This is a genomic window from Trinickia symbiotica (genome assembly GCF_003028655.1).
In the GTDB taxonomy this organism is placed as follows: domain Bacteria; phylum Pseudomonadota; class Gammaproteobacteria; order Burkholderiales; family Burkholderiaceae; genus Trinickia; species Trinickia symbiotica_A.
In genome coordinates this window covers 284,018-341,688 of the sequence record NZ_PYUC01000002.1, presented here as the reverse complement: position 1 = coordinate 341,688, position 57,671 = coordinate 284,018, and the positions used below count along the sequence as shown (strand labels likewise).

Sequence of the window (57,671 nt, the reverse complement as noted above, 5' to 3'; positions counted from 1 at the left end):
TGGAGGAGCTCATCGTCGCGGGCCGCGTATCCGTGAACGGCGAGCCCGCTCACATCGGGCAGCGGATCATGCCGACCGATCAGGTCCGCATCAACGGCAAACCCGTCAAGCGCCGGGTGCAGACGAAGCCGCCGCGCGTGCTTGTCTACCACAAGCCGGCCGGCGAGATCGTGAGCCATGCCGACCCGGAGGGGCGTCCGTCGGTGTTCGACAAGCTGCCGCCGATGAAAAGCGCCAAGTGGCTCGCCGTCGGCCGTCTGGACTTCAACACCGAAGGTCTGCTGATGCTGACGACCTCGGGCGATCTCGCGAATCGCTTCATGCATCCGCGCTACAGCGTCGAGCGCGAGTACGCGGTGCGCGTGGTCGGCGAGCTCTCGGAAAGCTCGCGCCAGAAGCTGCTGCAGGGCGTCGAGCTCGAGGACGGGCCCGCCAATTTCCTGCGCATTCGCGACGGCGGTGGCGAAGGCACGAATCACTGGTACCACGTCGCGCTGGCCGAAGGTCGCAACCGCGAGGTGCGCCGGATGTTCGAGGCGGTCGGTCTCATGGTGAGCCGGCTCATCCGCACGCGGCACGGCCCGATGGCGCTGCCGCGCGGCTTGCGGCGCGGCCGCTGGGAAGAGCTCGACGACAACGAAGTTCGCGGCCTCATGGCGTCGGTCGGCCTCAAGGCGCCGTCCGAGGATAAGGGCGCCCGGCGCGCGACGCAGGAGCGGCGCCAGCCCGATCCGATGCAGACGTCGATGGGCTTCATCAGCCGCGAGCCGGTATTGACGGCGCACGGCCGCTTCGAGCAGCAGGGGCGCGGGCCTGGACGGCGCGGCCCCGGCGGCGGCGGGTTCGCGGGCGGTGGCGCGGGCGGCTTCGGCGACGCTCCGCGCGGCTACGGCAACCGTGCCGCCGCAGGCGGGCCCGGCAAGAAGGGCGCGCGCCCGCCGCGCGACGTCGACGGCAATCGAGCGGCGCCCGCGGGCGGCAAGCGCGGTTTCGGCGGCAACGCGAACGGCAACCGCGCGGGCAATCCGGGCGGACAGCGACCGGCGCCGCGCAACCGCACGCGCGGCCGGTAGCAGCCGCCGTGGCGCCGGCAGCGGCCGGTTCCGCCGCTTTGGGCGCCTCGCCGTGCGAGAGGCGGCGCCGGGGCGGAAAGGCGCGCTGAGCGCCGCCGGCCGCACAATCGAGCGCGCTTCGTCGAGCGCGGCTTGCGGGGCCACTTCGCTTTGCAAGCCATCTCGGAAAATGCTAGAATCGCAAAGTCGCTGGGCGTACGGCTTCACTTGTGCGGCTCAGGTGGCGACCACCGGTAAGAAGATGGGCGTTCAGCCCATTTTTTTTTGGCGTTAAGCGTTAACAATCCGGGTTCGGCATCTCGGGTAGCACTTCTTTCACCGTGCGCCGGCAAGGCGTGCGGCCTCGTGAGGTTTCGTGTGGCGCGCGCGAACACCTTAGAGGGCACAGTGCAACTGACGGAACTGATAGAAACCACGGTCTCGGGCATGGGCTACGAGCTGGTCGACCTCGAACGGACCGGACGGGGATCCCTCTGCGTCTACATCGATCAGCCGTCGGGTATCGCCATCGAGGACTGCGAAAAGGTCACGCGTCAGCTCCAGCACGTTCTGACGGTTGAAAACATCGACTACGAACGGCTCGAAGTATCGTCGCCGGGGCTCGATCGGCCGCTCAAGAAGCTGGCGGATTTCGCACGCTTTGCAGGCAGCGAGGCTGTCGTTACGCTGAAAAAACCGTTGGACGGACGCAAGACGTACCGGGGCATTCTTCATGCGCCGAACGGCGAAACGATCGGTTTGGAATTTGAAGGGAAGGAGGGCGCCGCGATGCTGGATTTCACGCTCGCGGACATGGATCGTGCACGCCTCGTCCCGCACGTTGACTTTAGGAGCCGCAAATAATGAGTCGCGAAGTGTTGATGCTGGTGGATGCGCTGGCGCGCGAGAAGAACGTCAACAAGGATGTCGTGTTCGCTGCGCTTGAAGCCGCCCTTGCTTCGGCCACCAAAAAGCTCTTCGAGGAAGACGTCGACATTCGCGTGCACATCGATCGCGAGAGCGGCGAGCACGAAACGTATCGCCGCTGGCGCGTCGTCCCCGACGAGGCCGGCCTGCAAGAGCCGGACCAGGAAATCCTCCTGTTCGAAGCACGCGAGCAGCAGCCCGAGATTCAGATCGACGAATACATCGAAGAGCCGATTCCCTCGATCGAGTTCGGCCGGATCGGTGCACAGGCCGCCAAGCAGGTGATTCTGCAGAAGGTGCGCGACGCCGAGCGCGAGCAGATCCTGAACGATTTCCTCGAGCGCGGCGAAAAGATCATGACGGGAACGGTGAAGCGCCTGGACAAGGGCAACTTCATCGTCGAGTCGGGCCGCGTCGAAGCGCTGCTGCGTCGCGACCAGCTGATTCCGAAGGAGAATTTGCGCGTCGGCGACCGCGTGCGCGCCTATATCGCCAAGGTCGACCGCACCGCGCGCGGCCCGCAGATCGAGCTTTCGCGCACCGCGCCCGAGTTCCTGATGAAGCTGTTCGAGATGGAAGTGCCGGAGATCGAGCAGGGGCTGCTCGAGATCAAGGCCGCGGCCCGCGATCCGGGCGTGCGGGCGAAGATCGGCGTCGTCGCCTACGACAAGCGGATCGACCCCATCGGCACCTGCGTCGGCATCCGCGGCTCGCGCGTGCAGGCCGTGCGAAACGAGCTCGGTGGCGAGAACGTCGACATCGTGCTATGGTCCGAGGATCCCGCCCAGTTCGTGATCGGCGCGCTCGCGCCGGCAGCGGTCCAGTCGATCGTCGTCGATGAGGAAAAGCACTCGATGGACGTCGTCGTGGACGAAAGCGAGCTCGCGGTCGCGATTGGCCGCAGCGGCCAGAACGTCCGACTCGCCAGCGAGCTGACCGGCTGGCAGATCAACATCATGACGCCGGACGAATCTGCGCAAAAGCAGAACCAGGAGCGCGGTCTCCTGCGCGATCTGTTCATGGCGCGGCTCGACGTGGACGAGGAAGTGGCCGACATTCTCATCGACGAAGGCTTCACGAGCCTCGAAGAGATTGCCTACGTGCCGCTCAACGAAATGCTCGAGATCGAGGCGTTCGACGAAGACACCGTCCATGAGCTGCGCAACCGCTCGCGCGATGCACTGCTGACGATGGCGATCGCGAACGAGGAGAAGGTCGAAAACGCGTCGCTCGACCTGAAGAGCCTCGAGGGCGTCGATTCGGACCTGCTGGCGAAGCTCGCGGCGCACCGGATTCAAACGCGCGACGAGCTGGCGGAGCTTGCTGTCGACGAATTGGTCGAATTGACTGGAATGGAAGAGGAAGCCGCGAAGGCGTTGATCATGAAAGCACGTGAACATTGGTTTCAGTGAGTGAACGACTATGACGCACTGAAACGTAAAGCGGCCGCGGACAGGACGATCTCAGGTATCACGCACGATCGTTCGCTGTCCCCGAGAGGCTGGCCGCACACCCCGATGCTAACCGCAAGGAATCGGTCCTTGCACTAAGAGGAATGAATGGCGAGTAACAACGTAGCCCAATTTGCCGCGGAACTGAAGATGCCTGCTGGAGTGCTCCTCGAGCAGCTTCAGGCAGCGGGTGTACAGAAAGCGAGTGAAGACGATGCCCTGTCCGAATCGGACAAGGCGCGCCTGCTCGACCACTTGCGCAAGGCACACGGTTCGACCGATGCGGACAAGCGCAAGATCACGCTGACCCGCCGGCACACGTCGGAGATCAAGCAATCCGACGCGACGGGCAAGGCTCGCACCATTCAGGTTGAAGTGCGCAAGAAGCGCGTCTTCGTCAAGCGCGAGGAGCCGGGCGAAGCGGCTGCGGCGGATGTCGCCGGCCAGGCGGATGAAAGCGCCGAACTGCAGCGGCGCGAGGAAGAAGCGCGCCGCGAAGCGGAGCTGCTCGAGAAGCAGGCGCAGGAATTGAAGGAGCGCCAGGAGCGCCTCGAGCGCGAGGAAGCCGAGCGTCAGGCCCGCGAGCAGGCCGCCGAGGCCGAGCGCCGCCGCGCCGAGGAAGAAGCGGCGCAAAAACGCGCCGAAGTGGCTGCGCGCGAGCAAGCCGAGCGCAGCGCGGCCGAGGACGAACGTGCCGCCGCCGACGAGCGCGCAGCGGCCGAGCGTGCGGCCGCGGAAGAGCGTGCCGCCGCCGAGCGGGCCGCGCAGCGCGAGGCTGCGAAGAAGGCCGAGGATGCGGCACGCGAAGCCGCCGAGAAGGCGCGCGCCGAGCAGGCGGAAATCGCCAAGCGCCGCGCGGCGGCCGAGGCCGAAGCGCGCGCGATTCGCGAAATGATGAATACCCCGCGCCGGGCCCAGGTGAAGGCGCCCGAGCCGGCACCGGCGGCGAAGCCTGCTGAAGCGGCGGCGAAGACGGCCGAAGGCAAGGGCACGCTGCACAAGCCCGCGCGCCCGGAAGGCGCCGCGGCGTCCCGTCCGGCCGCGCGCAAGGCGGCACCGGGTGCGGCTCAGACGCCCGCTCCGGCGGCTCAGCCGTCCGCGGACAAGAAGAAGCCCGGCGGCAAGGGCGGCTGGCAGGACGACGCGGCCAAGCGGCGCGGCATCAAGACGCGCGGCGATTCGAGCGGCGGTGTCGACCGCGGCTGGCGCGGCGGCCCGAAGGGGCGCGGCAAGCATCAGGAAGCGGCGACGTCGTTCCAGGCGCCGACCGAGCCGATCGTCCGCGAGGTGCACGTGCCGGAAACGATCACGGTCGCCGATCTCGCGCACAAGATGTCCGTGAAGGCATCCGAGGTCATCAAGATCATGATGAAGCTCGGTCAGATGGTTACGATCAACCAGATGCTCGACCAGGAGACGGCGATGATCGTCGTCGAGGAACTCGGGCATCATGCGGTCGCGGCCAAGCTCGACGATCCGGAAGCGCTGCTCGTCGAAGGCGAGGCGAGCGATGCGGAGCAACTGCCGCGTCCGCCCGTCGTCACGGTTATGGGCCACGTCGACCACGGCAAGACGTCGCTGCTCGACTACATCCGCCGCGCGAAGGTCGCGGCCGGCGAGGCGGGCGGCATCACGCAGCACATCGGCGCCTACCACGTCGAGACGCCGCGCGGCGTGATCACGTTCCTCGATACGCCGGGTCACGAAGCGTTCACGGCAATGCGTGCGCGCGGCGCGAAGGCGACGGACATCGTCATTCTCGTCGTGGCGGCCGATGACGGCGTCATGCCGCAGACGAAGGAAGCCATCGCTCACGCGAAGGCGGGCGGCGTGCCGATCGTCGTCGCGATCAACAAGATCGACAAGCCGGAGGCGAACCCCGAGCGCGTCAAGCAGGAGCTCGTTACCGAAGGCGTCGTGCCGGAAGAGTACGGCGGCGATTCTCCGTTCGTGCCGGTTTCGGCCAAGACGGGCGATGGCATCGACGATCTGCTCGAGAACGTTCTGTTGCAGGCCGAAGTGCTCGAGTTGAAGGCGCCGGTCGAGGCGCCGGCGAAGGGTCTCGTCATCGAGGCGAAGCTCGATAAGGGTAAGGGCCCTGTCGCGACGATTCTCGTGCAGTCGGGCACGCTCACGCGTGGCGACGTCGTGCTCGCAGGCAGCGCCTACGGCCGTGTCCGCGCGATGCTCGACGAAACGAGCAAGGCGACGAAGACGGCGGGACCGTCGATCCCGGTCGAGATTCAAGGGCTTTCGGAAGTGCCGGCGGCGGGCGAAGAGGTCATGGTGCTGCAGGACGAGCGCAAGGCGCGTGAGATCGCGCTGTTCCGCCAGGGCAAGTTCCGCGACGTGAAGCTTGCGAAGCAGCAGGCCGCGAAGCTCGAGAGCATGCTCGAGCAGATGGGCGAAGGCGAGGTCAAGAACCTGCCGCTCATCGTCAAGGCGGACGTGCAAGGCTCGCAGGAAGCGCTCGTGCAGGCGCTGCAGAAGCTCTCGACCGACGAAGTGCGGGTGCAGATCGTGCACAGCGCCGTTGGCGGCATCAGCGAATCGGACGTCAACCTCGCGACGGCATCGAAGGCGGTCATCATCGGCTTCAACACGCGCGCCGATGCTCAGGCGCGCAAGGTTGCCGAGTCGAACGGCATCGATATCCGTTACTACAACATCATCTACGACGCCGTGGATGAAGTGAAGGCGGCGATGTCGGGCATGCTCGCGCCGGAGAAGCGCGAGGTCGTCACGGGCATGGTCGAGGTGCGTCAGGTGTTCCGCGTGCCGAAGGTCGGCAGCGTCGCCGGCTGTATGGTGACGGACGGTGTCGTGAAGCGTACGTCGTCGGTGCGCGTGCTGCGTAACAACGTGGTCATCCACACGGGCGAGCTCGATTCGCTGAAGCGCTTCAAGGACGACGTGAAGGAAGTGAAGCAAGGCTTCGAATGCGGCATGTCGATCAAGAACTTCAACGACATCGTCGAAGGCGATCAATTCGAGGTGTTCGAAGTGACCGAAGTCGCACGGACGCTGTAAGCCCGGCGCGCTGAAAGAAGGTTGGGGCGGGATGGGCTTCGTGGCCCGTCCCGCCCGTTGCTTTTGTGGCGGCTGCCAGTCGGCGCGGGCTGCATGAAAGCGGGAACGCGGCAGCGCCGAACGGCCGAACGGCCGAGCGCGCATCGATCGAATCAGGAATTGGCATCAGGAATTCGCCATGTCGAAGAAACGTAATACCCCGAACCGCAACGTGCAGATCGCCGATCAGATCCAGCGCGATCTGTCGGAACTCATCATGCGCGAGGTCAAGGACCCGCGCATCGGGCTCGTCACGGTCCAAAGCGTTGAGCTGACGCCCGACTATGCGCACGCGAAGGTCTACTTCACGACGCTCTCCGGCGACCCCGACGCGACGCAGGCGGCGCTCAACCATGCGGCGGGACACCTGCACAATCTGCTTTTCAAGCGATTGCACATTCACACCGTTCCGACGCTGCATTTCCACTACGACAAGACGATCGAAAAGGCCGTCGAAATGTCGCGGCTCATCGATCAGGCGAACGCGACGCGTGCGAAGGACGACTGATCTCGCACGCCGCGCCGTCGCCAGCCACTGCCCAGAACCGGCCTTGAGGCCGCGGTCCCCGGCTCGCCGCCCTGAAGGGCAGGGTTTCAAACCGAGGCTAGTTTTACGATGAACCAACCCCAACGCCCGCGCGTGCCGCGCCGCGCGCTCGACGGCGTACTGCTGCTCGACAAGCCCGTCGGGCTCTCGAGCAACGACGCGCTGATGGCCGCCAAGCGCCTTTTTCTCGCGCTGAAAGCCGGTCACACGGGAACGCTCGATCCGCTTGCGTCGGGTCTGCTGCCGCTTTGCTTCGGCGAGGCGACGAAATTTTCGCAAGACCTGCTCGACGCCGACAAGACTTACGAGGCGACGATGCGCCTCGGCATTCGCACCTCGACCGGGGATGCGGAGGGCGAAGTGCTCGAAACGCGCGCGGTCGTGAATATCGACGAAGCTTCGCTTGCGGCCGCGTTTGCGCGCTTTCGCGGCGAGATCGTTCAGGTGCCGCCGATGCACTCGGCGCTCAAGCGTGACGGTAAGCCGCTCTATGAGTATGCGCGGGCGGGACAGGTCGTCGAGCGCGAGGGCCGCACTGTGACGATCCGCTCGCTCGAGGTGCTCGGTTGCGCGCTGCCCGATATCGCGTTTCGCGTCACCTGCAGCAAGGGCACCTACATCCGCACGCTCGCCGAGGATATCGGCGAAGGCCTGGGCTGCGGTGCGCATCTCGTCGCCTTGCGGCGCACGGGCGTCGGCGCACTGACGCTCGAGCATGCGGTGACGCTCGACGCGTTGTCGATGATGGAAGCCTCCGCGCGCGATTCAGTGCTGCGGCCGGTCGACGCCTTGCTGTCGACGTTCGTGGCGGTTCGGCTGGGAGAGGAAGAAGCGCGGCGCTTTCAGCACGGTCAGCGGCTGCGCCTCGCCGAAATGCCTGAGCTCGCCGGCTCGACAACGGAAGGCGATCCGGCCGAGGGCGCGCGGGTTCGCGTGTATCGTGCCGAAGACGGCGCGCTGCTCGGCGTGGCGCGCGCCGTGGCCGGCGTGCTGGCGCCGGAGCGCCTCGTCACGGTGAAATAAATCTGAACCGCAGCCCCCAACGCTCAGTACGCTCGTTGAAGGGGCTGTCTCCGTACCGTCGGTGCGCCGGTTCAGTGCACCGTCATCAATGCACCGTCATCAGTGCGCCGTCATCAGTGCGCCGCCGATGCCGCCGCGCTGGCCGAGCCGCCGCCGGCTCGCTCCGGCCGCGTGATCCAGATGAGGCCGATCAGCACGATAAAGATGACCGCCGACAGATAGAAGAGGTCATTGACGGCGAGCTGCGCGGCTTGCTGCGTCACGAGCCGATCGAACAGCCCGTACTGCTGCGAAGGATCCGTGCCCGTCGCCGCACCCATTTGCGCCATCGATTGCGTGAACGTCGGATCGAACGTGCTCGCGCGCTCGGTCAGCTGCGCGTGATGGAAGCTCGTGCGATGGTCCCAGGCCGTCGTGAAGATGGACGTGCCGATGCCGCCGCACATGATGCGGACGAAATTCGACAGCCCCGAAGCGGCCGCGATTCGATGACCGGGCAACCCGGACAGCGTGATGGACACGAGCGGAATGAAGAACCCGGCCATGGCGATGCCTTGCACGAGTGTCGGCAGTGTGAGCGACCACGTATCGACACCCGTCGTGTAGCGTGAGCGCATCCAGAAGCAAAGCGCGAACACACAGAAAGCGGCCGTCGCGATCCGGCGTGGATCCATGCGCGGCATGAACTTGCCCGTCAACGGAGAAAGCATGATCGCGAAGACGCCCACCGGTGCCATGACGAGGCCGGCGTCGGTCGCGGTATAGCCGATGTCGGTCTGCAGCCAGAGCGGAAGCAGCACGAGATTGCCGAAGTAGAGCCCATAGCCGATCGAGAGCGCGACCGTGCCGCCCGTGAAATTGCGCTTCTTGAAGAGCGACAAATCGACGACGGGATGCTCGGCTGTCAGCTCCCAGACGACGAAGAACGCAAAGCCGATCAGCGCCGTCAGCGCGAGGGCGACGACCGTCGCCGACGAGAACCAGTCGAGGTCCTTGCCCTTGTCGAGCATGACCTGCAGCGAGCCGACCCATATCACGAGCAGCGCGAGCCCCACCGTATCGATCGGTGCCTTCTTCACGAGCGACTCACGCTTGCGGAAGATCGCCCACGTCGCAATGGCCGCGACCACGCCGACGGGAATGTTGACGTAGAAGATCCAGGGCCACGAGATGTTGTCGGAAATCCAGCCGCCGAGAATCGGGCCGGCGACGGGCGCGATCAGCGTCGTCATGGACCACATCGAGAGCGCGAGCGGCGCCTTCGCGCGGGGATAGCTCGCGAGCAGCAGCGTTTGCGAGAGCGGGATCATCGGCCCGGCCACGGCGCCCTGAATCACGCGCGAAACGAGCAGGAAAGGCAGCGTCGGCGAAAGGCCGCACATCCACGAGGAGACGACGAACAGCACGATCGACGCGAGAAAGAGCCGCACCTGTCCGATGCGATCGGTCAGCCAGCCCGTGAGCGGCACCGAGATCGCGTTGGCGACGGCGAACGAGGTGATGACCCACGTGCCCTGGTCCGACGAGACGCCGAGGTCGCCCGAGATGGTCGGGATCGACACGTTCGCGATCGACGTATCGAGCACGTTCATGAACACGGCGAGCGAGACGGCCACGGTGCCGATCGCGAGCTGCGCACCGCTTAACGGCGGATGCGTGACTTGCTGCTGAGCCATTGCGCTTTCTCTTTCGATAGGAGTTCGTTCGCGCGCTTACATCAACGACGCGCCGCTTGCGACCTTGGCGGCCGTGCCGCGCGCCGCGGGCACCTTCGCTTGCGCGGCCGGCACGTTCGCATTCGGGCCGGCATTCTCGGCGATGATGCGCGCGATTTCGGCATCGGCCTCGTCGCCGTACTTCTTGAATACGTCCGTCTGATAGACCGTGTTCAGCGCATTGCCGAGCTGGCTGCCGTTGTCGTTCTTGATGTCGACGTCGACCTGCATCGAAAGGCCGATGCGCAGCGGATGCGCCTGCAATTCCTTGGGGTCGAGCGCGACGCGCACGGGCAGGCGCTGCACGACCTTGATCCAGTTGCCGGTCGCGTTTTGCGCGGGCAGCAGCGAGAATGCCGAGCCCGTGCCGGCCGAGAACCCGACCACGGTGCCGTGATAGACGACGGACGAGCCATAGACATCGGCGGTCAGCGTCACGGGCTGGCCGATGCGCATATGCTTGAGCTGCACTTCCTTGAAGTTCGCGTCGACCCAGAGCGAGCTGAGCGGCACGATGGCCATCAGCGCCGTGCCCGGCGACACGCGCTGGCCGACTTGCACCGAACGCTTCGCCACATAGCCGGTCACGGGCGCGGGCAGCACGTTGCGCGCGTTGTTCAAATAGGCGTCGCGGACCCTCGCCGCGGCGGCGAGCACGTTCGGGTGCGTCGCGATCGTCGTGTTGGCGGTCAGCGCGCGGTTCGAGGCGAGCTGTTGCTGGGCCCCGTCGAGCGCGGCCTGCGCGGCTTTTACGGCGTCGCGCGCGTGCGAGATTTCCTCTTGCGAGACCGCACCGGTCTGCGCAACGGTCAGGCGACGGCGCAAGTCGTCCTGCGCGCGCGAAAGATCGGCCTGGCGCTCGGCGACCTGCGCCCGGTATTGATCGTTGTTGACGAAAATGCCGCGAACCTGGCGCACGGTCTGCGCGAGGTTGGCCTCGGCCTGCTGCAGCGCGACGCGCGCATCGGCGCCGTCGAGCACGACGAGCGGATCGCCCACCTTGACGTTTTGCGTATCGTCGGCATTGACGGCGATGACGGTCCCCGTCACCTGCGGCGTAATCTGGACGACGTTGCCGTTCACATAGGCGTCATCGGTCGCCTCGTGGTAGCGGGCGACGAGGAAGTAGTAGAGGCCGTACGCGATCGCGGCGACGATGATCACGCCGACGAGCAGCAACATCAAAAATTTGCGCTTGCCGTTGCCCGACGGCGGCGTTTGCGCTTGAGTGGGCGCGGCGGATTGTTGGGTCTCGCTCATGGAAATGCTCTCCGGTTCTCGGGTCTCGCCTCGGGCCTGTCAGGCCCTTTTGCTCTGAGGTTCGAGTGGTCGAATTTCAGTTATCGATCTTGGGTTCGTATTGTTCGCTCGTCGGCGACGGGGACGGCCACGCCGGCCGCCTGTGCGTCGAAGCCGCCGCCGAGCGCCTTGATCAGGGCGAGCTGCAGGTCACGACGCCGCATCTTCAGGTTCGTCACTGTCTGCTCCGCGGCGAGCCGATTGTCGTCGGCGGTCAGCACCTGCAACTGCGGCGACAGGCCGGCCTTGTAGCGAATCACGGCGAGCCGGTACGCCTCGGTCGACGCGTCGAGCGCCCGCTGCGCATCGCCCATCTCACGATCGATCGCACGGATCGACGCCACCTGCGTCGCCACGTCCGAAAGCGCGTTGACGAGCGTCTGGTTGTAGTTGGCCACGTCGAGGTCGAAATCGGCGTAGCGACCCTTGAGTTGCGCGCGCAACTCGCCCGCGTCGAAGATCGGCAGGTGAATCGCGGGACCCGCCTGGATCTGGCGGCTTCCGGCCGTCAAAAAGCGGCTCCACCAGAACGTGTCGAAGCCGAGCGTCGCGGCCAGATTGATGTCGGGGAAGAACTCCGCTTTCGCCTCCTTGACGTCGTGCAACGCTGCTTCGATTTGCCAGCGGGCCCCGACGATGTCGGGCCGGCGCGAGACGAGATCGGCAGGCAGATTGTCGGGCAGCGTCACGGCGCCGCCCGGCGACAGCACAGGCTCGGCGATCTGCAGCCCGCGGTCGGGCCCCTTGCCGAGCAGCGCCGCCAACTGATAACGCACCGATGTAATCTGGCCGTCGAGATCGGAGAGGTTGGTCTGGCTCGTCGCGATGTTGCCGAGCGCGGTCTGCTTTTCGACGTTCGTGTCGAGGCCGGCCGTGACGCGCCCGTTCGTGATCGCGCTGACGTCCTTGCGATTGGCGATTTCGCGCACCGCGATGTCGCGCAATGCATAGAGCTGTGCCAACTGGTTATAGGCCCTCCCCACCGACGAAGCAAGCGTGATGCGCGCTTCCTGCAAATCGGCCTCGGCGGCTTTTTCCTGCGAGACGGCTGATTGAAGCCGCGCACGATTCTTGCCCCAGAGATCGAGGTCCCAGGACGCGCTTGCCAGCAGATTGTTATCCGAGAACCAATTTCCGCCGTAGGGCGGGGGATAAAGGCCGTTCGCGGACAAGCGCTCGCGCGTGTATGAATAGCTGCCGTTGACCTTCGGGGAGAGATTCGAGCGCGAACTCTCGATGAACGACTGCGCCTTGGCGATACGAGCCTGCGCCTGAGCGATCGTGGGATTGCCGTCGAGCGCCTCGGCGATCAGCTTCGGCAACTGCGGATCGCCGAACTGGCTGGCCCAGTCGAGCGAGGGCCATTGCCCGCCTTCGGACGGCAGGCTTTGCCGCGTCTCGAAGCTCGTGGCCGGCTGAGGGGTCTTGTCGCTCTTGATGCCGGCGTAGTTGGCACAGCCGGCGAGCACGAGCGCCGCTACCGCCGCGGCTAGCCCGCCGCGACGGCCGAATCGACTTGACGAATGCGGAAGAGATGTCATTGCACCGCCCTTTGTTGGAATTGGAGTCATGGACATTGCTCGCCCGTGTTCGCGAGGATGCGTCTCAGCATGGTCTTCAGAAATCCGACTTCCTCGGGCGTGAAGCCGGCCAGCGCTTTCTCGGTCACCTCGCCGAAGAGCTCGGGCATGCGCGCCGCGATCGCATAGCCTTCGTGCGTGAGCTCGAGACGCACGGCCCGGCGGTCCTCGCTGCTGCGCACGCGCGAAATGAGCTTGCGCTTCTCGAGGCGATCGATGAGCCGTGTGACCGCGCTCGCGTCGATGCCGTAGTGACGGGCGAGATCGGCGGCGAGCTGGCAGCGGCCCGTGCCGATCATGAAGAGCATGCTGCCCTGCGTGCTCGTGATGCCGAGCTCGCTCATCGTACGCTGCGTCACGAGGTTCGAGAGATTCGACTTCGTGCGTGCGAGGAGGTAGCCGACGGCCTCCTCGAGCTGGAAGTCGCAGACCACGCGCGGCACGGGATTCGACGAATTCGTCATGTCAGTTTTCATGAGATTGCAATAGTTGCCTAGGCATGATTTTAGCCAAAAAAACCTGCCTCGGCAACTATTTCATTGCACGAGCACAGCGATGGACGACGTCCGCCGGCCAGCCGGCGCATTAAACGAACGCGGAGAAGGCGTATTCTCGCAGCTGGCGAAAAAGTCTGCTCGCAACTGCGCATCAATGCCGTTGCGCCGGCGGATCGCGCAGCAACAATCCCCGTCATCCGGGCGTGCTATACTTTCTAGTTCTCCAAAGTGCGTGCTCAGTCGTGCGCGCAACCTTCAGATCCGCCTCCTATGACTCGCGCCCTCCGCAACATCGCAATCATTGCCCACGTCGACCATGGCAAGACCACGCTCGTCGACCAGCTGCTCCGCCAATCGGGCACGTTCCGCGACAATCAGCAGATCGCCGAGCGCGTGATGGACTCGAACGACATCGAGCGTGAGCGCGGCATCACGATCCTCGCCAAGAACTGCGCGGTCGAATATGAGGGCACGCACATCAACATCGTCGACACGCCGGGCCACGCCGATTTCGGCGGCGAGGTCGAGCGCGTCCTCTCGATGGTCGATTCGGTGCTGCTGCTCGTCGATGCCGTCGAAGGCCCGATGCCGCAGACGCGCTTCGTGACGAAAAAGGCGCTCGCGCTCGGCCTGAAGCCGATCGTCGTCGTCAACAAGATCGATCGGCCCGGTGCGCGCATCGACTGGGTCATCAATCAGACTTTCGACCTCTTCGACAAGCTCGGCGCGACGGAAGATCAACTCGACTTTCCCATCGTCTACGCATCGGGGCTCAATGGCTATGCGTCGCTCGACGCGAGCGCGCGCGAAGGCGACATGCGTCCGCTCTTCGAGGCGATTCTCGAGCACGTGCCGGTGCGCCCGGCCGATCCCGAGGCGCCGTTGCAGCTCCAGATCACGTCGCTCGATTACTCGACCTACGTGGGCCGCATCGGTGTCGGCCGCATCACGCGCGGGCGGATCAAGCCGGGCCAGCCGGTCGTCGTGCGCTTCGGCCCCGAAGGCGAAGTGCTGAACCGCAAGATCAATCAGGTGCTGTCGTTCAGCGGGCTCGAGCGCGTGCAGGTCGAAGAGGCCGAGGCGGGCGATATCGTGCTCGTGAACGGCATCGAGGATATCGGCATTGGCGCGACGATCTGCGCGCCCGATACGCCGGAAGCACTGCCGATGATCACGGTGGACGAGCCGACGCTGACGATGAACTTTCTCGTCAACTCGTCGCCGCTCGCGGGCAAAGAGGGCAAGTTCGTCACGAGCCGGCAGATTCGCGACCGTCTGATGCGCGAGCTCAATCACAACGTGGCGCTGCGTGTGCGCGACACGGGCGACGAGACGGTTTTCGAAGTCTCGGGCCGCGGCGAGCTGCACCTCACGATCCTCGTCGAGAACATGCGCCGGGAAGGCTACGAGCTCGCCGTTTCGCGTCCGCGCGTCGTCATGCATGAAGTCGACGGCGTGAAGCACGAACCGTACGAGCTGCTGACCGTCGACGTCGAAGACGGCCACCAGGGTGGCGTCATGGAGGAGCTCGGCCGCCGCAAGGGCGAGCTGCAGGACATGGCCTCCGATGGCCGCGGCCGCACTCGGCTCGAGTATCGGATCCCGGCGCGCGGCCTGATCGGCTTTCAGGGCGAATTCATGACGCTCACACGGGGCACGGGCTTGATGAGCCATGTGTTCGACGAATACGCGCCCGTCAAGGACGGCTCGCTCGGCGAGCGGCGCAACGGCGTGCTGATTTCGCAGGACGACGGCGCGGCCGTCGCCTATGCGCTCTGGAAGCTGCAGGATCGCGGCCGCATGTTCGTGAAGCCGGGCGACGCGCTTTACGAGGGCATGATCATCGGCATTCACAGCCGCGACAACGATCTCGTCGTCAATCCGATCAAGGGCAAACAGCTCACGAACGTGCGCGCCTCGGGCACGGACGAGGCGGTCCGACTCGTGCCGCCGATTCAGCTCACGCTCGAATACGCGGTCGAATTCATCGACGACGATGAACTCGTCGAAGTCACGCCGCAGTCGATTCGTCTGCGCAAGCGCTATTTGAAGGAGCACGAGCGTCGCCGCGCGAGCCGCGAGGCCGTGCTCGACTGATCGTCCACGTTTCACCCAATGATGAAAAAAATGACAAAAAGCCGCTCATTGAAGCGGCTTTTTGTCGTTCGCGCAGCACAGTTGTCCCGATATGGAACACCCTTATGTGCTATGCTGCGCGTTGCTAGTTTTAGGTCCTTCCAAGCAAGACTTGATTCGCGCAATCCGCTAAACGGTCAGGCCGTGTCGCGGAAGGTTGAGTAACCCGCTATTTCTCGAGAAGCTCGAAGAAAAGTGAGCGTAAACATGATGAAGCAATTTCAGCTGAACTCGTATCTGTTCGGCGGCAATGCTCCGTACGTCGAAGAACTGTACGAGCAGTATCTGGACAATCCGGCATCGGTGCCGGAGAACTGGCGCGGATATTTCGACGCGTTGCAAAACGTTCCCGCCTCGGACGGCACGAACGCGAGCGACGTGGCCCACGGCCCCATCGTCGAATCGTTCGCCCAGCGCGCCAAGGCCAACGCGTTCATCCCGCGCGAAGCCGGCGAGAATCTCTCCACCGCGCGCAAGCAAGTCCACGTTCAGTCCCTCATCAGCGCCTATCGCTTCCTCGGCTCGCAATGGGCTAATCTCGATCCGCTGAAACGGCGCGAGCGCCCCGCCATCCCCGAACTCGAACCCGCGTTCTACGACTTCACCGAAGCCGATCTGGACCAGACATTCAGCGCGGGCAACCTCTACTTCGGCTTCGAGCAGGCATCGCTGCGCGAGATCGTGAAGGCGCTGCGCGACACCTACTGCGGCACGATCGGCGCCGAGTTCATGTACATCGGCGATCCGGAGCAAAAGCGCTGGTGGCAGGAGCGGCTCGAATCGATCCGCGCCACCCCGAATTTCCCGGTCGAGAAGAAAAAGCACATTCTCAACCGTCTGACGGCCGCCGAAGGCCTCGAACGTTATCTGCACACGCGCTACGTCGGCCAGAAGCGCTTCTCGCTCGAAGGCGGCGAGAGCTTCATCGCGGCCATGGATGAAGTGGTTCATCACGCGGGTGCGAAGGGCGTGCAGGAAATCGTCATCGGCATGGCCCACCGCGGCCGCCTGAACGTGCTCGTGAATACGCTCGGCAAGATGCCGTCCGATCTGTTCGCCGAATTCGAAGGCAAGCATGTCGACGATCTGCCGGCCGGCGACGTGAAATACCACAAGGGCTTCTCGTCCGACGTCTCGACCGAAGGCGGCCCGGTTCACCTGTCGCTCGCGTTCAACCCGTCGCACCTCGAAATCGTCAATCCGGTGGTCGAAGGCTCGGCGAAGGCGCGCATGGACCGCCGCGGCGACGACCAGGGCGCGCAAGTGCTGCCCGTGCAGATTCACGGCGATGCCGCGTTCGCGGGCCAGGGCGTCGTGATGGAAACGCTGAATCTCGCGCAAACGCGCGGCTACGGCACGCACGGCACGCTGCACATCGTCATCAACAACCAGATCGGCTTCACCACGTCCGATCCGCGCGATGCGCGCTCGACGCTCTATTGCACGGACGTCGTCAAGATGATCGAAGCGCCTGTGCTGCACGTGAACGGCGACGATCCCGAAGCCGTCGTGCTCGCCACGCGCCTCGCGATCGATTTCCGGATGCAGTTCCAAAAGGATGTCGTCGTCGACATCGTCTGCTTCCGCAAGCTCGGCCACAACGAACAGGACACGCCGGCCGTCACGCAGCCGCTGATGTACAAGAAGATCGCCCAGCATCCGGGCACGCGCGCGCTCTACGCCGAAAAGCTCGTGCAGCAGGGCGTGATCCGCGCCGAAGACGTCGATGCGTTCGTGAAGGCGTATCGCGAGGCGATGGACCAGGGCCATCACACCATCGATCCGGTGCTCTCGAACTACAAGAGCAAGTACGCGGTCGACTGGGTGCCGTTCCTGAACCGCAAGTGGACCGACGCGGCCGATACGGCCGTTCCGCTCGCCGAGCTCAAGCGCCTCGCCGAGCGCATCACGACGGTTCCCGACAACTTCAAGGTCCATCCGCTCGTCGAGCGCGTCATCAACGATCGTCGCGCGATGGGTCGCGGCGACGCTCCGCTCGATTGGGGCATGGGCGAGCACCTCGCCTATGCGTCGCTCGTGGCGTCGGGCTACGCGGTGCGCCTCACGGGTCAGGACTCGGGCCGCGGCACGTTCACGCACCGTCACGCGGTGCTGCACGATCAGAACCGCGAGCGCTGGAACGACGGCACGTACATCCCGCTGCAAAACGTCGCCGACGGTCAGGCGAAGTTCGCCGTCATCGACTCGGTCCTCTCCGAGGAAGCCGTGCTCGGCTTCGAATACGGCTACTCGACGGCCGAGCCGAATACGCTCGTCGCCTGGGAAGCGCAGTTCGGCGATTTTGCGAACGGTGCGCAGGTCGTGATCGACCAGTTCATCTCGTCGGGCGAAGTCAAGTGGGGCCGCGTGTCGGGCCTGACGATGCTGCTGCCGCACGGCTATGAAGGGCAGGGCCCCGAGCACTCGTCGGCGCGCATCGAGCGCTACTTGCAGCTTTGCGGCGAGAACAACATGCAGGTCGTGCAGCCGACGACGCCCGCACAGGTGTTCCACCTGCTGCGCCGCCAGATGATCCGCCTGTTCCGCAAGCCGCTCATCGTCTTCACGCCGAAGTCGCTGCTGCGCCACAAGGAAGCCGTCTCGGATCTGTCGGAACTCGCGAGTGGGGCGTTCCAGACCGTCATCGGCGAAGTCGATGCGGGCATCGACGCGAAGAAGGTGAAGCGTGTGCTCGCTTGCTCGGGCCGTGTCTACTACGACCTCGTCGCGCATCGCCGCGAAGCGAAGGCGAACGACGTCGCGATCGTTCGTATCGAGCAGCTCTATCCGTTCGCGCACAAGCAGTTCGAAACGGAAATGAAGAAGTACGACAACGCGACGGAAGTGGTGTGGGTGCAAGACGAGCCGCAAAACCAAGGCCCGTGGTTCTACATCGAGCATCACTTGCGGGAAGGCATGAAGGAAGGGCAGAAGCTGGCCTACAGCGGACGTCCGGCTTCGGCCTCGCCAGCGGTCGGTTACTACGCGAAGCACTACGAGCAACAGAAGGCGCTCGTCGAAGGCGCGTTCGGCCGCTTGAAGAGCGCATCGATCGCTAAATAACGAAATGAACGGAATCGGGAAAGCGTTACGACGCTTTCCCGTGTCGTTTGGCGTATCCGCGAATGAGCGGGCGCAAGCGCCACGGATCCGATTCGCGCACCCACACTAGATACGAGTTTCAGGAAAATCAAATGGCTATTGTTGAAGTCAAGGTCCCGGTCTTCTCGGAGTCGGTTTCGGAAGGCACGATGCTGCAATGGAAGAAGAAGCCGGGTGAAGCCGTCTCGCAGGACGAAACGCTCGTCGAGATCGAGACCGACAAGGTCGTGCTCGAAGTGCCCGCTCCGTCGGCAGGCGTTCTTTCCGAGGTCGTCGTTAGCGATGGCGAGACCGTGACCTCCGAGCAACTGCTCGCGAAGATCGACACGGAAGCGAAGGCCGGCGCCGCCGCCGCGCCCGCAGCCGCCGCCGCGCCGGCCGCCGCCGCCGCACCGGCGCCCGCTGCGGCACCGGCCGGGGCCACGGCAGGCACGCCCGCGTCGCCCGCCGCGAACAAACTGATGGCGGAAAACAACCTGTCGGCCGGCCAAGTCGCCGGCACGGGCCGCGACGGCCGCATCACGAAGGGCGACGTGCTCGCCGCGAATGCACCGGGCGCTGTGACGGCCAACCGCGTGGCACCGGCCCCCGCGCCGGCCGCGCGTGCCGCCAAGCCGGCGCTGCCGGAGGTCAAGGCGCCCGCCTCGGGCGAGGCCTGGCTCCAGAATCGCCCCGAGCAGCGCGTGCCGATGTCGCGTCTGCGTCAGCGTATCGCCGAGCGTCTGCTCGAGTCGCAGCAGACGAACGCCATCCTGACGACGTTCAATGAAGTGAACATGGCGCCGGTGATGGACCTGCGCAACAAGTACAAGGACAAGTTCGAGAAGGAGCACGGCGTGAAGCTCGGCTTCATGTCGTTCTTCGTCAAGGCCGCCGTTCACGCGCTGAAGAAGTTCCCGCTTGTCAACGCGTCGATCGACGGCACGGACATCGTCTATCACGGCTACTTCGACATCGGCATCGCCGTCGGCTCGCCCCGCGGCCTCGTCGTGCCGATCCTGCGCAACGCCGACCAGTTGAGCCTTGCCGAGATCGAGAAGAAGATCGCCGAGTTCGGCCAGAAGGCCAAGGACGGCAAGCTGTCGATCGAGGAAATGACGGGCGGTACGTTCTCGATTTCGAACGGCGGCGTGTTCGGCTCGATGCTCTCGACGCCGATCATCAACCCGCCGCAGTCGGCGATTCTCGGCGTGCACGCCACGAAGGAGCGCGCGGTCGTCGAAAACGGCCAGATCGTGATTCGCCCGATGAACTATCTCGCGCTGTCGTACGATCACCGCATCATCGACGGCCGCGAAGCCGTCCTGTCGCTCGTCGCGATGAAGGATGCGCTCGAGGATCCGGCCCGCCTGCTGCTCGACCTGTAAAAGAGGATACCCATGTCCCAACAATTTGACGTCGTCGTGATCGGCGCGGGCCCCGGCGGCTATATCGCCGCCATCCGCGCGGCGCAGCTCGGCAAGACCGTCGCCTGTATCGAAAAGTGGAAGAACCCGGCCGGCGCGCTGAAGCTCGGCGGCACGTGTCTCAACGTCGGTTGCATTCCGTCGAAGGCGCTGCTCGCGTCGTCGGAGGAGTTTGAGAACGCCTCGCATCATTTGGAGCAGCACGGCATCGACGTCGAGGGTGTCAAGATCGACATCGCGAAGATGATGTCGCGCAAGGACGGCATCGTCGAAAAGATGACGAGCGGCATCGAATACCTCTTCAAGAAGAACAAGATCACGTGGCTCAAGGGCCACGGCAAGTTCGTCGGCAATAGCGACGCCGGCTTGCGGATCGAGGTGAGCGGCGAAGGCGAGCCTGAAGTCGTCGTCGCGAAGAACGTCATCATCGCGACGGGCTCGAAGGCGCGTCACCTGCCGAACGTACCCGTCGACAACAAGATCGTGGCCGACAACGAAGGCGCACTGGCTTTCGATGCGGTACCGAAGAAGCTCGCCGTGATCGGCGCGGGCGTGATCGGGCTCGAGCTCGGCTCGGTCTGGCGCCGGCTCGGCGCCGACGTGACGGTGCTCGAGGCGTTGCCGCAGTTCCTCGGCGCCGCTGACGAAGCGGTCGCCAAGGAAGCCGCGAAGCTCTTCAAGAAGCAAGGCCTCGATATCCATCTCGGTATCAATATCAACGAGGTGAAGACGACGGGCGAGGGCGTCACGATTGCCTATACCGATAAGGACGGCAACGCGAAGACGCTCGAAGCCGATCGGCTGGTCGTCTCCGTCGGGCGCGTGCCGAACACGGACAATCTTGGCCTCGAATCGATCGGGCTCAAGGCGAACGAGCGCGGCTTCATCGACGTCGACGATCACTGCCGCACGACGGTGCCGAACGTCTATGCGATCGGCGACGTCGTGCGCGGGCCGATGCTCGCGCACAAGGCCGAAGACGAGGGTGTGATGGTGGCCGAGCTCATCGACGAGCAAAAGCCGCATATCGACTACAACTGCATCCCTTGGGTCATTTACACCGAGCCTGAGATCGCGTGGGTCGGCAAGACCGAGCAGCAGTTGAAAGCGGAAGGCCGCGAGGTCAAGACCGGACAGTTCCCGTTCTCGATCAACGGCCGCGCGCTCGGCATCGCCAAGCCTGACGGGTTCGTCAAGATGATCGCCGACGCGAAGACGGACGAGTTGCTCGGCGTGCACATCATTGCGGCGAACGCCTCGGATTTGATCGCCGAAGCTGTCGTGGCGATGGAGTTCAAGGCGGCCTCGGAAGATATCGGGCGTATTTGCCATCCGCATCCCTCGCTGTCCGAGGTGATGCGCGAGGCGGCGCTCGGCGTCGAGAAGCGCTCGCTCAACAAGTAAGCATCTCTCATAGGCGTGCGGCGGCGTGTGGCGGCGGCTCGAGGGCCGCTGCACTCGCCCGCGTCTTCATTGTTGCTGCGCGCGAAGGCGGGCGGGGTGCTTCCCGTTCGCCTTCGTGCTTTCCAGTGCGCGATGAACGTCACCGAATATTACGAAAACGAGCTTACGCAGCGCGGCTATAGCGCTGATGACGCGCAGCTACGAGCCATCGAGCGCCTCCAGCGATGCTATTCCGAATGGGTGGCCTACAAGGCACGGCGCTCGAACGCATTGCGCAAGCTGATCCTGCATCCGGAGTTGCCGCGCGGCGTCTACATGTGGGGCGGTGTGGGGCGCGGCAAGAGCTTCCTGATGGATAGCTTCTATGCGGTCGTGCCGCTGCAGCGCAAGACGCGCCTCCATTTTCACGAATTCATGCGCGAGGTGCATCGCCAGCTCGAGGAATTGAAGGGGCAGGCCGATCCGCTCGACGAGCTCGCGCGACGCGTGGCAAAGCGCTATCGGCTCATCTGCTTCGACGAGTTCCACGTCTCCGATATCGCCGATGCGATGATTCTCTATCGGCTCTTGAAGGGCCTGTTCGAGAACGGCGTGCAGTTCGTCATGACGTCGAACTATGAGCCCGACACGCTCTATCCCGAGGGCTTGCACCGCGACCGCGTGCTGCCCGCGATCGAGCTTCTGAAGGCGCAGCTCGACATCGTCAACGTGGACGCGGGCGTCGATTACCGCCGGCGCACGCTGGCGCAGGTGGCCGCCTACCACACGCCGCTCGGCGCCGCTGCCGACCGTGCGCTGCGCGCCGCTTTCGCGCAATTGGCCGCGGTGCCCGACGAAAGCCCGATTCTCCATATCGAAAAGCGTGAGCTCAAGGCGTTGCGGCGCGCGGACGGCGTCGTATGGTTCGATTTCGCGACGCTTTGCGGCGGCCCGCGTTCGCAGAACGATTATCTCGAGCTGGCGACGCGCTTCCATACGGTCATCCTCTCCGAAGTGCCGCAGATGTCGCCGCGCATGGCATCGGAAGCGCGCCGCTTCACGTGGCTCGTCGACGTCCTCTACGACCACAAGGTCAAACTGCTGATGTCGGCGGCCGTGCCGCCCGAGGTGCTCTATGTCGACGGGCCGATGGCAAACGAATTCGCCCGGACGGTGTCGCGCATCCTGGAAATGCAATCGCGCGAGTATCTCGAAGCGCCGCGGCGGCTCGTCGATACGTCGTTGACCTGAGCTTGGACGAGCGCCCGGCGAACGCGGCGCGCCGAGAACGGCCTACGCCGATTTGCACATTCAGAATATTCTGATACTCGCCGGCGCGGTCGGGGCATATCTTGCTTCCTGTTCTCACGGAGGAGGCGCTCATGACCCCTTATCGCGATATTACCGACGAACAGTGGCACGGCGTGGTCGCGCTGTTTCCTGAGCATCAGCGGCGCGTGCAATCGCGCGGGCGTCCGCTTGCCGATACGCGCGCCGTGCTCAACGGCGTCCTTTGGGTGATTTACAGCGGCGCGGCCTGGTCTTCGCTGCCGAGCCGTTACCCTTCCTACCAGACGTGCCACAGGCGCTTCAAGAGCTGGTATCTGTCCGGCGTCTTCAGGCGCGTGCTCGATCAGCTCTATGGCGATGCGGCGAAGGTTCTCTGCGAGTCGATGCAGTTGCGCATGCGCGTGAACACCAAGCCACGGAAGGATGCCACACCGCCTTTTACGAGAGTCGATCCCTCGACGCTTGCGTATCTCACTTCCATGCAGCAGGCAGCTTGAGGGCACGCGTCACATGATTTCGAGCCGAGCGCGGCGCTGCCGGTGCGAGCGCCGCGTTCGAGCGTTGCTCGCGAATGCTCAGTTTTGCGCCTGCGCCGCGGCGCTATCGCTCTGGCGGTTCCATGTCTGGGAGCGGCCCAGCAGCGAGACGCCAATGTAACCGCGGACGACGAGCTTCTGGCCGCCCTCCTCGAGGTGCATCTTGCAACGGTAGACCTTCCCATTTTCGGGATCGAGGATGTTGCCGCCGTCCCAGTGGTCGCCGTCTTGTTTCATCTCCTTGATGATCGTCATGCCAAGGATCTTCTGATCCTTGCGGTCATCGGTGCATTCGGTGCAGCGGCGATCGGGCGAATCGGCTGGGTTCAAGCCCTTGATCACTTTGCCCGACAGTGTGCCGTCGTCGTTCTTCGTGATCTGCACGAGTGCTTTCGGCTGGTGAGTGTGATCGTCGATGGTCTGCCATACGCCGACGGGGCTATCCGTCGCCGTGTCGGCAAACGCCGTGGCGGTGCTCGTCAGCAGCAAGCCAGCGAGTGCTACACCTAAGCCCATGCGCCGCATTGCTGCATGCGCGATTGCTTCGCCATCGTTTTTCCAATGTGCCATGTCTTCCTCCCTTGGGTCGATCCTTTGTCAGCGCTGCCGCGCGCCAGCTCATCGGCTTTAACGCGGCGCTTCTCTTCTTTTCTTTTTTGCTTCGAATGTGCGCAGGATACGCGCTGGCGATCGGTCATCGCCTAAAGTGGATGCTCTAATCTGATCTCGATTGTTCTCGCATGGGCATCCCGTTGCGGCCGGCCGAGCACCATTGCCGGCGCCACTGCGCTCAAAAGAGCTGATAAGAAAACGTCGCATTGATGCGCGGGCTGCGTGACGGGCTCTCGATCGGCGCATCGGCGACGGCTTTCGCAATCGAGAGATCGAGGCTGTAGTGCTTGCTGTCGCTGATGCGCAACCCGAGCGAGACCGATGAGAGCTTATTTGGCGACGGCGCGCCGGAGTGCAGATAAACGCGCGCCATATCGAACGAAACATAGGGCGTGAATGTCTGCAGGTAACGCATGCCGATTGCGATAGGTCGATTGACCTCGAATGAGGCGCCCCAGCCGGAATCGCCCGAGGCTTCACCCGGTTGGTAGCCTTGCGCGAAGCGTTGCGCGCCGAAGGCGATCTGTTCCGACGTCGGGAGCGAATCGGGGCTGTATTGGCCCGTGAAAGATACGGCGGTTCCAATTTTCAGCGGCCACTGATTCGTCTGGGAGAAACTCACGCCGGTGCGCACGAATGTCAGCGATACGGGATTCGTCTCGATAGCGCCCGGAACGTTCGTGTCGCCCGACTTCGAAGCGCCGAGGATGTCGAATGCCTTCGCGACGTTCACGCTCGCACGGCGCACTTGATTCGTCTCGACTTCGGTGTAGTCGATCTGGGCCTGCACGACGCGGACTTGCGAGCGAAGTCCGATTTCGGCGCCGTTGAGCGTGTTGAGGTAGCTGTTCTCGTCGTGCGAGGCGTAGCCGCTCACCGTGCCGATGACTTTGTGCGCGTTGCTGAGAAAGAGCGGATAGGCGGCCGACACCCCGAGCTTGTCGTTGACGACGGTGCGTTGGACGTATGACGGCAAGCCCGGATTGTCGACAGGGTTCCCGTGGTAGTGCGATGCGTCGACGCGCGCAACGAGGCCGTTACTCCCGATCGGCAACGCGCCGCTCGCGGCGTAATACGTTTGATTGTCACGCCCCTTCGGCACGAGCGCCGACACGCTCAACTGCTCCCCGAGCGAGGTGAGGCTCGTCTCAGTCGCCGTGACGAGGCCCTGCACGCCGGGATGGTGGAAGTCGATCCCCGTGCCGACGTTGAACGGTTTGCGATCGACGTTGAGATCGAGCGTTGTCGCGCCGTCCGTCGTTTTCGGCGGAGGCACCGTGGCCGCGACGGTGATGCCCGGCAGCAGTCCGAGCGTATTGATATAGCGCTCGAACGTCGCGCGCCGCAATGGCCGCTCATTGCGGATGTGTTCCGCGATCTCGCGGATCTTGCGCTCCGCGCGGCCCGGCTTTCCCGTCACGTTGATCGAGGCGACGTATCCTTCGACGACCGTCACGCGCACGACGCCGTTTTCGAACGTTTGCGCGGGAACGAATGCGAACGAGAGCGCGTATCCGCGCTGCTGATAAAGCTTCGTGACATCGTTGGCCGTCTCGATCAGCTGGCCGACCGTGATGTCCTTGCCAACGAGCGGTGTGAAGCGTTGAGCAACGTCGGAGAACGGGATCGCCTTCACGCCGTCGATTTGAATCTTCGAAGGCGTCAGATGCGTGGCGAGCAACTGCTGAAGCTGAGACGTTTGCTTTTCGACCTGAACGGTCACGTTTGGCGATGTCCGCGGCTCGGCGACCTGCGGCAACGCCTGCAGCGGATTTCCGGTGACCGGCGCGCCTCCCGTCGGCGTGCCGGTAATGCCGCCCGGCAACGCGCCGCCCGGCGCCGGCCTCGTTTGTGCGTTCGCCGTCATCGTCGCACTCGCCGCGATCAGCACGAGCGCGATCGTTTGATTAGTATTCCTAACCATTTTTATTCCTCGTTTGGCCGTATTTTTGTTGAGTCTTCTTTGTTCGTTCTGTGCTCTCTCGGCTCCGGCTCTTGTGCCGAGCCGGTGCATGCTTCGCTCGCTCTTGCGTCGCGAAGTAAGCGTGCTTCGTCATCAGCTTTGCCGGCACGCGAGAGAGCGACGTGCCGGCTCTACCTCTTTCGAGCGTTACCTGAGCATCACGGCAATTTGCCGAGCGGCAGGCCGTTGCCGAGCAGTGAGCCGAGCACGCCGCCGACGCTCGATCCGCCACCCGAGGCGGAGCCCGTCAGCGAGCCGACCGCGCTCGTGAGGCCGCCGAGCGGATTCGATCCGCCCGCCGAGCCTCCGCCGATCGGCGAGGTGACCGCGCGCGGGCCGCTGCTCGAGCTGCCGAGCAGCCCGCCAAGCAGCGGTAGCGACGCGCTCGTTGCCGTGCTGGAAGTGGTGCCGGCGGGGACCGTCGTGTTCGAGCTGCCCACGAGACTCGTGATCAGCCCGGGGATGGGCGCGACACCGTTCGGCGCCTGCGGATCGACGAGCCCGCCGGCATTCGTTACCGTTTTGCCGACGCTCGTCACGAGCTGACCGAGGTCGCCGCCGAGCAGGTTCGGCGAGGTGGTGCTGCTCAGTTGCGCGCCGGCGGCCTGCACGGCGCCGCCGATTTGACCGAGGAGATTGGCGGTTGGCGCACCGAGGCCGGTCGTCGTGCCCACGGCCTGGGTCGTCTGGCCGAGCGTGATGACGAGCGGCGTGATGGCGCCGCTGACGGGCTGGGTGACCTGCTGGACGGCCGGCGAGGCGAGCTGGCTGCCGAGGATTTGACCTGCGGCATCGACGCCGTTGGCGGCCGTGTAAAGAGCCCCGGCGGTCGGTGTCGTGACCGGCGAGAGCGCCGACAGGTTGCCGGTGCCGAGCGCATCGACGGCCGCGGCCGCGCCTGCGATCACGCCGCTCGTCGAGCTGACGGTCGAACCCAATCCGGCCGCCGTGGTGCCGACTGGATCGGAGACGGTGCCTGTTTGCCCGAGGCCGCTCGCGAGCGCGTTGGCGGCGCTGTCGATCACCGAGCCCGTCGCGCCGACTGAGTTGCCGAGGCCTTGCGTGACGCCCGGGCTCACGCCTGGAATCGTCGTCGCTGCGATCGTGCTGCCGAGATCGGTGGCCGTCTTGCCGACCGTCGTCACCGTGCCCTGGGTGCCTTGCGAATTCGTCGTCTGCTGCGAGCCGCCGCCGCTATTGCTGTTCGTGCTGGGGCCGGTGGAAGCGGGCAAGCTGGTGCCGTCGTCGGCGCATGCGGCCAGCAGGCAAGCAAAGGCAATAGCGGTGAGCGGCGCGCGCCATGCCGTGGTGCGTGCAGTGCGAACGAATGAACGATGCGATTTGAACATGATGTGCTCCTCGTGGTCTGCTGCCGCGCGCGTTGCTTGATTGGGCGCACGCAGGGAAATGGCGGGCTTCGTCTTTCGTGCTTCGTGCCCGCCGAAGGCCGGATGTGCCAGGCCGCAAACATCTCGCGGCCGGCGGCTCGCGCGGCCGCTACGCCGCTACTTCTTGCCAAGGGCGCCCGTCAGCGCGCCGGTCAGCGAGGTCAGGCCCGAAAACGGGTTCGTCTGCCCCGTGGCGCCTGCGCCGACCGTATTCGTCAGCGCGCCGGTGACGCTCGACAGCAAGCCGGTGACCGGCGCGAGCGGCGAACCGCTCTTCGAAGTGCCGCCTCCAGCGCCGCCCGCTGCGTTCCCCAACGTGCTCGTGAGCGCGGTGACGGTACCCGTGACCGGCGCGAGCGGGTTGCCTCCGCCTGCCGTTCCGCTGCCTGCCGTGCTGGTGATCGAACTGACCGCTCCCGTGACCGGGGCGAGAAGATTGCCCGCGCCACTCGCGCCGCCAAGCGCGCCGCTCACGCTCGAAAGCGTGGTGCCGAGCGCGCCCAACGGATTCGAGCCCGTCGTTCCTCCTGTTAGTCCACCCAGCACGCCGGTGATCGGCGCGAGCGGGTTGCCGCTCGCGCCACCCGTGGTGAGGCCGCCGACCGCCGCTACCGTGTTGCCCGTCGCCGACAGGACGCCGCCGACGCCGGTGGTCACGGCGTTGCCGCCGCCCGCGGTCGCCACGGTTGTTCCCGCCTGACTGAGTGCATTGCCCGTCGTCGTCAGTAGGTTCGAGAACTGCGGGCCGACGCCCGTCGTCGTTCCTACGTTCTGCGTCGTTGTGCCGAGCGTCGACGTGATGGGCGTGATCGTCGTGCTGAGCTGTTGCGTGAGTTGCTCGACCGGGCCGGTCGACAACGCGTTGCCGAGCGTCGCGCCCGCGTTCGTCACCGCGCCGCCGACGGTCGACAAGGCGGTGCCGAGCGGCGTGGTGACGGGTGAAAGCGGCGAGAGCGCACCGCTCGAGCCGACGCTCGTGACGAAATTGCCCGCATCCGTGACGGCGTTGCCGAGCTGGCCCACCGTCGGACCTGTGCTCGCGACGGTGGTGCCGATCGGATTCTGGGTTGCGCCGAGTTGACCGAGCCCCTGCGAGACGCCGTTGCCGAGCGTCGACACAGCGGCGCCCACGCTCTGGACGACGCCGCCGAGGTCTTGCGTCGTTTGGGCGCTGACGCCCGGCAGGCTTTGCGAGCCGATCGTCGAGCCGATGCCCGAGACCGTGGAGCCCGCGGCGCTCACGATTCCGCCTGCATCGCCGACGGCTTTGCCGACGGCATTGGCTTGAGGCGTGGGTGTCGGCGTCGGTGACGGGGAAGGAGAAGGCGACGGGCTGGGCGATGGACTCGGCGATGGCGATGGGGTGCCGTTCGCGCCGCCCGTCGTCGAAAGCGTCTCTCCCGATCCGCCTCCATTCGCACCAAGACCCTGGCTCAAACTGCCCGAGCCTCCGCACGCCGTGAGAGTCAATGCGACGGCTATGGCCGTGGCCGTCGACGTAATCCTGAGTACCCCGTCACTCGTTGGAATCCGCATGATGTCGCTCGCTTGTCATTGGTTGAGATTGCTGCGAGCCCCCGGTCTGCAAGCCCCATGCCAATTGGACGTATAAAACGCGTGCGCTCAAAAGCGCGGATCGAAGCTGTGCCCGTCGTTAAAGGCTTTGGAGGATAAAAAGCGTAGCGGGGCGAACGGAGTGGGCGGATCGTGGCGGCTGTTTTTATGGGCTCGTTTGGATGCGCGTAACGTAACGACTAATAGCCTTGTTACTACGCGGGAACGTAACGTTGCCGAAGGGGGCTAGTAATTTAGTGGTTTTAATCTAAACTGGCGTGACTCCCAACTTAGGGGGTGCCAAGCCGCGATACAGAAGGGTAAAGTCGCGATGTATCGTTTGCCGCAGGCCGGATTCGCCCGAGCAAGGGTCCTGATAGAACGGAGGCTGCTATCGATTCCTTTCGTTTGCGTTGCTTCGACTAGACCTGTACCACCAACCATCCATAAGCGGTGGGGCGTCGACAAGAATTCGCATGATGGGGTAATACCAGCGGAGGCATAGCACGCGTGAAGCGCGTCTGGCCGGCGGGGACGCGCCCTTAAGAATCGATTTCGCACGCCCACGGCAAGATTTGCGAGGAATGCAGAATGGCCAGCTTGATCCGTCGGTTTATCAAGGAAGAACGGGGTGTCACCGCGATCGAATATGCTTTGATTGCGGGGCTTGTTGCGATAGCGATCGTTACCTCGTTGGGTACGCTTAGTTCAAGCCTATCCACGGCATTTACAAACATCGCGGGCTACATAACCGTCCAGGCGAAAAGCTCGGGCTCCGGTTCCGGTACATGATCTGGCTCCGGCGCCACACCATGATGCAGTAAGTCGATCAATCCCAAAGAATGGTTTCAGCGAATGCTTCATTGGATTGTCGATTGCCGCTTCCCCTTTTATTTTGCATTTGTTGAGTTTTATTAAATGCCGATCGCGCCCGGAGCTATCGTCTTTACCGCATGGGCTGCGGCCGTTGCGATTTGGGATTGCCGGACGCGTCGCGTTCCCAATGCATTGGCGGTCGTTGGCCTCGCGGTTGCCTCGGCTTGCTCGCTCATGCGGATGAGTCCGTTCGGCATCACCGCCGTGCAAGCGGCGCAAGGAGCGGCGCTCGGCTTTCTCGCCGTGTTGCCGTTCTTTCTGATGCGCGTGATGGGGGCCGCGGACGTGAAGGTGTTCGCTGTGCTTGGCGCGTGGTGCGGCGTTCGCGCGCTCATCGATCTTTGGTGCATGGCGAGCATCGCTGCCGCGCTGCATGCGGTTACGCTGCTCGTCGCGGCTCGCATGCCTATGTCGGCGCTTTGGCGTCGGGGCCAGCCGACGTTCACGGTCGGAACGCGGCGCGGGGCCCCTTACGCGGCGCTGCTCGTGGCCGCCGCCGGGCTGCTGATGGTCGGTCGTCGGCTCGCCGGGGGGCACGCATGAGGCGCCTGCGACGGGACGGTCGTCATTCGGCGGCGGCGCGCGGTTCAGCGGTCGTCGAATTCGCGCTGATTTTTCCGTTGCTCTTCGCGATGCTGTATGGCCTCGTCACCTACAGCGTGATCCTCGTCGCCCAACAGAACCTTACGCTCGCGGCTGAGGAAGGCGCGCGCGCGGCGCTCAACTACCAGAACGCTTCGAACGCGGGTGCGGCACTAGCCGCGCGCGGGCAGACCGCATGCACGGTGGCGAGCAAGGCTGCCGCCTGGCTTGCCGCCAATGCAACGTGCTCGGCACAGGCGAGCACGTGCAGCTACGACGCGACGATGGACTGCATCGAGCTCACGCTGAGCTATGACTACGCGGGCCATCCGCTCGTGCCGACGCTGCCGCTCCTCAGCCTTGCGGTGCCGCGTACGTTGACGAGTGCGGCGACGGTACAGGTCAACCCGGAAAACCTACTTTGAAACGCGCGACATGGTGAACGTCACGAAGATTCTGGCCGGTGCGCTGATCGCGGCGGCGCTCGTTCTTGGGCTCTTCGCCTGGACGTTGAGCCGCCGTCCCGTGCAGCCGTCGCCTCTCGCGCGCGTCGCGCCGACGGCGCAGGTTACGTTTCCTGTCGTCGTCGCGGCTCGCCGGTTGCCCGCTGGGCAAGCGATCGGCACCGATGCGCTTCGGATCGAACGGCTGCCTGTGCGGCCGAGCGGCACCTTCGGGCAAACCGAACTGCTGGCGAAGCGCGTGCCGCTCGCCGATATCGAGCCCGGCACGCCGGTATTCGACGTCCAGTTGTCGTCTGGCTTCGCCGAACAGGTCGAGCCCGGCCAGCGCGCGGTGGCCGTGCGCGTGGACGATGCCAGTGCCGTCGGTGAGCGCGTGCGTCCGGGCAACTTCGTCGATGTCTTCCTGACGCTGAAGCGCGAGAGCGGCGGGGCCGACGCACATTCGGAAATCACGCGCTCGCAAGCGCGGCTGCTTCTTTCGCGCGTGCGCGTGCTCGCGTACGGCGATTCGCTGCCGGGCGGCGGCAATCCGGGCGAGCGCGCGGTCCATTCGCGGACCGCCGTGCTGGCCGTGCCGACTGCCGAAGTGGACCGCCTTGCGCTTGCCGATAGCGCGGGCCACCTGCTGCTTGCGTTGCGCAATCCGCGCGATGACGAGATTGCCGATCCGAAGTGGTTCGCGCAGCCCGGTGCGGGATCAGCGTCGAGCGGGCGCGCGGACCCGACGCCTTCCTCGCTCGCGGCGGCCGGCGTCACGCTGAGCGCGCTCTCGGGCAGCGAGGGAACGCGGGCGGCCCAGCCGGCGGTTCGTCATGCGGGCGGCGCCGGTGAGCGACAGATCGAAGTGATACGAGGGGGGCGCGCCGAAACGCTCGCTTATTGAGGCGAGCGGGGCGAACGGCGGCGCGTGCGCCGAGACGGGCGGCAGATCGGTGGCGGGCTTCGAGGACCCGCGCCGATTCGACGGCGGTCGACGAGAACACTAAACAGCAAAAGGCCTGACGCGAGGGGCCGATTACATGGCAAGCATATTGGCGGTGAGGAGACGGGGCGCGTCCGCATGCGCCGTCGTATGCGGAATCGCACTCGCGTTGGGCCCGAGTGTGGCGGGCGCGGCTTCGCTCGCGGGCACGGCGACGCAAGCAGCAGAGGCAATGGAGGCAACGGACGCATCGGGCGCATCGGGCGCATCGGGCGCATCGGGCGCGGGCGCCAACGAAGACGCTCATGCGGCGCGGCGGACGATCTCGCTCACAGTGGGAGACCAGCGGCAGATCGGAACGGGAGGACCGCTCGCGCGCGTTGCAATCGGCGATCCGGCGGTAGCCGACGTCCTCGTCGTGAAGGGCGGTGCGCAAAATGGCGCCGTCTTGCTCGTCGGCAAATCGGCCGGCACGACGAATTTGATGCTATGGACGAAAGGCCGCCCGGCCCCGACGACTTACGCCGTGGAGGTCCGCCCGGGTCTGGCCGCGGCGCTGCTCGACAGTTCCACGCCGCGCGTGAGAACGCTCGGCGCCGAGACCCTCGTTTCGGGTGCCACGCCGACGATGCAGTCGCATCAGCGCGCGCTCGCCACGGCAAGGGCCGCGAAGGGCAAGGGCGATGGCAATGTGACCGATATTTCGACGATCGCGACGCCGGGCGTCGTGCAGGTCGATGTGCGAGTCGTGGAGTTCAGCCGGACGGTGCTCAAGCAAGCGGGGTTCAACTTCGCTCGCCAAAACAACGGCTTTTCGTTCGGCACGTTCAGTCCATCGACGCCGACGAGCGTGACGGTTCCGCCGACGCAGGTTTCACCGGCGACGAGTACGCAGATCGGCCCCGCGATCACGTCGTCGATCTCGTCGGCCTTCAATCTCGTTTTCAGCTCGGCTACGCACGGCATTTTTTCGGATTTGAGCTTGCTTGAAAGCAACAACCTCGCGCGTGTGCTGGCCGAGCCGACGCTAGTCGCCCTTTCCGGGCAGAGCGCGAGCTTTCTCGCAGGCGGCGAGATCCCGGTGCCGGTGCCCGAAGGTCTCGGCACGACGTCGATCGAATACAAGCCGTATGGCGTCGGGCTGACGCTGACGCCGACCGTACTGAGCCCCACGCGCATCGCCCTGAAAGTGGCGCCTGAAGCGAGCGAGCTCGATTTTCAGAACGCCGTCACGATCAACGGTGTTTCGGTGCCCGCCATCACGACGCGCCGCGCCGATACGACGGTCGAGCTCGGCGACGGCGAAAGCTTCGTCATCGGCGGACTCGTCGATCGCGAGACGCGTTCGAACGTCAGCAAGGTGCCGTTGCTCGGTGATCTGCCGATCATCGGCGCCTTCTTCAAGCAGCTCAACTATTCGCAAAGCGACGAGGAGCTCGTCATCATCGTCACGCCGCATCTCGTGTCGCCGCTGGCGAAGGGCGCGCGTTTGCCGGCGACGCCGGGCGAGCAGACGGAGCAGCGCAACGCGCCGGTGTGGCGCAGCTATCTCGGCGGCGCGCTCTCGCGCGATGCCGGGCCGGGGTTTTCGCAGTGAACGCGGCGCCATGAAGGTGCGCCGAACGCAGTCCCTGAACCTTAAGGGAAGCATCGCATTGGGCGACAGGAGAACGGCATGAATGCACGGGCTGAACCGTTGACCGAGAGGGATGTCGTCGATCATTTCGTGTTCGCGTCGTCGCACGAATCGAATGCGCGTTGGCTGGCCGACACGCTGGCGGCGGCCGGGCGGCTGGAACAGGTATCGCTCGAGCCCGCGGCATTGCTTCCACGGATCGCCGCGCTCCATCCTTCGCTCGTCTTCGTCGATTTCTCCGGTAGCGACGTCGATGCGGCCGCATCCGCCGTGCAAGCGGTGCGCGCGCATTCGCCGCAGTTGCAGATCGTCGCCGTCGGCACGGTCGCGGAGCCCGAGGGCGCCATCGCCGCGCTGCGCGCTGGCGTGCGCGATTTCATCGACGTGCGCGCCGGCCCCGAAGAGGCCGTTCGGATCGCGCGTCATGTGCTCGAGAACGTGACGGAGCCGCAGGCGCGCCATGGCCGACTGACTATGCTGCTCGGCGCGCGCGTTGGCGTCGGCGTGTCGACGCTCGCCGCCAATCTGGCCGCGCTACTGCAAAGGCAAGGCGCCGCCGCCGGCAAGCATGCGGCAATCGTCGATCTCGGCCTGCCGGCCGGCGACTCAATGCTTTATCTCAACACGCGCAGCGAATTCGATTTCGTCGAGGCCGTGCGCAACTTGCGGCGCTTCGACAAGACGTTCGTACATACCGCGTTGACGCGTCATGCAAGCGGACTCGCGTTGACGACACTGCCGCCCGACCTGTCGATGCTGCGTACGGTTTCGTTCTCGTCGGCCGTCGCGCTGCTCAATCGGCTGCGCGCCTTTTTCGATCGCCAGATCGTCGACCTCGGCGGCTTCTCGAACAACGACTTCATCGCTCAAGTCGCACGTGCGGCCGACGACATCTGGCTCGTCTGCGACTCGTCGATCGCATCGGTCGTCTCCGCGATCGATCTGCTGCGCGAGCTTGCCGACGCGCAGGTCGATACGAGCCGCTTCGGGCTCGTCGTCAACCGTTTCGATCCGCGGCTCGGGCTCGCGGCGGATCAGATCGCCTCGCGGCTCGACCTGCCGCTCGTCGCGACGCTGCCCTCGCGGCAGGTGCCGCTCGGGCGCGCGGCGAACCAAGGCAAGCTGATCGTGGACGCCGCCGAGCGCGATCCCTACGTACGCGCGATCGCCGCGCTCGCGCAACGGCTCTCGACGCGAACGAACGAAGGCGGCGCCGACCCGGGTGGCGAGCATGAAGGTCGTCGCGTCAGCGACAGCGACAGCGCGATCGTCGCTCGAAGGCAGGCGGCCGCGAGCCTCGCGCGCATCAAGCGTTTCCTTCACCTTCCACAGAAGCGGTCATAGACGATGTCAAACGAGATCCAATTCGCCGACGACGCCTCTTCGTTCATCCACACGCAGCAGTTTCACGACGTAAAGAATGCGGCGCACGAGCACTTGCTCACGCGCATCGAGGAGTTGGGCGCCGAGTTTGGCCGATGGTCGCGCGGCGCGATCAATCAGTTCGTCGATCTGGAAATCGACAGCTTCGTGCGGCTGCGCCATATCCCGATCAACGAGAGCGAAGTGCGGCTCATCGCTCAGGCACTGACCAAAGAGCTGGCCGGATTCGGTCCGATCGAGGATCTGCTCAACGATCCGGCCGTCGAAGACATTCTCGTGAACGGCTACCGCGACGTCTACGTATCGCGCCACGGCATTCTCGCGAAGATGCCCGTGCGCTTCACCGACAACGCGCACCTTCTGCGCATCGTGCGCCGCATCCTCGCGCCCATCGGCCGGCGGCTCGACGAGTCGAACCCGATGGTCGATGCGCGCTTGCCGGACGGCGGGCGGGTCAATGTCATCATCGAGCCGCTCTCGCTCGACGGGCCGATCGTCTCGATTCGCAAGTTTCGCAAGGATCCGCTACGCCCATCGGATTTGCTCGCCAACGGCACGTACAACGAGGAAATCGGCGCGCTGCTCGAAGCCGCGGTTGCCGCGCGCTGCAACATCCTCGTCTCGGGTGGCACGAGTTCCGGCAAGACATCGCTGCTCAACGCGCTCGCGTTCCATATCCCCGAGCCCGAGCGCGTCGTGACGATCGAGGATACCGCGGAGCTCTCCCTGAATCATCCGCACGTCGTGCGCCTCGAAAGCCGGCCCGGCGGCTTCGACGGCGCCGGGCGCGTCACGATCCGCGATCTGCTGCGCAATTCGTTGCGGATGCGGCCCGATCGCATCATCGTCGGCGAAGTTCGCGGCGGTGAAGTGCTCGAGATGCTGCAGGCGATGAATACCGGCCACGACGGCTCGATGGGCACGGTCCACGCGAGCTCGCCGCGCGAGTGCCTCTACCGGCTCGAGATGCTGGCTGGCTTCGCCGGCTTCCAGGGCACGGAGTCGAGCTTGCGGCGGCAGATCGCCAATGCGATCGACTTCATCGTGCAGATCGGCCGCTTGTCGAACGGCAGACGGCGGATTCAGTCGATCACCGAAGTCACCGGCCTCTCCGATACGATCATCGCGACACAGGAGCTCTATCGTTTCGAGCCGTTCGTCGATGAGCAGGGCGAGGAGGTCGACAACTGGGTATCGCTCGGCATTCACCCGCATTCGCCGAAGCTCGCCCGCTTCAGGCAGATGCTCGGCGGTGCCGTCCCGTTCGACGGCGGCTTCGAGCCCGACGGAGGGTTCCGTGTCTAGCGCGCTCGCGTGGGTCGCCGCGCTCGCGCTCGTTTGCGCGGCGATGGCCATTCTGCTTTGGCAGCGCGGCGCACGTTCGCAGCACGAGGCCAACGCCGCGCGCTTTATCGAGAGCAGCGTCGTTGCGCCGAAGGCGGCGGTTGCGCAGCGCACGACTACGACTACGGCCGATACGCGACGCACGACCGCCGGCGCGCGGCGTGCGGCGACAAACGTGAGCGAGCCTCGAATCGGAGCACGAGCAGCCGCGCGCATCGCCCGCGCGTTCGACGATGTCGCCACGCGCGCCGGCCTTGGCGACGCGCGCAAGCTCGCGGTCTCACTGTGTGCGGCGATAGTCGTGATTTCGGCATGGGTGGCCCTCGATGCCGGCGCACTCGCGGCAACGGCGGCCTCGGTGGCGTGCTTGTCGGCGGCATGCTTCGTCGTCAGCGTGCGCATGCAACGCCGCCGGCTCTCGATCGTGCAGCAATTGCCGACGTTCCTCGACGGCATCGTGCGGCTCGTGACGTTGGGCAACAGCGTTCCCGCCGCATTCCAGGCCTCGCTGCAAACGACGGAGGCGCCATTGCGCGAATGCATGGACCGCATCTCGCGCGCGATGCGAGCAGGTATCGAGATCGACCGCGCGTTCGGTCAGGTCGCCGCGCTCTACGGCGTGCGCGAGTTCGAATTCGTCGGCTCGGTGCTGCGCTTGTCGGTCAAGTACGGCGGCCGGGCCGACGTCATGCTCGAACGGATGTCGCTCTTCATGCGCGATCTCGAGCAGGCCGAGCGCGAGCTGGTTGCCATGTCGGCGGAGACGCGCATGTCCGCCTGGGTGCTCGCCGTGCTGCCTCTCGCGATCGGCGGCTTTCTGATTGCCTCGAATCCGACCTACTTCAGTGCCATGTGGGCGGATCCCACGGGCCGTGCGCTCGTCTACGTCGCCTTCGGCCTGCAGATGGCAGGAGGCTACATGCTCTACCGCCTGACGCGGTTGAGGTCTTGACATGCCAGCCGATCGCCTCGCCGCTCTCGCGTTCTCGCTTGCCGCGCTCGGCCTGCTGATGTTCGCGGCCGTCATCGTCGCACAGCTCGTCGTGGCGCGTCGCGGTGCACGCGTGTTGGCCAAGGCGCTCGAAGACCGCGCGTTGGCCATGGCGGCGCGAGCCGCGGCCGATGCCGCGACGACGGCGCATTCCGCTTCGCTGGCATCTCAGCAGGGCGGTGCGTCGTCGCGCAGAGTGCCCGCGCAAGCCGAGGCCGGTACCACGGCCCGCGAGACAGGCGGACAGGCAGGCAATGGGAGCGCGGCCAAAGCGCGGACGCTGAAACGCCGCGAAACGCCGCTCGAGCGTTTGGGGCGGCTTGGCGCGCGCTGGCTCGATACGCCGCTCGGCAGGCATGCCGTCGCGCAAGAAGACAGGCAGTTGCTCGATCAATGCGGTGTCGTCGATGCAAATGCACGCGGTCTCTTCCTGATGTCGCGGCTCGGCGGTGCCGTCGTGCTTGCGATTGCCGCTGGCTCGTATGCAGGCGTGCGTGGCGGACCGTGGCTCGCCGCCGCGGCGGTAGCGCTGACAGTGGGCTTCATGCTGCCGAAGCTCGTCCTCACGCGCAGGGCGTCGCTGAGGCGCCGCAGCGTCATCGAGGAATTGCCCGGATTCGTCGATCTGCTAAGGCTGTTGCAAGGCGTCGGCCTCTCGCTCGATCAAAGCCTGCAAGTGATGGCCAACGATTTCCGCTCGATGCTGCCGGTGCTGTCGCGCGAGGTCGAGATCGCGCAGCGCCAGTTCGTGGCGGGGCGCACGCGCGAGCAGTCGCTGCAGCGGCTCGCCGCGAGCTTCGGCAACGAGGATTTGCGCGCCGTCGTACGCCTGATGGTTCAGGTCGACCGGCACGGCGGCGCGGTGCAGGAACCGCTCAAGCAATTCGGCGACCGGTTGCGCGAGACGCGCCGCTCGATGCTGCGCGAGCGGATCGGACGCCTGACCGTGAAGATGACGGGGGTCATGATCCTGACGCTGCTGCCTGCCCTCTTGATCGTGACGGCGGGGCCCGGCGTGGTCACCGCCACGCACAGTTTGAGGACACAACGGCATTGATCGATGCGAGAGACGAATTAAGCGCGGGTAACGATACGGATGAACGACGGACTGTAATCGGAACGGAAAAAAATGAAGCGACTCCTACGCGTGCGTGTCGAGACGGAACTTCGCACGAGGTATTCCCGCTATTTCACGCTCGCGGTTTGCGCGATCACGACGCTTGCCGCCAGCGCTTGCGCGTTCAAGGAATCGGGCTACGGCATCGGCCCGCAGGCCGAACGCGCCGCGGCCATGCAAACGGCGGCAAACGCACAGCGGGAAAGCAAGCCCGACACGCCCGGCGTCTATCTCGCGCTGATCGACCGGATGCAGGCAGAGGGGCTCTACTATGCGTCGCTCGCGCATATCGATGCCTATGAGAAGCAGTACGGCGCGACGCCCGAATCGACGCTGCTGCGTGCCGACGCACTGCGCATCACGGGGCAAGCCGATGCGAGCGCAAGCGCTTACCGATCGCTGCTCGGGACGCCACTGGCGGCGCGCGGATACCGCGGCCTCGGGTTGCTCGCGGGCGCGGCGGGTGACTTCGCCGACGCCGGCCGTGAGCTCGCGCATGCGAGCGAGCTTGCGCCGATCGATGCAACGACACTGTCGGATCTCGGCTATGCGCGTCTGAGGGATGGCGATGTCGCCGGGGCGCGCGTGCCGCTGATGCAGGCCGCGGAGCTCGACGCGCACAACGCGCGGATTCTCTCGAACATCGCCTTGCTATTGCTTGCGCAAGGCCACACTCATGAGGCACGCGCGCTGATGGACGAGCAGCATTTCTCGCCGGAAGTGCGCGAGGCCATTCGAAGCGATGCGTCGAAGGTGGCTGCCGTCGAGCGCGCGCGTCGCTTGGGGCCGCAGACGTCGTTGGCCAAGCGCCAGCCACGGCCGGAGAGCCGGCAGGACCCGACGCTGCTGGCGCGCGCGCACGCCGATGCGACGGTGGCCGACTCGCTGCGAGGTTCCGCTGCCGCGCCGATCGATCAAACGCCGCCTCCGTTGTTGCAACAGTTCGCACAGTGACGAGCCACGAGGAGCAGCAGCCGATGAAACGAAAGACTCTCGATGTTATTCGCACTGCAGCCCGGATGCCGCTCTTTGCGATTGCCGTCATCGTCTCGGCTGCCGCCGTGATCGTGGCAACGTCATCGCCGAGTGCGGCTGAAGAGACGTCGCCGCGAGCCGCGAATAGGACGCGCGCGAGCGAAGTCGGCGACGCGACGAGCGCTTGGCTCGAACTGCAGCGCAGCAACCAAGCGGCGGGCCCCGCATTGCCGACCCTCGGCGCGGAAGCGGGCCTCGCCTACGATCGCTACCTCGACTCGTTCAAGACGAAGATTCCGGCATCGTTCGCTTCGCCGATCGAAACGAGAGGTCCATCGTTTGGCGACTACGGGAACGGCGGCGGCTCCGGTGCCGGTGCCTCGACAAATTCCAATTGACGAGTCCCGAACGTGTCGCCTGAGCGCAATTTCCCGACGCTATCCGGCCGCAAGCGAGCGGCCGCCTCCGCGCGTATGCGCGCGGTTCGGCCATCGGCCGCCCGGCGTCAGCGCGGCTCGATCGTCGTCATGGCGGCTCTCTTTCTGACGATCGCCGTCGCGGCGCTCGGCGCGCTCGACGTCGGCAACGTCTTTTTCGCGCGGCGCTCGTTGCAGCGGATCGCCGACCTCGCCGCTTTGGCCGGCGTACAGACGATCAGCGGCGGGTGTGGCGCGGCGAGCGCGAGCGCAACGGCGAACGCCGCGGCGAACGGCTTTTCGATCGACGCGTCAGGCGCCGCGACGATCACCGTCGCATGCGGCCGATGGGATACGAAAACCAACGGCGCGCCGAGCTACTTCGCGAGCACGAACGCGGGAGCGCCGCTCAATGCGCTGCAGGTGACCGTGACGCGCCAGATCCCGTACTTCTTTCTCGGACCGGTCCGCACCGTCAGCGCAACGTCGACGGCGCAGGCGACGAACATCGGCGCATTTTCCGTCGGGACGGCACTCGCGCAATTGCAAGGCGGAGCCGTCAACGGCCTGCTGAATGCACTGCTCGGAACGAACCTCGATCTCTCGCTCGTCTCCTATGAGTCGCTCGCGAATGCGCGTATCAAGATCGGCGATCTGATGGCGGCGGCTGGAGTCGGGACCGTCGATCAGTTGCTCGCGACACAGGTCGATGTTCCTCAGCTCGCGCACCTGATGTTGACGGCGCTGTCGCGCACATCGATTGCCGATGCGAACTTGCAGAACGATATGGCCACGCTGCAGACCATCCTCGATGGCGGTATTTCGGACACTTTGACATTCCCGCTCGGCAACATGGCAGGCACCGCGGGCCTATTCTCACTCGGCGTATCGAATGCGCAAAGCGCCGTCGATGCGACGATCAGTCCGCTCGATGCGCTCATCGTCGCGGCCGAAATCGCGCATGCGGGGCAGCCTGCGATCGATATCACGACGGGCCTGAACCTTGGTGCGCTTGCCAGTGCGACGGTCAAGGTGCAGATCGTCGAGCCGCCCGTGCTCGCCGTGGGCGAAGCGGGAAGAGATCCGACGACGCAGGCATGGCGGACTGAAGCGAGCGCCGCGCAGGTGCGGCTTTATCTGAAGCTCGCCGTGGACAACCTCAGCGTGCCGATTTCCATCGAAGCGGCGCAAGGTCAAGCGTGGCTCGAATCGACGAACTGCACGTCGTCGCAGGCGAGCAGCAATTCGATCATCGGCGGGCAGACCGGGATTGCAAATCTTTGTATCGCCGATCAGGCCGCGAATCCCCAAGCCGCCTCGCAGGCATTTAGTTGTCCAACGCAACCGGCGACGATCCTCGAGGTGGCAGGCATCCCCGTTGTTACCGCCCACGCTTCGACTTCGTTGACCGGCAACCCGATCGATCCTCCCTTGACGTTCGCCGCGAGCGGCGGATACGGCAGTTTCGGAACAGGGATCGGTGAAGCGCTCACGAACGCGTTGTCGAGCAGCTTGCAGGTTGACGGCATCGACGTGTCGATTGTGACCTCCGCGCTCGAGCCGCTTCTCGAGGGAATTGCCGCTATCCGCATCGATCCGCTGCTGCAACTGCTCGGCGTGCAAGCCGGCGTCACGACGATTCATGACCTGTCGCTGACTTGCGGCGCGCCGAAACTGGTTTACTGACAAGACATTCGAAATCGAACAATGAGAGCCGCCAACAATACGATCGAGGAACTGGACATCTATGTCTGGGAGGGCAAGGCCGATATCGTCGAGCGCGTGATTCGCTGCATGGCGAGCTTCGACGTCGAGGTCATCCGCGCCGACGGCGCGACGGCGCCCGAACGCAGCAGCCCCTCGCGCGCCGCGTTGGCGATCATCAGCGTGAGCGTGATCGATGGCGGCTCGCGCGCGCTGCACGACTGGCAGGCAACGAGCGGCATGCCCGTGATCTGGGTCGGCGCGGTGCCGCGCGAGCGCGATCCCGCCACCTATCCGCCCGAATATTCGCATGTGCTGCCGCTCGATTTCACGTGCGCCGAGTTACGCGGCATGGTGACGAAACTCGCCGCCCAGTTGCGGGCGCACACGGCCGGGACGGCCGCGCCGACGGCGATCGTCGCGCATTCGGAGCCCATGCAAATGCTGCTGCATGAAGTCGATACGTTTGCGGATTGCGACACGAGCGTGCTCATTCGCGGCGAGACGGGCGTCGGCAAAGAGCGGATTGCGCAACTGCTGCACGAAAAACATTCGCGCTACCGGCACGGGCCGTTCGTACCCGTCAATTGCGGCGCCATCCCCGACGGCCTTTTCGAGTCGCTGTTCTTCGGCCATGCGAAGGGCTCGTTCACCGGCGCGATCGGCGCGCACAAAGGGTACTTCGAACAAGCGGACGGCGGCACGCTGTTTCTCGACGAGATCGGCGACCTTCCGCTCTATCAGCAGGTGAAGCTGCTGCGCGTGCTGGAAGACGGCGCCGTCACACGGATCGGCTCGGCCACGCCGGTCAAAGTCGATTTCCGACTCGTCGCCGCGACCAACAAGAATCTGCCGCAGCTCGTGAAGGACGGCACGTTTCGGGCTGACCTCTTTTACCGGCTCGCCGTCATCGAGTTACGGATTCCGTCGCTCGAGGAGCGCGGCGCTGTCGACAAGATCGCGATCTTCAATGCCTTTATCGCTTCCGTGGTAGGCGCCGACCGGCTCGCCACGCTCCCCGAGATTCCGTATTGGCTGGCCGATTCCGTTGCCGACACTTACTTTCCCGGCAACGTGCGCGAGTTGCGCAACCTGGCCGAGCGCATCGGCGTGACCGTGCGGCAGATCGGCAGCTGGGATGCGCCGCGGCTCAAGCGCTTGCTCGCCCACGCGCGCAATGCCCAGCCGATACCGGCCGAAAGCGCGAGCGAGGTCATCGTGGACCGCAGCAAGTGGGACATGGCCGAGCGCAGCCGCGTGCTCGCCGCGCTCGCGACCAACGCGTGGCGACGCCAGGACACCGCTCAGTACCTCGGCATCAGCCGCAAAGTGTTGTGGGAAAAGATGCGGAAATACCAAATATTCGATGAGGAGCCCGAAACAAGAGAAACTGAGTAATAATGACGCGCTGAAGTAGCCTGTTCCAATTAGAACTACTAGCGCCAGGAATTGACAATGAGGAATTTTTCTCGTATGCGGGGGACAGCGCTTGCCGCGCTTGTCGTCATCGGGGGAATCGGGATGGTGGGCTGTGCCGGTGCACAGTCGGCCGGAGAAGTCGCATCGGCCACGCCGTCAATGTCGGCGCCCGTGGCTGCATCGGCGGCCGTTGTAGCCGCCGCGCCTGCGCCGGTTGTCGCTTTGTCGGCTTCGACAACGATTGCGCCGGATCAATCGGCGTCGGCGACGACGTCCGACGACACAAAAGAGGCGCAGGGCAACGTTGCCGAGCTGCGTCGCCTGATGCGCAGCAACGAGCTAACGGAGTTGCGCACGAGCTACAACGGCAGCTACGGGGCGAGCCTGTTGCTTCACGGCGACGATTTGACGTACTACATCGCGCTCTTTCAACAAAAGAACTTTTGGCGAGTGATCAAGACGCACGACGACGCGCGTGCGGAACAGATCTACGCCGACTTCGTCAAGAAGAGTGCACAGCTTGCCGATGTCGAATTGCGTCGCGCGAAGCTCGCCGCGCAAAAGGCCTACACCGAGCGGCAGATCGCGCTGCAGCAGGCGCGCGCCGATCGCTTGCAAGCTGATCTCGATGTGGCGCATCAGCAACAGACGCTCTTCGCGAGCCGCCAGAAAGAAACGCGCGAGGAAGCGGCCGCGCTCGAGATGCAGAAACGCGCCGCGCAGGACCAACTGCGCGATTTGCGGCGCCAGGTTCAGTCGCTGCAACGCGAGAACGAGCAGGGATTGCCGCACAGCATTCACTGATCTATTTGAAAACGGCCGATTTGGCCACGGCGCCGCGCCGTCCTTACGGACGACGTGGCGCCGTGCACCACAATCGCGCAATATGGTCAGTCCTCTCCGTCTCTCCTGGCATGCCTTGTCCGGAGAGACATCGGCATTTTCCGCCCTATCGCTAGCGAGCGGGCGGCGGCGGCCGCTTTGCTTTTGACTTCTTATCTTTCGCTGACCCGTCCGCTTGAGCGGTTTTAGCGTGCTTCCTTTCGCCTTTCGGCTCGGCCGCATCGACAGCGATGGGATCGCTCGCGGGGAAGGTTTCCCCCAGTGCCTCGTCGAGCCTATCATCCGATGATTCGATAGGACGAGGGGCGGGCGGGTGAGTCTTTGGCATGACGGTCTCCTCGTGACGAGAAGTGAAGAACCAGCATAACGCATCGATGTGACCGCTGCTGCTTCCGCCATCTCCTATGCATAATCTGCAGCTACCTTGTAATTGCTGCTTGCTTCCGCCTAATCTTCTGATTATTTGTCGAAGGCTTGGATCGGGGCGAAACGCCCGCCATCTATACAACCTAGTCTTCTTGCGCCGCTGAAGGCACCAAATTTGCCACTACTCTCGCGTCTTCACCTTTGGGATAGCAATGGGAATTCAGCAGACGGAACAGCCCCGCAGGGTGCATGCGCTACATCTTGTCGATGCCGACCTCGATCACCTCGAGCGAGCGATCCGCGAACCCGACAATCGCATGCTCAACGCCCAATACTGGGAACGCCGCGTCCTCTCGGTCCGGCATCAATTCGAACTGACGCGCGAGCAACGCGCGCGCGTCGAAGCAATTCTTGAAAGGCTCGCCCAGCGCAACGGGGAACCTGCCTTGTAGGCACTACTGCGGCGAGCGTCGTCCCGGGGGCCTGCCACGAGTGTGAGCAGGCCCCTACGTCCTTCTTTACTCGTTATTGCTGTTGTCGCCGCCGGTGTTGCCGTGCTCACCGTTATGGGGCGCGGTACTGAACGGCCGGCGGCGGCGCGTCACGACGACGGGGCCTTCGTTGGTGGTCCGATCCGACTGAGAAGGCGTGGGCGCGCCGTGCGCTTCCCGCGGTTCACGCGGCTCGCGCGGTTCACGCGATTCGCGGTACGGTCCCGAGCCCTCGCGCGGGCCGTGCCGCTCGCGCTCGCCGTGTCCGCCCGGGCGTGGGCCGCGCGGGCCGGGGCGGGTGCCCGTATCGAGCTGGATCGTCGAAATGGCCCGTTTGTAGATGCCTTGCAGCCCCACGGGCGTGCGCAGCATGACCAGATATTGATCGAACGATTCGATGCATCCCGTCAGGCGAATGCCGTTGACAAGATAGATTTCGACGCGCTTGCGTTCTTTGCGCGCGGCATTCATGAAGTCGTTCTGCGGATGCGATTCTGACGGATTCGGCATTGCAAGGACGGCAGCGCAAGCTGCTCCAGTTGAGTTAGTGAGAGGCGCAACGAGGCGCGCGATTCCGGGCTGGCCGCGATTTTAACCCGTGTCCGGCGAATGAGGGCCAGTGGACCGCCATTCGCTCCATGCGGCACGTGCTCGGCGCGAGTTCGATAGAGGCTGAACGCGCGGCCGAGTTCCTCCATCCGTTCGATGGCGGCTGCACACGGTTTCTCCCCGACCGGTCGATATCGGCGGGTCGGGGCGTCGCTTTCGTTCGTGGGACAATCTGCTCGTCAATCCGCGGTTGGTCAGTCCGTATCGGCCGATCGGCGATGGTGCGTTGGCGTACCACGACAGTCCGGCCTCGTGGTCGAACATCGATTCGATGCTCGACTCCCACACATTAGGCCGTAATTTTCGCGAGAGCCAGATGAAATCGAAAATTTCGGACGAGCGGCAACGACCATGAAAGTCCTTCCCCCGAATCTCTCCGAGTCTCGTTTTCGCGCGGCGTTGGACGAGTTGGCGTCGATCGTCGGCAACGCGTACGTGCTCGCCAGTGAAGACGCGCTGACCGAGTACGCGGATCCGTTCGTGCCGGGGCCGCGGGAGCAACGGTTCGCGGCGTCGGCGGCCGTATTGCCGAGCTCCGTCGATGAAATCCGCGAAGTGCTGCGCGTGGCGCGCGCATATGCGCTGCCGCTCTGGCCGGTCTCGACCGGCCGCAACTTCGCGTACGGCGGCGCCGCGCCGCGCTTGACCGGTTCAGTCGTTCTCGACCTCAAGCGGATGAACCGCGTGCTCGAAGTGAACGAGACGCTTGCCTACGCGCTGGTCGAGCCTGGGGTGACGTATTTCGATCTTTACGCTCACTTGCGCGAGCGTGGCTCGAAGTTGTGGATCGACCCCGCGGCGGCGGGATGGGGGAGCGTGGTCGGCAATGCGCTAGAGCGGGGGGTCGGCTACACGCCCTACGGCGATCACGCGGCGGCGCAATGCGGGATGGAGGTCGTGCTCGCGAACGGCGACGTCATTCGCACGGGCATGGGCGGCATCGAGATCGGCAGAGCCTGGCAGCTTTACAAGCCCGGTTTCGGGCCTTCGTACGATGCGATGTTTATGCAGTCGAACTTCGGAATCGTCACGAAACTCGGCATCGCGCTGATGCCGAGGCCAGCGTCCTATCTGCTCGCGCATGCGCGATTTCGCGAGGAAGCGGATCTTGTAGCGGTTGTTGAAGCGTTGCGCCCGTTCAAGCTCGATGAAACGATCCGCAATCATGCGGTTATCGAAGGGGCGATCCGTTTTGCGGCCGGGATTTCTTCGCGCTCGCAATGGTATGAGGGCAGCGGGCCGATGCCCGACGCCGCGGTGGCTGCGATGGCCAAGCAACTCGGCATTGGTCGCTGGAACCTGCGGTTCGGGCTCTACGGGGTACCCGAGATCGTCGAAGCGCAGTATGCGATCGTCAGGCGCGCTTTGTTGCGTGTGCGTGGCGCCGAGATCGACGCGGCACGCTACGTCGGCGACGAGGAACCGTCGGCCGGCGGCGACCGCAACATGGCCGGGATTCCGACGATGGCCGCTTTTCGCATGCTCGATTGGCGCGGCGGCAATGGGGCGCATGTCGATTTTTCGCCGATCTGTCCGTTCACGGGGGGCGATGCGATGCGGCAGTATTTGGTGGCCAAGACGCGCGCGGCGGAGTATGGGTTTGATTACTACGGTGGATTCACAGCCGGCGCGCGCCATCTTCATCACATCATGGCGATCATTTTCAATCGCGACGACGCGCTCGAAAGCGATGCGGCCGAGGACTTGCTGCGTGTGCTGATGAGTGATGCGCGCGCCGAAGGATACGGCGAATATCGTGCTCACCTTGCGTATATGGATTTCGCCGCCGCGCAGTACGATTTCAACGACGGCGCGCTGCTACGGTTTTCGGAGACGATCAAGGATGCCCTCGATCCACAAGGGATTCTCGCGCCGGGCAAGTCGGGGATTTGGCCGCGTATGTGGCGTAGCAGGCGCGGTTATACCTAACGCGTAAGGCGATGCAGAGGGCGGTGGCAGCATGAATCGACGCATTTTCCTGATGGCGAGCGCCGGGCTGGCGGCTAGCGGAGGGTTCGGGCGCGCTATGGTGTCGGGCGATCGACATTCAGTAGCCGCCGGGCCTGTCGTCGTCATCGTCGATGCGTCGCTCGATGAAAGCGTCGAATGGGCGCGGTCCGCCATTGCGCATGGCGCCTCGGTGATCGATGGCGGCGATGACGTCGGTGCGCTTTGGTATCGGGCACTGAGAGGCACGCGCGTGTCCGTGGTCGGTGCGTTGCGTGCGTCCGATTTCTTTGTGATTCGGCATTTGGCGCGAAGCGAGGGCCGAACGGTAATGCATGAATCTGGCAGCGCCGGCGTTGTTTCGTTTGGCATCGACGCTTTGTCCTGAGCGACTGCGGGAGTCCTGGCGGATCAGTTGCCAAGATTCATTCAACGTTGAACTGACACCTGCGGCGGGGCGGGCGTTCACTAGATCTCCCTTCGATTGAAAGGAGATCGTCATGGAAACGCGTACTGCTCTCGCCGGCTCGTGCGTGCCGTGGAACAAGGGCAAGCTCACCGGCCATAAGCCGCCGCCGAAGCTTCCGGAAATCTGGGCGATCCGCACTAGGCTGCAAATGTCGTCGAACATTCGCACTCGTGCAGGATATCTGCCAAGGCTCCCACGTCGGATCCCGGGCAATGGTAATGCAGCAGAAGACGCAACGACCTGTTCAGTTTGAGGTCACGGACCAAACTCGTAAGAGCCTCGAGGCCTGGATCCAAGTGCGCGGATTGAAGCCGCAGACAAAAGTATGAAGAGTGACGGCCGGCGAGCGGTCGCTTGCCGGCCAGGAAGGGACGTTCGGTCGTGATTCCCCAAAGGCTGCAGTCAACGGCCTCATGACCCGCGGTGCCAGCGCACTCAAGACGAAAAGTGTCCTATGGCAGCATGGCCAGGAAAAACCGCACCACATCGATGTTGAATTGTTCATGGAACGCCGCCCGGTCGAAGCCCGGCAGGCTGTTGCAGATTTCCGGCCGCATCCGGGAAAGACGCGCATCGCACCGTGGCAGGAAGTCGTAGTGACCTGCGTTGGCAACCACGTGATATTCGGGCGCATGGGGCAAGTCGGCGCGTACCGGCTCGTCATAGTAGGGATGCGGCTGATGCCGATCGTCGGCCGCGCTCCAGAGCTGGACCGTGGCGTGAACGCCGCTTAGCCCTGTGCGGCCGAAAGTAAATCCAAACGAAGGTGCAGCGATGACGAGGGCCTTGATGCGCGGATCGTGAACCCAGGCGCCGGCGGGAACATTCGCGGCGAAGCGCAGGTCGACGCCTGCCTGCTTCAGGGCCTCACACAGATCATGATCCGGGTGGACCTCACAAAACGGGGCGATTTTTGAAAGGTCCGGGATACCGCCTGCGGCCACGAGCACGGTGAAGCCGCCGTTGGAAAAGCCAAACGCGCCGATTCGGGCCGCATCCAGCCGCTTGTGCCAACGCCACTCGTCGAGCATGTAGTCAACCAGCCGGTGAAGCTGGGCGGGACGGCGCCAGAGTTGCAAGACCCGGCTCTGGTCGTCGAAAGTGTCGCCGGCGTGACTGACAGCTGCCGCGACGAAGCCCGCGTGAGCCAACGCGAGAGCCGTGTCGTAATGGCCACTGTACCAGCCTCCGCCGCCGTGTGACATCACCACCAGTGGCAGGTGATTGCCAGCGATCGGCGCGTCCAGCGCTACAGTCTGTGTGAAAGTGTCCAACGAGTGCGGAGTCGCCGGCGCGTTAGTCGGAAACCAGATGCCGGCCGTGAGCGGTGGCTCAGCACCGTTCGGTATTTTGACCTCCGCAAAGCCGACATCGGCTGCGAAGACAGGCGCGGCAATCAAGCCCCAAAGGGCGGTGAGAATGGCCATCAACCTCATGATCATCTCCGTTGTTGTCGTCGCTCAGACCGAACGGTACCGAGTAGGCGCGGCGAAGCAAGCCGTCACTTGACCAAGGCGCCTCGGTCGCGTTGATTGTTTCGAGGAAGGAGAATCAATTGATCTGAGAGTCCACCTTGGATGGTACAGGACACCGCCGAGTGTCCGATTTACAGGAGCCCGAATGACGGCTTGGGGTCGGGTGGCGCCCATTGCTCCGGACGCAGACTGGATCTCCCTTCAATCGAAAGGAGATTGTCATGAACACAGCCAAGATCGGTTCGTCGCGGGTGCGGTGGAATAAAGGAAGATTGACCGGCCAGAAGCCACCGCTGAAGCTTAAGGAAATCTGGGCGATTCGCGTGCGCCTGCAGCTTTCTTCCCAAGTGCGGGACTTAGCCATGTTCAATCTCGCGATCGACAGCAAGCTGCGGGTGTGCGACGTCTGTCACGGGGAGCACATCGCCAGCCGCGCGACGATCATGCAGCAGAAGACGCAACGGCCGGTACAGTTCGAGATCACCGAACAGACCCGCGACAGCGTGGCAGCTTGGATAAGGCATGCGAGGCTGCATGCATCCGACTTCTTATTCCCGAGCAGAATTCACGACTCACCGCACTTGTCGACGCGACAATACGCCCGGCTGGTTCATCGGTGGGTCGCGTCAATCGGGCTGGACGACACTGCTTACGGTACGCACACGATGCGCCGGACCAAGGCGCCGTTGACCTACCGCCGCACGAAGAACCTTCGGGCGGTCCAGCTGTTGCTCGGCCACACGAAGCTTGAAAGTACAGTCCGCTACCTCGGCATCGAGGTGGATGACGCACTTGAAATGGCGGAACAAACGGAAGTGTAGGGGCAGGTCGGTTAGCGAGGGGGCGCTGACCGGCCAAGAGCGGTCGGTCGACGTGACGAGCTGAATCGGTGACAATTGGCGCCAGGGTTGTCGGCGATATGCAGATATCGCTCCCTGACCTTCAACCACACAACTCAGGTAAAAGCTGCGTTGGTCATCGAAGCGGCCCATCGCATCGTACCGTTGCAAGTCAAATATAATGAAATCGTAAGGGACCCGCGTGCATCCCAAACCTTGGTTACTGATTGCCTGGATTCCGTTCGTCGTAGCTTGGATGTTTTTCGCAAGCTCTACTTTCAATCGACTGGCGGCAAAGCATCCACAAACCTACCAGATATATGGGCGGCCTCAGTTAGGTCGATTTGGTCCTACCGGTCAAGGTATGGCGTTCCTGTTAGGAAGACAGCATCGAGCGCTCGGGGATCGGACTTTATCCTTCTTCTCTGATGGTTCATTGGTCGTGCTAGCGTTGTGCTGTGTTTTCTGCGTCTGGTCGATGATTTACGGTGGAATGTGAAGCTAGCTACCTCGGCGTCGAGGTCGACGACGCGCTGGAGATGGCGGCGCAGACCGACATGTGAACGACGCGGCCGGGCGACGATTGCAATCGATGATTTTGCGGCCGCGCGCTGTACATGCGCACCTCTGTCGAAAGCGTGTTTTCTTGGCGAGCAGGATCAACCGCGTTTCGAGTCCATCGCGAACACGAGACGGTGTTCGAGACCGCGTTGCCGGTCAACCGGATTGGCTGACAACCCCAACCATCCGATGACTGCTGTGGAGATATGGGGTTGCCGGTTTCGGTTGCGCGATGCCGGTTTCGATGAGTCACAAGTTGCCGATCCGAAGCCATCCGACGGCGGGGTGTTCGCCGGGAACGGCTTCTTGCAGGACGGTATGTATCAGTCTCAGGCCTCTGGCCGAATTGGCAAACCAAACGACTGCATCCTGCGTCGCCCGATTGGCCAAAACAAGCGCCCGGAATCCCGCGTTGTTTCCCCAGTGAAAGAAGCAACCTTGGAGCGGTTCGAGTCCCCAGCCCAATCCCCAGGCAACGTTTGGATCAGGCGGGTTTTGACCGATGAGATCTTCCGCGTCGTCGCCTTGCCGCGTATTGACGCGAGGTGCAAACCATTGATCGTAGCTCGCTGCCGTCAAGCCTCGGCGAGCCAGTACATGCTGAACAAAGCCGATGTAATCGGATGCCGTCGTCAGGAGCGACCACGAGGCCTGCGCTGTCTGCACGCGACGCTTAGGCACCGGCTCACCTTCCCACTCGTGCCCCTGCGCATGGTTGACCCTGAAGCGCTCTTGCCACTCCAGGCTCGAATGACGCATGCCCAACGGCTCGAACACGCGCTCTCGCGCCAGCATCTCCAGCGGGCGCGCGCTTACGGTCTCCAACGCGCGTTGAAGCCATGCAAACGCACTGCTGCCATAGCTGAATCGCTCGCCGGGCATGAAATACGTGCGAAGCGGAGCGCTGTCGCGGACAATATTTGGAAGACCGGTGGTGTGTGTCAGTACATGAAAGGCAGTTATCCGGCGAGAGTTCGAGTCGCCGGGTATGTAATCGCCGCAGATTTCGAATAGGGGTTTTTGCAGATCAAGAAGCCCTTCTTCGACAAGCTGGAGGGCGATATAGGCAATGAGCGGTTTGGTGAGAGACGCAGCCTCGAAGACGGTCGCCGCATCGACACTAGCGCGGTCGTGCGCACCGCGAACCCCAAAGTAATATTCGACACTTCTCGTCCCTGCGCGAAGAGCGGCAAGAGATACGCCAGAAATCTTGCCGCCGGCAGTTGTTTCAGCGAGGAATCGTTCGAGATCGGTCATCTGTTCACATATCGGCAGCATTCTGGAGGAATTGTACCGACTGCAACGCCCACAACGTGTACGGCGGAACTTGTCTTAGCACGCCAACGGCCGTTGCTGGCAGCCGTTTGAGCGACCGCTTTCAGTGATGACGAGCGTCCGCTTCGGGGTCGACTGCTGCCGGCCGCGCGAGGCAGTAGCCGGCCACAATCGGCCATTCGACATCGGCATCAAGATCGTTGACAATGCGCTGTACGAACGACCCGCGACGAAGGCACATAATTCACGACCTCGTGCTTCGGCCTGTATTGGTCAGGCTTCGGTGAGCCGAACCGTACGTGCAGGCCTATCGTCGGCCTTTCCGACATTCTCAACGGATTAACCGAGAGTGGCGGGCTGTTGGACCGCTTTGTCGAACTTCAATCGCTCTCCGAGATGCAAATTGTCTCGGCGCGCATGCAGGAGGAGATTTCACAAGCTCTTGCATTTATTTGTACACGGTGCACGCTGTTAGGAATCGCAGACTGCACTGTCGATACGTGGGGAATCCGCCGTGCGCATGTACCTTTCGTCATTCGATGTTGGCGCCAGGCCTGATCAACTTGTGCGGCTGGTCGGCCGTGAAATGCGAGCAGCAATCATCGTCAATGCGCTTGACCATCGTGAAACGGCGAGAACGCAGTGGCTGGACAATCAAGTAACAAAGCTTCGAGCGTTGGGGTTCACGGTGCGAGAACTCGATCTTCGACAGTTCTTCGGGGCCCCTGATCGCCTGGACGAGGCACTACAGCAGTTCGACGTCGTATGGGTGAACGGCGGTAACGCATTCGTACTTCGCAGGGCAATGAAGCAAAGCGGATTCGATGTCGTCATTGCGGATTTGCTGGAACGTGACAGGATCGTCTACTCAGGATTTAGTGCGGCAGCGGTCATTGCTTCGAGCACGCTCCGCGCTCTTGATCGCGTTAGCGATCCTGTTGAAATTCCACCGGGATACGATCCAGCAGTGGTATGGGAGGGGCTTCGACTTTTGCCATTTTCCCTCGTCGTACACTTCGAATCAGATCATCCTGAGTCGGCTATAGTGGGTGAGGAAGTCGAATTCTACGAGCGTCACCAAATGCCATATCGAACGTTAAGGGACGGCGAAGCTTTTGTGGTGGATGGCATGCGGAGCGAGGTTGTTGGCTAGTAGCGTTTGAGCCATCGTGAAGGGCTGTTATCGGCGCCATCGAGTGCCCCCTTCGGGTCGACAGAGGAAGTTCCGGGCCGTGCTGGTAAGATCGACCGTCGTTCAATAATGGGCTTCGGCGTTCGGCCATAAGCCGCTGGGAGGCGGCCCGCGCCTCGAGCCCGGGGAGTTCCAACTTAAACGAACAAGGTTCAACGTTGAGTGAATTTCGAGATCAGTGTTGATCGATTTTCATCGAAGTCGATTGCCCTGCTGGGCGCTGGTTTTTGCGGGCCGCGGTGATGCCGACGCTGTTGCTATTGCTGTTGTTTTTTAACTCGGCGCTCGTGCCGAAATCGGCAGGGAAGTCATCCACCTTCACGAACGCGGCGCCATCGCGTGCATACGTGTCCAGCGTCGCGCGCTCGATCGTGTCGATGTATCCGTCGCGCTCTGCCGCAGCCGCCCATGCCGGCAGGTCAGCGAGGCTCTGCGGCATCGCTGAAAGCCGGCCCTCGCGCAACGCCCGGCGCAACTTGAGTTCGATTCCCGCTACTTGAGGCGCGAGCCGCAATAATCGTTCGCCGCAATTGAGCGGATCGCGTTCGTCCGCCGACACATACGAGCCCGCGAGAAGTCGCTCGCGCGTTGGCGTTGGCGCTTGCAGCAATCGGGCGATATCGGCCGTGAGCGCATCGCTCGGCGCAGGGCGGCGCAAATCGAACGGAAACGTGAGCATACGCAGCAGGCCCGCGACGAAGCGATTCGGGTAGTTCGCAAAAAGACCCTCGAAGGCCTCGTGCGCGCGGCGAAGCGCATCTTCGACTCCCCATCGCACGAGCGGCAGGTCTGCCTCGGGTCGCCCCTCATCCTCGAATCGCTTGAGCGTGGCCGAGATCAGGACCCATTGCGAGAGCACATCGCCGAGCCGGGCCGAGAGGCGCTCGCGGCGCTTCAGAGAGCCGCCGAGCAGCAGCAGCGAAACATCGGCGACCAGGGCAAAAGCGATCGCGAGCCGCGTGGCCGAGCGGTAATAACCCGAGAGCGCTGGGCTTGCCGCTTTCGGCGCCGCGATCAAAAGGCCGACCGTTAGCGAATGAAGAATGCTGCATAGTGCGTTCGATGCAATGAAGCGCGCGTGACGGAAAAAGGCATCGTCGAAGGCGATCAATCCCGCTTGGGCGTCCGGGGCCCGGGCGGCAGCAAATTCCTCGAGCAGATACGGATGGCAGCGTAGCGCACCTTGGCCGAAGATGATGAGCGAGCGAGTGACGATGTTCGCGCCCTCCACGGTGATCGATATCGGCATCTGCTGATAGACGCGGCCGAGAAAATTCGACGGCCCGAGGCAGATGCCTTTGCCGCCGAGGATGTCCATGCCGTCATCGACGATCATGCGCGCGCGCTCAGTCACGTGGTACTTTGCGATCGCCGAGAGCACGGCCGGCTTTTCGCCAAGGTCGACGGCTTGCGCGCAAAACCGCCGCACCGCGTCGATCACATAGAGATGCCCGCCCATGCGGCCAAGCAGTTCCTGGACTCCTTCGGATGAGCCGATCGGTACCTTGAATTGTCGACGCGCCGCCGTGTAGGCGCTGACGCCTCGCACGGCCGACTTCACCAAGCCGACATTGGAAGAGGGCAGCGAGATCGAACGGCCGGCCGCGAGGCATTCCATCAGCATGCGCCAGCCATTGCCGATCTGGGTTCGTCCGCCGATCACCCAGTCGAGCCGGATGACGTCCTTGCCTGAAGTCGGCCCGTTTTGAAACACGGTGTTGAGTGGCCAGTGACGGCGGCCGATCGATACGCCCGGATGCATGGTGGGAATGAGCGCACACGTCATGCCGAGTTCGACTTCCTGGCCGAGCAGGCGATCAGGGTCGCGCGCGCGAAATGCGAGACCAAGCACTGTCGCGGTCGGGGCGAGCGTGATGTAGCGCTTTTCCCACGTCAGGCGAAAGCCGAGCGTCTCTTGGCCCTCGAAGTTCTCCCGGCAGACGATGCCGACATCGGGAATCGCCGCCGCATCCGAGCCCGCATAGGGGCTCGTCAACGCGAAACAGGGGATATCCTCGCCTCGTGCGAGCCGCGGCAAATAGTGGGACTTTTGCGATTCCGTGCCGTAATGAAGCAGCAGCTCGGCAGGACCTAGCGAGTTTGGCACCAACACCGATACCGCGGCCGTCGGCGATCTCGACGCGAGCTTCATGACCACCTGCGAATGGGCGTACGCGCTGAACGCCATGCCACTGTGCTGCTTGCCGATGATCATGCCTAGGAAGCCGTTTTCTTTGATGTACCGCCATGCGGCTTCCGGCAGATCCTGCACAACGGTGGTGACTTCCCAATCGTTCACGAGTTCGGCAAGTCGTTCGCACTCCTCATCGATGAAACGACGCTCGTCGCCGGTGAGCTTCGGCGCGCCGTGGGCGAGCAGTGCATCCCAGCGTGGGCGCCCCGTGAAGATTTCGCCGTCCCACCAGACGCTGCCGGCCTCGATGGCATCGCGCTCCGTCGGTGACATGTCGGGTAACGTCTTACGCAGCGCGGCGAGGATCGGCCCGGACAGTACGCGACGGCGCACCGGCTTCGCAAGCAACAGGCATGCGATCAGCCCCGCAACGACAAGCGCGATGACGAGCCATCCCATGTCCGTTCCTCATCGCCATGCGCTTCATCGGTGCATGGCATGGCTTGCGGCATGGCCGAATGCCGGATCCTATGCGGCTCGACGCAGCTCTGTGCGGCTCGATACGGCAATACGCTCGTGCGGCTCGGCCTGCCGCAGCCAAAGCCGTCTCAGTGCGTTTGACGTGCCTGCGTTGGCGCTTGCGTGACGACGGGCCGCGTCGCCGCTGCGGGCTGGGACGGCGCAGCGCTCTCCATGCCGGCATCGGTGCGTGGTTGCCGGTCCAGTGCTCCGCAAGCGCTGATGCCGGCGGCCGCATCGCTGCCCTCGGCGGCCTCGCCGAGCACGGCCGCGAAAGCGTTCAGTTGCGCCGGGTCCTGCAATGGCGCTTTGAGCGCGGCAACCATTAGCGAAGCGAGACGCGCGATCAACTGGAGATCGTTCATCGACCGCCCTTGCGAAAACTCGGCGAGGAGGTTGTCCGTATCGGCGCCGGCGAGCACGCCTGAAAGGGCGCCGATCGCGAAATGCAGCCGCCAGCCGAGCTCTTCGCGCGGCAGATGCGGCAACGCTCGCTGAAACGCTTCGAAGAATCGCTCCGCAACCGAGGCGTAATGGCGATTGAGAAAATCGTGAATGAAGGCGGACGGGTCCGTATAGGCTCGACCGAGCAACTTGAGGAATGCGCGTCCGCCCGCGTGCGGATCGCGAGAGAGGCGCAAGGCCGGGATGAACATCGCACCGAGCACGTGCTCACACGTGAGCCGCGGGCCGAGCTGAGCGTCGAAGCGATCAAGCAGCGCTAGCCGCTCTTCGTTGAGCCGATCCAGGCGCCGGGCGAGCATCGCATGAATGAGCGCCTCTTTGCTGCCGAAGTGATAGTTGACGGCGGCGAGGTTCACGTCGGCACGCGACGTGATCTGCCGCAGCGACATCGCCTCGAAACCGAGGTCGACGAAGATGTCTTCGGCCGCGTCGAGGATGCGTGTTTTGGTATCGCCGGTGGTCCGGCTCGTTGTACGAACTGCCATGTGCGCCTCCCATGCCGGTGGCCCGGCCGCGAACAAGCGATCGATTCAAGTTGTTGATTGAAACTCTTTTTATTCCGGCAACGATAAGAACAGGCTGTTGCCGCGGCAAGCTTTGTTTGTCGATAGACTCCTCTAGTGGCGTACGTTTGTGCTTTTTCAAATCTTAGGCGCTGGCGCCCCTTTTGTGCGGAAGTTTCGGTGTGACGAGTGCGCGGCGCTTGAATTGAGGCAGAGCGAGCTACTGCCCGCGGTGCCAAGGCGCCGGATTGCGACGCCTTGGCAGGGCGATGGATGCTTCGCCGATTATCGGACCGGTTCGCCGATTTGCGCGGCGGAACTGGTCATATCCACACCGCGCCGTTCGCGCCCGAACAGAATCAGGATGGCAATGACGATGGCCGCTACGCCGGCCACGACGGCGAGCGCAAAGGCGTAGTTGTTGCCGTTGCTCACCGCGACGCCTGCTTGCAGCGTGGCGTTGACCGACGCGATCAGATTGCCAAGCTGATAGACGAACCCGGGGAACGTCGCTCGAACTTCATCGGGCGAGATTTCGTTCAGATACGCGGGGATGACGCCCCATGCGCCTTGCACTGAAATCTGCATGAGGAAGGCACCGATGGCGAGCGCGATGGCGCCGCTCGAGAACGCCCACAGCGGCAGCACAGGGAGGGCGATGAGGGCGGCGATGCAGATTGCCTTGCGGCGGCCGATTTTCTCGGAGACGGCGCCGAAGAAGAGACCGCCGATGATGGCGCCGATGTTGAGCACGATGGCGATTGCCGATACGGTGTGCGGATCGAACTTGTGCTGCTCGCGCAGGAAGGTCGGATAAAGGTCTTGCGTGCCGTGCGAGAAGAAGTTGAAGGCCGTCATGAGGATGATCGAATAGACGGCGAGCACCCAGTTCCGCTTCAGCGTATCGACGAGAGGCGGGCGACCGGTTTTCTCCATCGCCTGCCAGGCTGGCGATTCGGGCACGTTGCTCCGGATGTAGAGCACGAGCAGTGCGGGGACCACGCCGACGAAGAACATGCCGCGCCAGCCGACGTACTGGTACAGCAGGCCGAATACGATCGAGGCGATCAGGTAGCCGCTCGGGTAGCCCGCTTGCAGCAAGCCTGACACGATGCCGCGCGAGTGCGCGGGGATCGTCTCCATCGTCAGCGCCGAGCCGACGCCCCATTCGCCGCCCATCGCGACGCCGAAGAGCGCGCGCAGGACGATGAGCGTCGCGAGGTTGGGGGAGAAGCCCGAGACCAGCTCGAGCAACGAATAGATCGCGATGTTGACCATCAGCGTGGGCCGACGGCCGAAGCGGTCGGCGAGGCGGCCGAAAATCAGCGCACCGAGCGGACGCATGGCGAGCGTGAGCGTGATGGCGAGTGCGACTTCGGGTATCTTCGTATTGAATTCGGCTGCGATATCTTTCAGGACGAAAACCATCAGAAAGAAATCGAATGCGTCGAGCGTCCAGCCCAGGTAGGCGGCGATCGTCACATTCCTCTGTTCGCGTGTCCAAGCCATTGTTTCTTCTCCTGTGTCTCCAGAATCTTCCGCAAGGCCGGTGAAGCGCCGCGCGGGCACCCCCGTTGGGTTGGCTAGGCGAGTTTACAGGGTCTTTAAGCAGGTGCAGGGTTAA

General features: G+C 64.1%; 45 protein-coding genes and 1 pseudogene (1 of these 46 cut by a window edge). 31 read left to right on the top strand and 15 right to left on the bottom strand.

Going from position 1 to position 57,671, the window contains the following annotated elements; translation table 11 throughout:
- The 6 genes from rluB to truB all read left to right on the top strand — a co-directional run.
- Positions 1-1,073, top strand: partial view of a 23S rRNA pseudouridine(2605) synthase RluB gene (gene rluB / locus C9I57_RS04995; RefSeq protein WP_107149733.1) — the 3' portion only. It extends 586 nt beyond the left edge of the window; 1,073 of the gene's 1,659 nt are visible here — the last part of the coding sequence; the start codon falls outside the window, past its left edge; it ends in the stop codon at positions 1,071-1,073.
- 387 nt (positions 1,074-1,460) lie between these two features.
- Positions 1,461-1,916 carry a ribosome maturation factor RimP gene (rimP, locus tag C9I57_RS04990; RefSeq protein WP_018438728.1) on the top strand — a complete coding sequence of 152 codons (456 nt, stop codon included), beginning with the start codon at positions 1,461-1,463 and terminating at the stop codon, positions 1,914-1,916.
- Positions 1,916-3,391 carry a transcription termination factor NusA gene (nusA, locus tag C9I57_RS04985; protein WP_107149533.1) on the top strand — a complete coding sequence of 492 codons (1,476 nt, stop codon included), beginning with the start codon at positions 1,916-1,918 and terminating at the stop codon, positions 3,389-3,391. Before rimP ends, nusA begins: the two co-directional genes overlap by 1 nt.
- Positions 3,392-3,538: 147 nt before the next feature.
- Positions 3,539-6,460 (top strand): translation initiation factor IF-2, encoded by a 2,922-nt coding sequence (gene infB, locus C9I57_RS04980; RefSeq protein ID WP_107149532.1) that lies wholly within the window; start codon positions 3,539-3,541, stop codon positions 6,458-6,460.
- Positions 6,461-6,638: 178 nt separating this feature from the next.
- Positions 6,639-7,007 carry a 30S ribosome-binding factor RbfA gene (rbfA, locus tag C9I57_RS04975; RefSeq protein WP_107149531.1) on the top strand — a complete coding sequence of 123 codons (369 nt, stop codon included), beginning with the start codon at positions 6,639-6,641 and terminating at the stop codon, positions 7,005-7,007.
- A 108-nt stretch (positions 7,008-7,115) separates the two neighbouring features.
- Positions 7,116-8,069, top strand: coding sequence for a tRNA pseudouridine(55) synthase TruB (truB, locus tag C9I57_RS04970; protein WP_107149530.1), 954 nt, complete (start codon positions 7,116-7,118; stop codon positions 8,067-8,069).
- A 113-nt stretch (positions 8,070-8,182) separates the two neighbouring features.
- Here truB and C9I57_RS04965 read toward each other — a convergent pair whose 3' ends face one another.
- The 4 genes from C9I57_RS04965 to C9I57_RS04950 all read right to left on the bottom strand — a co-directional run bounded on the left by C9I57_RS04965 (position 8,183) and on the right by C9I57_RS04950 (position 13,127).
- Entirely contained in the window at positions 8,183-9,745 is a 1,563-nt protein-coding gene (locus C9I57_RS04965; RefSeq protein WP_107149529.1) for a DHA2 family efflux MFS transporter permease subunit, read from the bottom strand.
- Between the two features lie 36 nt (positions 9,746-9,781).
- Positions 9,782-11,044, bottom strand: a complete 1,263-nt coding sequence (locus C9I57_RS04960; RefSeq protein WP_107149528.1) for an HlyD family secretion protein — start codon at positions 11,042-11,044, stop codon at positions 9,782-9,784.
- 80 nt (positions 11,045-11,124) lie between these two features.
- Positions 11,125-12,624: an efflux transporter outer membrane subunit gene (locus C9I57_RS04955; protein ID WP_107149527.1), complete on the bottom strand. Its 1,500-nt coding sequence runs from the start codon at positions 12,622-12,624 to the stop codon at positions 11,125-11,127.
- Positions 12,625-12,650: 26 nt separating this feature from the next.
- On the bottom strand, positions 12,651-13,127 hold the full coding sequence (locus C9I57_RS04950) for a MarR family winged helix-turn-helix transcriptional regulator (RefSeq protein ID WP_107149732.1): 477 nt from the start codon (positions 13,125-13,127) through the stop codon (positions 12,651-12,653).
- Between the two features lie 303 nt (positions 13,128-13,430).
- Here C9I57_RS04950 and typA point away from each other — a divergent pair, with 303 nt between their 5' ends.
- The 6 genes from typA (at position 13,431) to C9I57_RS04920 (ending at position 22,974) form a co-directional block, all read left to right on the top strand.
- Positions 13,431-15,257, top strand: a complete 1,827-nt coding sequence (gene typA, locus C9I57_RS04945; protein WP_107149526.1) for a translational GTPase TypA — start codon at positions 13,431-13,433, stop codon at positions 15,255-15,257.
- Between the two features lie 246 nt (positions 15,258-15,503).
- Positions 15,504-18,359 (top strand): 2-oxoglutarate dehydrogenase E1 component, encoded by a 2,856-nt coding sequence (locus C9I57_RS04940; protein ID WP_107149525.1) that lies wholly within the window; start codon positions 15,504-15,506, stop codon positions 18,357-18,359.
- 131 nt (positions 18,360-18,490) lie between these two features.
- On the top strand, positions 18,491-19,765 hold the full coding sequence (odhB, locus tag C9I57_RS04935; protein WP_107149524.1) for a 2-oxoglutarate dehydrogenase complex dihydrolipoyllysine-residue succinyltransferase: 1,275 nt from the start codon (positions 18,491-18,493) through the stop codon (positions 19,763-19,765).
- 12 nt (positions 19,766-19,777) lie between these two features.
- On the top strand, positions 19,778-21,208 hold the full coding sequence (gene lpdA / locus C9I57_RS04930; protein WP_107149523.1) for a dihydrolipoyl dehydrogenase: 1,431 nt from the start codon (positions 19,778-19,780) through the stop codon (positions 21,206-21,208).
- A gap of 132 nt (positions 21,209-21,340) precedes the next feature.
- Positions 21,341-22,438 (top strand): cell division protein ZapE, encoded by a 1,098-nt coding sequence (zapE, locus tag C9I57_RS04925; protein WP_107149731.1) that lies wholly within the window; start codon positions 21,341-21,343, stop codon positions 22,436-22,438.
- Between the two features lie 131 nt (positions 22,439-22,569).
- Positions 22,570-22,974 carry a transposase gene (locus C9I57_RS04920; protein ID WP_107149522.1) on the top strand — a complete coding sequence of 135 codons (405 nt, stop codon included), beginning with the start codon at positions 22,570-22,572 and terminating at the stop codon, positions 22,972-22,974.
- Positions 22,975-23,052: 78 nt separating this feature from the next.
- Here the strand turns inward: C9I57_RS04920 and C9I57_RS04915 are convergent, their stop codons facing one another.
- From C9I57_RS04915 to C9I57_RS04900, 4 genes are all read right to left on the bottom strand, one after another.
- On the bottom strand, positions 23,053-23,538 hold the full coding sequence (locus tag C9I57_RS04915) for a DUF2147 domain-containing protein (RefSeq protein WP_107149730.1): 486 nt from the start codon (positions 23,536-23,538) through the stop codon (positions 23,053-23,055).
- A gap of 265 nt (positions 23,539-23,803) precedes the next feature.
- Positions 23,804-25,549: a ShlB/FhaC/HecB family hemolysin secretion/activation protein gene (locus C9I57_RS04910; protein ID WP_107149521.1), complete on the bottom strand. Its 1,746-nt coding sequence runs from the start codon at positions 25,547-25,549 to the stop codon at positions 23,804-23,806.
- 197 nt (positions 25,550-25,746) lie between these two features.
- Positions 25,747-26,937: a collagen-like triple helix repeat-containing protein gene (locus C9I57_RS04905; RefSeq protein ID WP_258187504.1), complete on the bottom strand. Its 1,191-nt coding sequence runs from the start codon at positions 26,935-26,937 to the stop codon at positions 25,747-25,749.
- A gap of 156 nt (positions 26,938-27,093) precedes the next feature.
- Positions 27,094-28,512, bottom strand: coding sequence for a collagen-like triple helix repeat-containing protein (locus C9I57_RS04900; protein WP_258187503.1), 1,419 nt, complete (start codon positions 28,510-28,512; stop codon positions 27,094-27,096).
- A 609-nt stretch (positions 28,513-29,121) separates the two neighbouring features.
- Between C9I57_RS04900 and C9I57_RS04895 the strand changes: the two genes are divergently transcribed.
- The 15 genes from C9I57_RS04895 (at position 29,122) to C9I57_RS04820 (ending at position 44,020) form a co-directional block, all read left to right on the top strand.
- Positions 29,122-29,322 (top strand): Flp family type IVb pilin, encoded by a 201-nt coding sequence (locus C9I57_RS04895; RefSeq protein WP_107149518.1) that lies wholly within the window; start codon positions 29,122-29,124, stop codon positions 29,320-29,322.
- Positions 29,323-29,448: 126 nt separating this feature from the next.
- A complete protein-coding gene (locus C9I57_RS04890) occupies positions 29,449-29,949 on the top strand; it encodes an A24 family peptidase (protein WP_107149517.1) in 501 nt (166 codons plus the stop codon).
- Entirely contained in the window at positions 29,946-30,413 is a 468-nt protein-coding gene (locus C9I57_RS04885) for a TadE/TadG family type IV pilus assembly protein (protein ID WP_107149516.1), read from the top strand. Before C9I57_RS04890 ends, C9I57_RS04885 begins: the two co-directional genes overlap by 4 nt.
- Positions 30,414-30,423: 10 nt before the next feature.
- A complete protein-coding gene (cpaB, locus tag C9I57_RS04880; RefSeq protein ID WP_107149515.1) occupies positions 30,424-31,335 on the top strand; it encodes a Flp pilus assembly protein CpaB in 912 nt (303 codons plus the stop codon).
- Positions 31,336-31,606: 271 nt separating this feature from the next.
- On the top strand, positions 31,607-32,971 hold the full coding sequence (locus C9I57_RS04875) for a type II and III secretion system protein family protein (RefSeq protein WP_440130179.1): 1,365 nt from the start codon (positions 31,607-31,609) through the stop codon (positions 32,969-32,971).
- A gap of 78 nt (positions 32,972-33,049) precedes the next feature.
- Positions 33,050-34,354, top strand: a complete 1,305-nt coding sequence (locus tag C9I57_RS04870) for a fimbrial protein (protein WP_107149513.1) — start codon at positions 33,050-33,052, stop codon at positions 34,352-34,354.
- A 3-nt stretch (positions 34,355-34,357) separates the two neighbouring features.
- A complete protein-coding gene (locus C9I57_RS04865; protein ID WP_107149512.1) occupies positions 34,358-35,698 on the top strand; it encodes a CpaF family protein in 1,341 nt (446 codons plus the stop codon).
- Positions 35,691-36,689, top strand: coding sequence for a type II secretion system F family protein (locus C9I57_RS04860; RefSeq protein ID WP_107149511.1), 999 nt, complete (start codon positions 35,691-35,693; stop codon positions 36,687-36,689). The genes C9I57_RS04865 and C9I57_RS04860 overlap by 8 nt, the downstream gene beginning before the upstream one ends.
- A gap of 1 nt (position 36,690) precedes the next feature.
- Positions 36,691-37,785: a type II secretion system F family protein gene (locus tag C9I57_RS04855; RefSeq protein ID WP_107149510.1), complete on the top strand. Its 1,095-nt coding sequence runs from the start codon at positions 36,691-36,693 to the stop codon at positions 37,783-37,785.
- Positions 37,786-37,857: 72 nt separating this feature from the next.
- Positions 37,858-38,799 carry a pilus assembly protein gene (locus tag C9I57_RS04850; protein ID WP_258187502.1) on the top strand — a complete coding sequence of 314 codons (942 nt, stop codon included), beginning with the start codon at positions 37,858-37,860 and terminating at the stop codon, positions 38,797-38,799.
- A 23-nt stretch (positions 38,800-38,822) separates the two neighbouring features.
- Positions 38,823-39,218: a DUF3613 domain-containing protein gene (locus C9I57_RS04845; protein WP_258187501.1), complete on the top strand. Its 396-nt coding sequence runs from the start codon at positions 38,823-38,825 to the stop codon at positions 39,216-39,218.
- Positions 39,219-39,293: 75 nt separating this feature from the next.
- Positions 39,294-40,922, top strand: a complete 1,629-nt coding sequence (locus tag C9I57_RS04840; RefSeq protein WP_181321739.1) for a TadG family pilus assembly protein — start codon at positions 39,294-39,296, stop codon at positions 40,920-40,922.
- A 21-nt stretch (positions 40,923-40,943) separates the two neighbouring features.
- Entirely contained in the window at positions 40,944-42,338 is a 1,395-nt protein-coding gene (locus C9I57_RS04835; RefSeq protein ID WP_107149507.1) for a sigma 54-interacting transcriptional regulator, read from the top strand.
- A gap of 57 nt (positions 42,339-42,395) precedes the next feature.
- Positions 42,396-43,163, top strand: a complete 768-nt coding sequence (locus C9I57_RS04830; protein WP_107149506.1) for a DUF2968 domain-containing protein — start codon at positions 42,396-42,398, stop codon at positions 43,161-43,163.
- 617 nt (positions 43,164-43,780) lie between these two features.
- A complete protein-coding gene (locus tag C9I57_RS04820) occupies positions 43,781-44,020 on the top strand; it encodes a hypothetical protein (protein WP_018438694.1) in 240 nt (79 codons plus the stop codon).
- A gap of 66 nt (positions 44,021-44,086) precedes the next feature.
- Here the strand turns inward: C9I57_RS04820 and hfq are convergent, their stop codons facing one another.
- A complete protein-coding gene (gene hfq / locus C9I57_RS04815) occupies positions 44,087-44,569 on the bottom strand; it encodes an RNA chaperone Hfq (protein WP_107149504.1) in 483 nt (160 codons plus the stop codon).
- Between the two features lie 450 nt (positions 44,570-45,019).
- On the opposite strand from hfq, the gene C9I57_RS04810 reads away from it, so the two are divergent.
- Positions 45,020-46,597, top strand: a complete 1,578-nt coding sequence (locus C9I57_RS04810; protein ID WP_107149503.1) for an FAD-binding oxidoreductase — start codon at positions 45,020-45,022, stop codon at positions 46,595-46,597.
- Positions 46,598-46,715: 118 nt separating this feature from the next.
- Here the strand turns inward: C9I57_RS04810 and C9I57_RS32365 are convergent, their stop codons facing one another.
- Positions 46,716-47,246, bottom strand: a complete 531-nt coding sequence (locus C9I57_RS32365) for a hypothetical protein (protein ID WP_181321726.1) — start codon at positions 47,244-47,246, stop codon at positions 46,716-46,718.
- Between C9I57_RS32365 and C9I57_RS33140 the strand changes: the two are divergent.
- Positions 47,149-47,395, top strand: a pseudogene (locus C9I57_RS33140) (integrase); the annotation flags it as partial. The gene C9I57_RS32365 and the pseudogene C9I57_RS33140 sit on opposite strands and share 98 nt — an antisense overlap.
- 141 nt (positions 47,396-47,536) lie before the next feature.
- Here the strand turns inward: C9I57_RS33140 and C9I57_RS04795 are convergent.
- On the bottom strand, positions 47,537-48,520 hold the full coding sequence (locus tag C9I57_RS04795; RefSeq protein WP_258187500.1) for an alpha/beta hydrolase family protein: 984 nt from the start codon (positions 48,518-48,520) through the stop codon (positions 47,537-47,539).
- Positions 48,521-48,780: 260 nt separating this feature from the next.
- Between C9I57_RS04795 and C9I57_RS04790 the strand changes: the two genes are divergently transcribed.
- Positions 48,781-49,380 carry a tyrosine-type recombinase/integrase gene (locus tag C9I57_RS04790; RefSeq protein ID WP_107149501.1) on the top strand — a complete coding sequence of 200 codons (600 nt, stop codon included), beginning with the start codon at positions 48,781-48,783 and terminating at the stop codon, positions 49,378-49,380.
- An 828-nt stretch (positions 49,381-50,208) separates the two neighbouring features.
- Here the strand turns inward: C9I57_RS04790 and C9I57_RS04785 are convergent.
- Positions 50,209-51,216, bottom strand: coding sequence for a serine hydrolase domain-containing protein (locus C9I57_RS04785; RefSeq protein ID WP_181321725.1), 1,008 nt, complete (start codon positions 51,214-51,216; stop codon positions 50,209-50,211).
- 538 nt (positions 51,217-51,754) lie between these two features.
- Between C9I57_RS04785 and C9I57_RS04780 the strand changes: the two genes are divergently transcribed.
- The gene (locus C9I57_RS04780) at positions 51,755-52,387 is read left to right on the top strand and encodes a peptidase E (protein WP_258187528.1); all 633 of its coding nucleotides are present in this window, start codon (positions 51,755-51,757) and stop codon (positions 52,385-52,387) included.
- Between the two features lie 214 nt (positions 52,388-52,601).
- On the opposite strand, the gene C9I57_RS04775 is transcribed toward C9I57_RS04780, so the two are convergent.
- The 3 genes from C9I57_RS04775 to C9I57_RS04765 form a co-directional block, all read right to left on the bottom strand.
- Complete coding sequence (locus C9I57_RS04775; RefSeq protein ID WP_107149498.1) at positions 52,602-55,019, bottom strand: acyl-CoA dehydrogenase; 2,418 nt, start codon at positions 55,017-55,019, stop codon at positions 52,602-52,604.
- 149 nt (positions 55,020-55,168) lie between these two features.
- On the bottom strand, positions 55,169-56,029 hold the full coding sequence (locus C9I57_RS04770; protein WP_107149727.1) for a TetR/AcrR family transcriptional regulator: 861 nt from the start codon (positions 56,027-56,029) through the stop codon (positions 55,169-55,171).
- A gap of 303 nt (positions 56,030-56,332) precedes the next feature.
- Entirely contained in the window at positions 56,333-57,556 is a 1,224-nt protein-coding gene (locus C9I57_RS04765) for an MFS transporter (RefSeq protein ID WP_107149497.1), read from the bottom strand.
- Positions 57,557-57,671: the final 115 nt, after the last annotated feature.

Coding starts and splice junctions, on each gene's coding strand:
- C9I57_RS04940 (WP_107149525.1), top strand. CDS start 15,504: ATGATGAAGCAATTTCAGCTGAACTCGTATCTGTTCGGCGGCAATGCT.
- C9I57_RS04955 (WP_107149527.1), bottom strand. CDS start 12,624: ATGACATCTCTTCCGCATTCGTCAAGTCGATTCGGCCGTCGCGGCGGG.
- C9I57_RS04960 (WP_107149528.1), bottom strand. CDS start 11,044: ATGAGCGAGACCCAACAATCCGCCGCGCCCACTCAAGCGCAAACGCCG.
- C9I57_RS04915 (WP_107149730.1), bottom strand. CDS start 23,538: ATGCGGCGCATGGGCTTAGGTGTAGCACTCGCTGGCTTGCTGCTGACG.
- C9I57_RS04835 (WP_107149507.1), top strand. CDS start 40,944: ATGAGAGCCGCCAACAATACGATCGAGGAACTGGACATCTATGTCTGG.
- C9I57_RS04795 (WP_258187500.1), bottom strand. CDS start 48,520: ATGAGGTTGATGGCCATTCTCACCGCCCTTTGGGGCTTGATTGCCGCG.
- C9I57_RS04885 (WP_107149516.1), top strand. CDS start 29,946: ATGAGGCGCCTGCGACGGGACGGTCGTCATTCGGCGGCGGCGCGCGGT.
- zapE (WP_107149731.1), top strand. CDS start 21,341: ATGAACGTCACCGAATATTACGAAAACGAGCTTACGCAGCGCGGCTAT.
- rbfA (WP_107149531.1), top strand. CDS start 6,639: ATGTCGAAGAAACGTAATACCCCGAACCGCAACGTGCAGATCGCCGAT.
- nusA (WP_107149533.1), top strand. CDS start 1,916: ATGAGTCGCGAAGTGTTGATGCTGGTGGATGCGCTGGCGCGCGAGAAG.
- truB (WP_107149530.1), top strand. CDS start 7,116: ATGAACCAACCCCAACGCCCGCGCGTGCCGCGCCGCGCGCTCGACGGC.
- C9I57_RS04845 (WP_258187501.1), top strand. CDS start 38,823: ATGAAACGAAAGACTCTCGATGTTATTCGCACTGCAGCCCGGATGCCG.
- C9I57_RS04870 (WP_107149513.1), top strand. CDS start 33,050: ATGAATGCACGGGCTGAACCGTTGACCGAGAGGGATGTCGTCGATCAT.
- cpaB (WP_107149515.1), top strand. CDS start 30,424: ATGGTGAACGTCACGAAGATTCTGGCCGGTGCGCTGATCGCGGCGGCG.
- C9I57_RS04890 (WP_107149517.1), top strand. CDS start 29,449: ATGCCGATCGCGCCCGGAGCTATCGTCTTTACCGCATGGGCTGCGGCC.
- C9I57_RS04920 (WP_107149522.1), top strand. CDS start 22,570: ATGACCCCTTATCGCGATATTACCGACGAACAGTGGCACGGCGTGGTC.
- C9I57_RS04810 (WP_107149503.1), top strand. CDS start 45,020: ATGAAAGTCCTTCCCCCGAATCTCTCCGAGTCTCGTTTTCGCGCGGCG.
- C9I57_RS04895 (WP_107149518.1), top strand. CDS start 29,122: ATGGCCAGCTTGATCCGTCGGTTTATCAAGGAAGAACGGGGTGTCACC.
- odhB (WP_107149524.1), top strand. CDS start 18,491: ATGGCTATTGTTGAAGTCAAGGTCCCGGTCTTCTCGGAGTCGGTTTCG.
- infB (WP_107149532.1), top strand. CDS start 3,539: ATGGCGAGTAACAACGTAGCCCAATTTGCCGCGGAACTGAAGATGCCT.
- C9I57_RS04785 (WP_181321725.1), bottom strand. CDS start 51,216: ATGACCGATCTCGAACGATTCCTCGCTGAAACAACTGCCGGCGGCAAG.
- C9I57_RS04905 (WP_258187504.1), bottom strand. CDS start 26,937: ATGTTCAAATCGCATCGTTCATTCGTTCGCACTGCACGCACCACGGCA.
- C9I57_RS04770 (WP_107149727.1), bottom strand. CDS start 56,029: ATGGCAGTTCGTACAACGAGCCGGACCACCGGCGATACCAAAACACGC.
- lpdA (WP_107149523.1), top strand. CDS start 19,778: ATGTCCCAACAATTTGACGTCGTCGTGATCGGCGCGGGCCCCGGCGGC.
- C9I57_RS04790 (WP_107149501.1), top strand. CDS start 48,781: ATGAACACAGCCAAGATCGGTTCGTCGCGGGTGCGGTGGAATAAAGGA.
- C9I57_RS04965 (WP_107149529.1), bottom strand. CDS start 9,745: ATGGCTCAGCAGCAAGTCACGCATCCGCCGTTAAGCGGTGCGCAGCTC.
- C9I57_RS04865 (WP_107149512.1), top strand. CDS start 34,358: ATGTCAAACGAGATCCAATTCGCCGACGACGCCTCTTCGTTCATCCAC.
- C9I57_RS04820 (WP_018438694.1), top strand. CDS start 43,781: ATGGGAATTCAGCAGACGGAACAGCCCCGCAGGGTGCATGCGCTACAT.
- C9I57_RS04855 (WP_107149510.1), top strand. CDS start 36,691: ATGCCAGCCGATCGCCTCGCCGCTCTCGCGTTCTCGCTTGCCGCGCTC.
- C9I57_RS04900 (WP_258187503.1), bottom strand. CDS start 28,512: ATGCGGATTCCAACGAGTGACGGGGTACTCAGGATTACGTCGACGGCC.
- C9I57_RS04850 (WP_258187502.1), top strand. CDS start 37,858: ATGAAGCGACTCCTACGCGTGCGTGTCGAGACGGAACTTCGCACGAGG.
- C9I57_RS04765 (WP_107149497.1), bottom strand. CDS start 57,556: ATGGCTTGGACACGCGAACAGAGGAATGTGACGATCGCCGCCTACCTG.
- C9I57_RS04910 (WP_107149521.1), bottom strand. CDS start 25,549: ATGGTTAGGAATACTAATCAAACGATCGCGCTCGTGCTGATCGCGGCG.
- C9I57_RS32365 (WP_181321726.1), bottom strand. CDS start 47,246: ATGTTCGACGACATTTGCAGCCTAGTGCGGATCGCCCAGATTTCCGGA.
- C9I57_RS04830 (WP_107149506.1), top strand. CDS start 42,396: ATGAGGAATTTTTCTCGTATGCGGGGGACAGCGCTTGCCGCGCTTGTC.
- C9I57_RS04950 (WP_107149732.1), bottom strand. CDS start 13,127: ATGACGAATTCGTCGAATCCCGTGCCGCGCGTGGTCTGCGACTTCCAG.
- C9I57_RS04840 (WP_181321739.1), top strand. CDS start 39,294: ATGCGCGCGGTTCGGCCATCGGCCGCCCGGCGTCAGCGCGGCTCGATC.
- C9I57_RS04875 (WP_440130179.1), top strand. CDS start 31,607: ATGGAGGCAACGGACGCATCGGGCGCATCGGGCGCATCGGGCGCATCG.
- hfq (WP_107149504.1), bottom strand. CDS start 44,569: ATGCCGAATCCGTCAGAATCGCATCCGCAGAACGACTTCATGAATGCC.
- typA (WP_107149526.1), top strand. CDS start 13,431: ATGACTCGCGCCCTCCGCAACATCGCAATCATTGCCCACGTCGACCAT.
- C9I57_RS04775 (WP_107149498.1), bottom strand. CDS start 55,019: ATGGGATGGCTCGTCATCGCGCTTGTCGTTGCGGGGCTGATCGCATGC.
- C9I57_RS04780 (WP_258187528.1), top strand. CDS start 51,755: ATGTACCTTTCGTCATTCGATGTTGGCGCCAGGCCTGATCAACTTGTG.